The organism is Desulfosarcina alkanivorans (assembly GCF_009688945.1).
Classification (GTDB): domain Bacteria; phylum Desulfobacterota; class Desulfobacteria; order Desulfobacterales; family Desulfosarcinaceae; genus Desulfosarcina; species Desulfosarcina alkanivorans.
Genome location: NZ_AP021874.1, coordinates 4,721,952 through 4,778,571 on the forward strand (window position 1 = coordinate 4,721,952; position 56,620 = coordinate 4,778,571).

Below are 56,620 nucleotides of genomic sequence, written 5' to 3' on the forward strand. Positions count from 1 at the left end.
CCGGCGGAAGTTCGGCATCATTTTCCAGGATTACAAACTCATTTCCACCCGAACCGTCTATGAGAATGTGGCCCTGGTTCTGGATGCCCGCGGCAAAAAACGCAGCCTCGTTGAAAAGAAAGTCAAAAGCGTGCTGCGCGTGGTGGGCATGGAAGACCGTCTGAACGCCTTCCCGCCGAGCCTGTCCGGCGGCGAGCAGCAGCGCGTGGCCGTGGCCCGGGCCGTGGCCGGCGATCCCAAGATCATCCTGGCCGACGAGCCTACCGGCAGTCTGGACGATGAATCGGCGGCGGTCATTTTCAAGTTGCTGGACATGTTTCACCGTCGCGGCGCGACGGTGGTGGTGGCCACTCACGACAAATCCCTCATCGAGAGCGCCACGGGCCGCGTGCTTCAGATCCGGCAGGGCCGGTTGAACACGCCACCGGATATCTGAACCTGGAACCAGCGATTCAACGTTAAGAGACGAACCGATGACCTTCTACACCCGGCGTGCCATCAAAGACATCCTGGACAACCGGTTTCTCAACGCGGTCACGATCATCACGATTGCCCTTTCCGTTCTGATCGTCAGCTCCTTCGGGCTGTTTTTCCTCAACGCACAGGATATGTTCAATGCCTGGAAAAAGGGCGTCCGCATCATGGTTTACCTGTCGCCGGGAACCTCCGAAGCCCAGCGCCTCGATACCCGCTATCGGCTCCAGACCATCGCCGGGATCCAGCACATTCGTTTCATTTCCAAAGAGGACGCCCTGGAATTGATGAAAGCGCGGATGAAGCGGCAGACCTCGCTGCTGGACAACCTGCGGGACAATCCCCTTCCCGACGCCTTTGAGGTGACGATGGTCACCGAATCCAACTCCCCGGAAAAAATCGAGTTTCTGGCCCAGCGCATCGAAGGCCTGGACTCGGTTTCGGAGGTGGAATACGGTCAGCAGTGGATCGAGCGGTTTGCCAATTTTTTCAATTTGTTCAAGCTGGCCGGTTACGGCATGGGAGCCTTGTTTTTCATGGCCACGGTTTTTATCTCCGCCAACACCATCCGCCTGGTACTCTATTCCCGTCGGGAGGAGATTCATATCATGCGACTGGTCGGGGCCACGGATAACTTCATCCGGTTTCCCTTTTATCTGGAAGGCCTGATCCAGGGGTTTTCCGGCGGCTTGATAGGCCTGGGGGTTTTATATGCCACCTTTTCCGCCATCGGGTCACAGTTTGAACAGACGCTGCAGGCGGAAATGGTCGCCGTCCGTTTTTTTTCCCCTGGCATCTGTGCGGCAATTGTCGGATGCGGCATGGTGACGGGCCTGCTGGGGTGTTTTTTTTCCCTTAAACAGTTCATGAAAGAATGATGGATCGGTCGGACCGGAACAACCTGCTGTTCGCATCGGATGCGCTGCCCTCCTTGAAGGGGGTGTTGCTGGCAGCGTTGATCGTCTGTCTGCTTGCCCATCCCCTTTTCGGCGCCGGAGACCCCCGCCCGGGTACCATTCTCGTCCAGGAACTCAACATGCGTTCGGGACCCGGACGCCACAACCCCCCCATCGCCACCCTGCGCAAAGGCGCCCAGGTGCTGGTGCTCTCTTACGAAGGGGAGTGGGTCCGGATTCTGTACAAGGATCAGACCGGGTTTGTCATGAACCGGGAGCGCTATCTGCGTATCGACGAGCCTGCTGCGGCAGCGGCGGATGCTTTGACGCCGCCCGAATTGCCGGATCGTCCGTCCGGCGATTTCAGCCGGAAACTGGCGGCGTCCAGGAAAAAAGTGGCCGCGTTCTCCAAAAAAGAGGCGTCGGTGATCAGTGCCCTGGACGATACCGACAGGGCCCTGGACAGTGCCCGTAAAAATGTGGCGCGGCTCACCACCGAACTCAAGGCGGTGGCGTCGCGAATCAGTGATCTCGAAGCGCGATACAGTGAGGCCGAGCATCGTGCCGAGGCCAACGAGCAATACGTTGCCGACCGACTGGCCGCATTATACAAGCTGGGTTGGCTGGGTAAATTTCACGTCCTGGCTTCGGCGGACTCCATGTTCGATTTTTTTTTGAGGAAGCGCACCCTGGAGCAGATCCTGGCCCATGACGACGCTGTGATGGCCCAATTGATCAGGGACAAAACCGAGATGAAGGCGTTATTAACCCGCCTGGTTGAGCGGAAAAACGAAAAGCAGGCCAGCACGACCCGCCTGAACCAGCGAATCGAGGCCATGAAGACCGAACAGGTCCGGCGGGAGGCCTTGCTGGCGGAGATCCGGGGCAAAAAATCCCTGCAACTGGCGGCCATTGCGTCTCTCAACGCCTCGGCCCGGGAGTTGGACCGCACGGTGGAAGCCTTCAGCGCGAAAGCACCTTCTGCGTCCTCGTCGCCCGTCATGCCTGCGGAAAAGCCCTTCGCAGCGCTTAAGGGCTTGCTAATGATGCCTGTGAAAGGTAAAATAGTATCTTTTTTCGGTCATTACAAAGACAGTAAGTTCAAGGTGACCAATTTTCAAAGCGGTATCAATATCAAGGCGGACAGGGGAGAGCCCATCCGGGCCGTTTATAGTGGCAAAACGCTGTTTTCCTCATGGTTCAAGGGTTTTGGCAACATGATGATCATTGATCACGGCGATCATTATTACACCGTGTATGCCCATCTGGAAGAACAGTTCAAGTCCAAGGGAGATCCGGTGGAAGCCGGAGAAGTGATCGCCACCGTGGGTGATACCGGTTCCCTGACCGGGGCGGGTCTGCATTTTGAGGTACGCCACCACGGAAAACCGATGAATCCATTGGGTTGGATCAAGAAAGGCTAGAGGAGATACACATGACAGCCAGAAAAACCCGTCATCTGAAATTGTGGGTGGCAATGGTGCTCGTGTCGGCCGCGCTTGTGCTGGGGCACGGCTTTTACCGTGATCTGTCCGCCAATAACGAAGAGACCTACAAAGGCTTGAAACTCTTTTCTGACGTCATCGAGCTGGTTCAGAAAAACTACGTGGATGAGGTGGACACCCAGAACATGATCGAAGCGGCCATCCAGGGCATGGTCCGGAGCCTGGACCCCCACTCCTCGCTGCTTCCCCCCGATGCCCTGAAAGAGCTCCAGATCGACACCCACGGCGAGTTTACCGGCATCGGCATCCATATCACCATGCGCAACAACCTGGTGACCGTCATCTCTCCCATCGAAGGCACGCCCGCTTATCGCGCCGGCATCAAGGCGGGAGACAGGATTGTCAAGGTTGACGGAGAGCCCACCGAGGATCTTCGGGATGCCGTCAAGCGCATGCGTGGGCCCAAGGGCACGACCGTCATGGTTACCATCCTTCGGCAGGGGGCGTCCGAACCCCTGGATTTTTCCCTGGTTCGAGACGTGATTCCCATTTACAGCGTCAAAGCAGAGTTGCTCAAGCCGGGTTATGGGTATGTCTGGATCACCAACTTCAGGGAAAATACGACCGGGGACCTGATCGAGGCCCTGAAGGCGATGGAGTCGGCCGATGCACCAATGAAGGGCCTGGTGCTGGATCTGCGGGACAATCCCGGGGGGATCCTCAACCAGGCCATCGAAGTGTCCGATCTTTTCCTGCAAGAGGGCGAGATTCTCAGCATCAAGGGTCGTGAAGGACGGAACACCAAAGTGTTTCAGGCCCACAGCGATGGTGTTCAGCGGGACTACCCCATTGTCGTTCTGATCAACGGCGGCAGCGCCAGCGCATCGGAGATTGTGGCCGGGGCACTCCAGGACCACAAGCGGGCCCTGATCCTGGGGACCACCTCCTTTGGCAAGGGGTCGGTGCAGACCGTGGAAACCCTCCGGGACGGGTATGGCCTTAAGTTTACCATTGCGCGCTACTATACCCCTTCCGGCCGCTCCATCCAGGCCAAGGGTGTCGAGCCCGATGTGGAGGTCAAGCACCGGCTCCTCTCCGAAGCCGAACCCGCCGGTGAACGCATGCTCAAGGAAAAAGATTTGAAAAACCATCTGAATGCCGAACCGGGCGACGCGTTCGAGGAACCGGCTCCCGAACCGGAAGCGCAACAGACGGAGGTGCCCGAAGATCCCCCGGCGCTTAAACGCTTCAAATCCAAAAACAGCCCCCTGGACCGGGAGACCCTCCTTTCCGACAACCAGGTCTTGCGCGCGCTGGACATTTTGATCAGCTACGATATCTTCAAAGATCTGAAAAATGGCTAGGAAAGGTGCGGTAACGTCCAGGGCCCGGAAAAAAAAGAAGAAAACAGGTTTAAACCCCAAACGCCAGTTCATGAAGATCCTTGCGGGGTTGACCCTGCTGGTGTGTCTCGTGGTTACGGCCGGACTTCTGGCCAACCGGTTTCTCATGCGGCCGGCACGGATGGGGGTGCCCGCACCCAAAACCATTCCCATTGCCCGGCCTGAAAGCGGTCCGGTGCATCACAGCGTTCCGGATTACGAGGCCTTTCACCGGGAGACCGTGCCGCCGCCGTCGCCCATCACCCGGGTCAAACCGGTGACCAACGGGATTCCCGTGGCCATTATCATTGATGATATCGGCTACGACCGGAAAATGGCCGAGGGCTTCCTGGCCCTGGATGTGCCGCTCACGTTTTCGGTACTGCCCAAGGGCACGTTCAACCACAGCATCATCGACAGCGCGTTGAAAAAGGATGTGGAGATCATGCTCCACCTGCCCATGGAGCCGGGTAATTACCCCAGTGTCAACCCCGGCCCCGGTGCACTGCTGGCCTCCATGGGTCCCGATGAACTCATCGCCCAGCTCAACCGCAACCTCGACAGTGTACCCAGTGCCCGCGGGGTGAACAACCACATGGGATCCAGGCTGACGGCCTCGTCAGAGCGGATGCGCCAGATCTTCACGATTCTGAAAAAACGGAACCTTTTTTTCGTGGACAGCCGGACGACCAAAGAGACCCTGTGCCGACCGTCGGCGGAGTTGCTTCACCTGCCTTTTGCCGAGCGGGATGTGTTCATCGACCACGAGCAGACCCACGCGTTTGTGAAAAAACAGCTCAAACTTCTGGTCAAGCGGGCCCGCCGCCAGGGATATGCCATCGGTATCGCCCATCCCCACCCGGTGACCCTCGAGGTGTTGAGGGAGATGCTGCCGGAACTGAAGGGTGCTGTTTCTCTGACCCATGCGTCGGAGGTCGTGGCCTTTCAGCAGGGATGACGGATTGTCAGCGGGATCAAGCTCTGCCTTACGCAGCGCTCCTCGTTTCCGCGGTGTACCATCAGTCCGCCGCATTCCTCTGATTCCGAACACCTAACCCATCCGTAAAACGCCGATCCACGATTGCATGCACGAGGGCATAAAATGAATCTTCTTTCCGGGATCATGTACAACTTGAAGGGGCTGTGGCTGGGCATCCGGACCCCCCGGCTGCTGGTGCTGGGATTCCTGCGCTTTGCCGTGGTGGCCATCTTTACCGTGGCGCTTTCCGGACTGGTCCTGGCCCGGCATGCCGAGATCCTGGCCCTGTTGTGGCAGCAGCCCGACAGTGCCTGGGTCGTCTGGGCCTGGCATTTGGCTTCCTGGCTGCTTTCCCTGCTGCTGATGGGCATATCGGCGGTGGCCGCCTATCTGCTGGCCCAGGTGCTGTTTGCCGTTTTTATCATGGACCTCATGTCCCGTATCACCCAGCGCCTGGTCACCGGGACGGCGCCGGCTTCGCCGAAAGTATCGCTTGCGGCGCAGATGGGATTTCTGATCCGCCAGGAACTGCCCCGCAACATCATTCCGGTCCTGCTGACCCTGATCATCATGGTGCTGGGCTGGCTGACGCCTCTGGGGCCGGTGCTCACCATCGTGGGGCCCATGGTGGCGGCCATCTTCCTGGCATGGGACAACACCGACCTGGTCCCCGCCCGCAACCTGCAGCCGTTCGGACAGCGGTTCAAGGCCCTGGTCAAGGCGCCGCTTTTCCATCTGGGCTTCGGCCTTCCCTTTCTGGTTCCCGTGCTGAATCTGATGTTTCTGAGTTTTGCCCCGGTGGGCGCCACCTTGTATCATCTGGACCGGGAGAAGAAAGCATCGCTGCCATCAGCACAGCAACGCTTATAAGACTTGTCGGTATTGATTGCTTTGGCTGCATGAATACATTAAACCCCTCCCATGACCCAAATGAAGAAACAAATGTGGATGGGCACCCTGATTGGACTCGTGTACCGGTTATACAGTGCGACATGGTCGTATCAGGTCCGTTTTACCAGCGGATCGCGGGCCGTTAATTTGAAAACCAAGCACCCCGAACGCGCTGTGGTTGTCGGACACTGGCACGGGGACGAGCTGGCCCTGATCGGATATGGGCGCCAATCCAAGCTCCTGACCCTTTCGAGCCAGTCGAAGGATGGCGCGATCATGGCCGCCGCCCTGAACGTGCTCGGTGTTACGGTGGTTCGCGGATCGAGCAGCCGTGGGGGAATGCGCGGCCTCGTCTCCATGATCCGGATGCTGCGGAAAGAGACTTTCATCATCAGCTTTGCCGTTGACGGCCCCACCGGACCGCGTCATCGGGCCAAGACGGGCGTCTACCTGTTTGCGTTTAAAACCGGCCTGCCGCTCTACCAATGCATGGTCAGGTGCGACCGGAAGTGGACGTTGCACAAAATCTGGAATAAAACCTACCTGCCCAAGCCTTTTGCCCAAACCGACCGAAGACAACAGAGACGAAATCTCCGCCATTTTCAACTCGCGGTCATCCTTTGCGGAATGACCCCTTTGCCGACCACGGGCGCTGCGTGCATTAATGCAGGGCGGCGCGTTTGCCAATGGGATATGGGGCACCGCAGGGCGATCAATAGCCATCCGGAATTACTCCTCAAATGACATACCCGTAAATCGTTCAAGGAACGCCCGATTCACCAGCCAGTCACCGTCCTCCCGGACCATTTCCAGTCGGAATCGATACAGATCCGCCGTTTCGCCAACGGTTTCCAGCCACGCCGCAGGGTCGTCCCGGAGCCTTTCAAGTCCCGGAATGGTGTGTTCTTTTTTAACGATCAGGAAGGGGAACCGGGCCGATGCCTGGTGGCCATCGGCCCTGATTTCAAGAGCGGGGCGGGGATACAGGATGGTAAGCGGTCCGTAGTGCCTGAACGTCCGCCACAGGACCCCTTTTATACCCCTTCTGTCCAGGTCCATGGGCATTGCCCTTACATCTGCCGATGCCAGTTCCATGATGCCGGAAATGTCGTGTGCTTCGGCCAGGGCGGCGCCGTTGTCGATCAGCGCCCGGATCGTTACGGCATCCTCCTCGGCGGAACAGGCCATACAGAGGAGCGCGGCCAGGAAAACAGGCAGCAATGTGGCGAAACGTCCTTGGAGCAATTGAATGCCTTTTTTAACCTGGCCTGCAAGGGGCAACGGTGAATCGGCTGATCGCCGATTATTCAAAGCTGGCCGGGATCGTTATCCAGGCGCCCACCATCAGACCGGCGATGGCAAAGGAAAAAAGAAAAAAGCTGGTCACCAGGGTGGCCAGATAGACCAGGGCGGCATTGACCAGAAAGACCGTGCCGCCGATGACCCCTTCTACTGCGGCGATGCCATTGGCACTGATGGTCTTTTCCTTGAGGCGGCAGATGAACCGGCGAACGAACCGCCGGTTGACGATCACCCAAACGGCGCCGCCCGCCAGAAGGCCGGCCGTCAGCAGCAGCCACTGCTCCGGGGTTATGGCCAGCAGCCGGCTGCGTATCGCCAGAATGTCACGGCTTGAATAGATCATGGTTCACCTCCTTGTCATAAAAAGAGGCGCGCTTGGCAAGCAGGTCCTTTTACTACTTTATCCCGGCGAAATCCGGGTTGTCAAAAAAAAAGCAGGGATGGCAGGGGTGATCCGGTGATCGGGCCGCGGCCTCCTGCCGCCAGTGGTTATCCGTCCGCCGACCGCTGTCGGCAGTCATCCGTTTGGCGGGCGGCGATGGCCACCCAGCCCTCTTTTTCCAGCACCTCGATTTCTTCAAACCCCCTCTCATGCAATCCTGACAGCACGGTCTCCTTTTTGGCCGTGATGATACCGGAACAGATGAACCGGCCTTGTGGGCTCAGGACGGCGGCCACGTCCGGCAGCAATTCGAGGATCACCTCGGCCAGGATGTTGGCGGTCACCAGATCGAAGCGCTGATCCTGGCCATCCACGAGGTTTCCGGCGGAAAGGCTGAAGTGGGGGATGTGGTTGGCCGCCAGGTTCTTTCCGGCCACGGTGACGGCCACCTCGTCGTTGTCCACACCGCAGACCTTGCCGGCGCCCAGTTTGGCCGCGGCGATCATCAGGATGCCTGATCCGGTGCCCACATCCAGAAAGGCGTCGCCGGGTTTTAAGTGGGACTGGATCATGCGGATGCACAGGGCCGTGGTCGGGTGGGTGCCGGTCCCGAAGGCCATGCCCGGGTCGATTTCCAGGATAAGGTCCCCCGGTTCGGCCGCGTATTCCCGCCAGGAGGGTTTGACCACGATGGTCGCCGTGATTTTCTCCGGCCAGAAATATTCCTTCCAGGCCTCGGCCCAATCCTGCTCGTCGATGCGGGTGTATTCCACCCGGGCGGTGATGCCGGCGGTGCGTTCAAGGCGTCCCAGCGCCCTTTCGAGAACCCTGCAGCTTTCCGCGGCGTCCGGGCTGTCGGCAAAATAACCGGTGACGGCGGGAGTTTCCGGCGGGCGAAGGGCATCTTCGCCCCAGTCCTGTTCGGGATCCATGTCCGGGTCGTCCACCACCACGCCTTTGAGGTTAAGGGTGTAGAAGACATCGGCGATCAGATCCGTCGCCAGCATCCGGTCCGGACTGTCGAAGGTCACTTTTGCCGCAATCCATTTCATGGCGAGATTCTCTTGTTGGCGGTACCCAGGCTTGCCTGGAAGCGCTCTTTGGGCGGGTTGTAGTAGCCGAACCGCAGTTCGGGAAAGCGTTTGCGGATCATTTGCAGCAGGTGCGCCATGCCCACGGGCGGTCCGAGGGGCACGACCCGGTTCATCGTGCGCAGGTAGTGCCGGGGATCGAAGTTGAGGTTGCGCCACTGGATCAGGTGAACCGGATGCTTTTCCAGAAAGACCGACAGGGCCGCCGCCTCTTCGGGGCTGTCGGTGAAGCCCGGACAGTTCAGGTAGTTGATGGCCACGTGCCTGCCCTTGGCGATGGCCAGGTCGATGCTTTCCAGCACCTGGGAAAACCGATATCCCCTGGGCCGGAAATAGGCATGGTAACAGGCCTCGCGAACCGAGTTCATGCTTACGCGGATGCTGTCCAGTCCAGCATCCAGAAGCGGTCCCAGGACATGGGGAAGGCTGGCGTTGGTGTTCATGTTGATGGTGCCCTCGGTGGTCTGTTCACGGATCAGGCGGACGGCCGGGGTGATGGCCCGGGCCGCCATGAGCGGGTCACCTTCGCAGCCCTGGCCAAAGCTGACCACACTGTTTTTGACCCGCTGGATGTGCGCCAGGGCCACGCCGGCGATCTCTTCGGCCGACGGGGTGAAGGCGATGCGGTTCTGGCTGCTGGTCAGGCGCCCATCCCGCTGAAGGGAGATGCAGCCCAGGCAGCGGGCATTGCAGGCGCGCGAGGTGGGAAGGGGCGCCTCGTACCGGCCCAGAAAAAAGTTTTTGCCGGCCGGGCAGCCGTAGGTCAGGGCGCAGTGCTCCAGGTGGCGGGCCAGGCGGTTGTCCGGCAATTGTGAGCGCATGTGGGCCACGCCGGAAACGATCCGCTCCCGGGGCATGCGGCGCAGGTCCTGGCGGGGTTCGGTGTCAACCACCAGGGCCGCCGATCGGAATCCGTGCCGGTGCCAGCCCACCGCACCGTATGCGAACAGGGGCAGGATTTCGGCCCCGTCGCGTTCTTCATAGGCGCAGGTGCGGGTCAGCACCACGCCGGGAGAGTTGAAGACCGCCACGGGAAAGATGCGCTCCCGGGGCGCATACGGGTTCCGGTCGAGGGCCTGCACCTGCCCGGTCTCCAGGTCCATGACCACCGGCCTGCGGTCCGGCAGGAACATCAGTTCGCTGCCATGGGGCATTTCGATGGTGTCCCCGGCGGCCATGACGGACCGTTCCGGACCGTCGGCCCCCACAGCGGCAAAGCCTTCCAGGTCAAAAATGTCTCCATTTTCATTGGCCACCACGGCGGTGAGCCACCGGGGCGGCTGACGGGAGGGCCGTTTTCTTTTATTCTTGAGGGGGTTGTGTCTTTTCATGGTTTGATGCTCTGTGCCGGCAGCCGATAAAGCGGCGCCAGTCGCTCCGGCGGCACCCCGGCCAGGCAGCCGACGGCGATAATGGTGTTGACCAGCGTGGTCCGCACCGGCCCCAGGCGCTGCCAGCGTCTGCCGGAGGTGACCGCTGCTGCCGGTGCCAGGGCGATGCGTCCGTTGCGGGCCATTTTACGGACCAGGTAGAGATCTTCGGCAATCGCAGTTTCCGGGAACCCGCCGAAGCGGTTAAAATCGGCCCGGCGCATGAACAGCCCCTGGTCGCCGTAGGGCAGCTTGAGTCGGCCGGCGCGCAGGTTGGTGAAAAAGGCAATCGTTCGCATGGCCGGTGTATGGAGATCCGTGGCAAAGCGAAATGCGCCCAGTACGGTGCGCCGGTCCATCAGGGTGTCGAAAATATGATCTTCATAGTGGAGCGGCATCCGGGTGTCCGCGTGGAGAAAAAGCAGCACCTCTCCTCCTGCGGCGGCGGCCCCCCGGTTCTGCTGGCCGGCCCGCCCCCGTTGCCCGGTGACGATCCGGGCGCCGTGGGCCCGGGCAATCGCCACGGTGCGGTCCGTACTGCCCCCATCGGAAACGATGATTTGTGCATCGGGCGATGCGGCGGCACGGATGGTCCGGGCGATGTGGCGGTCCTCGTTCAACGTCGGTATGATCACCGACAGATAGGGAGAGGGGGGGCTTTGCCGGCCCACCTCCCGGTCAAGATCGTCGGGGGTGTCCAGATCCCTGAGCGGGGCCAGCAGACAGGGCTTCATCCGCTTACGACCGGCCAGGGCCAGGGTGTCTGCCAGCACATCCGGTCCGCTCCACACGATGCCGTCGAAGAGGTTGACCGGCGACGACATTCCGATCAGCCAGTAGCCGCCGTCAGTGCTGGGGCCCAGCACCAGATCGTGTTCCTTCAGTCGATCAAGTGCCTCGCACATGATTTCGGACGTGAGGCCGGGGATGTCCGTGCCGACGAGCACCACCCGGCTGGCCCCCTGATCAAAGGCGCTGTTGATGGCTGTCAACATGCGGTGCCCCAGGCCGCCGGTCACCTGTGGCACCGGGGCGATATTCCCGTCATCCAGCCATCTCTGGATTTTTTGCCGGTCCCCGCCGTCGTGGCAGAAAATGATTTGGGCGCCGGTAAGGCCGGCACAGCGGCGCGCGTCGTCGATGATGCCTTCGGTCAGCCGGCGCTGAAGCGAGGCGGCACCCGCAGGTCCCAGTGCGGGGATCAGGCGGGTTTTGGTTTTTCCGGGCCGGGGGTAGCGACCAAATACGATCAGACGGGGTCGATTCATGGGGTCTGTGGCTGTCCTGAGCTATCGGTATGGCGACGGTTGCCGCAGTTCACCGAGGCGTCTCCTTTACCACATCGCGCCGTTAAAGTACATTTGGAAAAAATCGCGGTGGTTCTCCAGTGTAATCATAGACTCAAAAAAGCGTTGACGCCGCTGATGCCCTTGGGATAAAGAACGTTACACAACCGACAGACCGAAGTCTGCCGTTTGATCCTGCGACCAAAAAAAGACGTTTCCATATACAGCCACGAAGGTGCTGTCCCCGAAGGACAGATGCGCTCGTGGTTTTTATTTTTTTTACCCGCTGTCAATTAGAAGGAGGACAGATGCGCGTTCGACATTGGATGGCAAGCCTTGCTTTTTTATCGGTATTCGCGATACTCGGGACAACGGCCCTGGCCCATTTCGGAATGGTGATTCCATCCGACACCATGGTGATGCAGGATGACAGCCGCAGCGTGCGTGTGGTTCTCTCCTTTTCCCATCCCATGGAGGGGGTCGGCATGGAGCTGGAAAAACCCAGGGTGTTTGCGGTGTCGGCCAACGGCATCAATCAGGATTTGCTGGGCCGTCTGAAACCGGCCAAGGTCATGGACCATAGGGCCTGGACCGTCGATTATCCCATTCAGCGGCCCGGTGTATATATGTTCCACATGGAGCCCCAGCCCTACTGGGAGCCGGCCGAAGACTGTTTTATCATCCACATCACCAAAACCGTGGTCACCGCTTTCGGCGATGACGAGGGATGGGATGCGGAACTGGGTTTGAAGACCGAGATCGTGCCGCTTGCCAAACCCTACGGTCTATATGCGGGCAACGTGTTCCAGGGTATCGTTAAAATGGACGGCCGGGCCATTCCCTACGCCGAGGTGGAAGTGGAGCATTACAACCGGGACGGAAGCGCCCATGCGCCCACGGACTATATGGTGACCCAGACCATCAAGGCCGACGGCCAGGGGGTTTTCACCTACGCAACGCCCTTTTCGGGATGGTGGGGGTTTGCCGCCCTGAACACTGCGGACGCCACCGTCAGGCATGACGGCGAAGACAAAGCGGTTGAGATGGGTGCTGTGATCTGGGTTTACTTTCACGACTGGAAATAAGGGATCATGCACATTTCAGAAGGGGTGATGAGCGGGCCGGTGCTCCTTGCCGGGGCCGCCGTGGCCCTGACCGGAACGGCGATCGGTCTGAAAAAGCTCGAATTGGACCGGGTGGCGCAGGCCGGCATGCTTTCAGCTGCCTTTTTCGTGGCCTCGCTGATTCATGTGCCGGTGGGGCCGTCCAGCGTCCACCTGATTTTAAACGGCATTGTGGGGCTGCTGCTGGGGTGGGCGGCATTTCCGGCCATCCTGACGGCCCTGTTGCTCCAGGCCATGCTGTTTCAATACGGGGGCATTACCACATTGGGGGTCAACACGGTGATCATGGCCCTGCCGGCGCTGATCTGCTATTATCTGTTCGGTTCGCTGGTTCATAAAAAACAGCGCATCGCCGTTCCGGCGGCATTTGCCTGCGGTGCCGGATCCGTTTTTTTGGGGGCCGTTCTGGCCGGATTGAGCCTGATGTTCACCGAAGGCAGTTTTCTGGAGGTGGCCAGCCTGGTGGTCACCGCCCACCTGCCGGTGATGATCATAGAGGGCCTGATTACGGTTTTCTGCGTGGCTTTTCTGAAGAAGGTCAAGCCGGAGATGCTGCCCGGATATGATTGACGGTCCCTTAAAACAGGTGATATCGGCGTTACGCATCATCCCTCGTCACCGCGGCGTACCTTTAGTACGCCTTGATCTCGGGCTTTTTACGAAACCGTTTGAAACGCGGCCGATTCGGTCTCATCGTGCTTTAAGAGCCATGACAAATGACTAAAATCAACCATTTTTCAATGGCCGCGTGGTTTGCAACCTTATGAAAATCAGGAAGAGAGAATGATCTGTCGGATTAAAACGCTTGCCCTGGTGTTGGTTTTCAGCTTCCTTGGCGTCGGGGCGGCCGATGCCCACAAGGTGACCATTTTTGCCTGGGCCGAAGGAGATACCGTATACACGGAAAGCAAGTTCAGCGGGGGAAAAAGGGTCAAAAACGGCAAGGTTGAGGTGTTTGACAGCGCGGGGTCCCGCCTGCTCGAGGGCCGAACCGGCGACAACGGCGAATTTTCTTTCCGGGCGCCGGCCATCACCGACTTGAACATCGTCTTAACAGCGGGCATGGGGCACCGGAATTCGTGGCGGCTGAGCGCCGCCGAGCTGGGCGGGGCCGCGCCCGGCCCGGCGAGGGCGGCACCGGCGGCGCAAGGGGCGCCGGTTGCGGAAAGGCGTCCGGAGGCCCTCCCGGCCGGTAATGGCCTGACCGCCCGGGAGGTGGAGGCCATCGTGGCCCGTCAGCTGGAACAAAAAATACAGCCTCTGACCCGGATGCTGGCGGCGATGCAGGACCGGGGGCCCCGCCTGACGGACATCTTCGGCGGTTTCGGCTACATCATGGGGCTGGTGGGGCTGGGCGCCTACCTCCGTTATCGCAAGGAGACGCCACGTCCATGATCAGCGCATCTTTTTGCGAGGGCCGTTCATGGATGCACGCCATCGACCCCCGGCGCCGGGTGATCGGGGCCGTCGCCTTTGCCGTCGTGGTCGCCGTTTCCTACGAGTTTACGGCGCTCTTCACCGCTCTGGCCCTGTCGCTGCTCATGGTGTTGTCGGCGCGCCTGGATGTCGGGGCGGTCCTGCTTCGCCTGGTGGCACCGCTGATCTTTCTGCTGCTGCTCTGGGCCGTGCTCCCCTGGTCCTATGAAGGGGACGCGCTGCTGGTGCTGGGGCCGGTGACCATTACCCGTCCCGGGGTCATGCTGTGTGCCCGGATCAGCGTGAAAACGGTCTCCCTGATGGTGGCCTTCATGGCGCTGCTGGCCACCATGACCGTGGACACCCTCGGCCACACCCTCAACCGGCTGCGGCTTCCGGACAAGATGGTCCACCTGCTGCTGATCACCTACCGCTACCTGTTCGTCATCGAGCAGGAATACCAGCGACTGGTGCGGGCCATGAAGATCCGCAACTTCCGTCCCAAAACCAACCTGCACAGCTACCGGACCTATGCCTATCTGGTCGGCATGCTTTTTGTCCGGGCCTCGGAACGGGCCCGGCGGGTGCACAGCGCCATGATCTGCAGGGGATTCAACGGACGCTTTTTCAGCCTGCGCGCGTTTCCGCACCATCCCCGAAACCATGTGTTTTCCCTTTGCATGATCATTGCGCTGGCACTGCTGGTCAGCCTGGAGTGGCTGGTCTGAGCGGCGCGATCCCGGGGGCAACGCGACAATCGATCCCTTCGGGGTCGAATTGAGTTGATGCCGCCTGCATGCCCGTGATACACAGCCACCGATTCCTGATCGCCGTGCACCCTATTGGTTATGAATACGCTTGAAGGCCCCCATCGATGAGTTCCGTAATTTTCAACCTGAACCAGATCTGCTACGGATACCCCGGTGGGCCGCTCATCCTGGACCATCTTGATTTTCACCTGCATGCCGGCGACCGCATCGGCCTGGTGGCCCCCAACGGCAGCGGCAAGACCACCTTGTTTCACATCATCATGGGGTTGCTCAAACCGCTTTCCGGAACCGTCGAGGCGTTTGGCGGGGTCCGAACGGTCGAGGCGGATTTCGTCGAGGTGCGTCGGCGCATGGGATTGTTGTTTCAGGACGCCGACGACCAGCTGTTCTCCCCCACCGTCCTGGAGGACGTGGCCTTCGGACCGCTGAACCTGGGAAAGTCCCGGGACGAAGCCGTGGCAGTAGCCAGAAAGACCCTTGATTTTCTGGGGCTGGGCGGATTTGAGGATCGGGTCACCTTCAAGCTGTCCGGCGGGGAGAAACGATTGGTTTCCCTGGCCACGGTGCTGGCCATGGAACCGGAGGTGCTGCTGCTGGACGAACCCTCCACCGGATTGGATTCAGCGACCAAGGACACGCTCATCGAGATCCTCAACACGCTGGACCTTTCCTTTGTTCTCATTTCCCATGAGTTCGACTTTCTGTCCCAGACCGCGCGCCACATCTACACCATGGAAGGCGGCCGCATCCGGTTTGATCAGGAATTGCACGTTCACACCCACCAGCACGCCCATCTGATGGGCAAACAGCCCCATCGGCATGTATGAACCGCCCTGCCGGCCTTCGGCTCGGCACCTACTCCCGGCAGGCCACCCCGGCGGCCAGGGCGTTGTCCAGATCGTCCACAATATCCTGTAGATCCTCGATGCCGACGCTCAGGCGGATGAAATCCGGGGTGACGCCGGCGGCCAGCTGCTCGGTTTCGCCGAGTTGTTCGTGTGTCGTGGACGCCGGGTGAATGACCAGGCTTTTGGCGTCGCCGATGTTGGCCAGGTGGCTGAACAGCTGCAGGCTCTCGATGAACTTCACGGCCGACGCCTGCCCCCCCCTGATGCCGAACCCCACCAGCGCCCCCTGCCCCTTGGGCAGGTATTTGTCCACCAGGTTGTGGGTCGGTGACGATTCCAGGCCGGGATATCGTACCCAGGAGACGCAGTCGTGCGTTTCCAGAAAGCGGGCCACGGCCAATCCGTTTTCCGAATGGCGCTGCATTCTCAGGTGCAGGGTTTCCAGCCCCTGGAGGAACATCCAGGCGTTAAACGGGCTCATGGCGGCGCCCATGTCCCGCAGGCCCAGCACCCGTGCCCGCAGGATAAAGGCCAGGTTGCCGAAGGTCTCCACGAACTTCAGCCCGTGATAGGCGGGTTCCGGATCGACAAATTCGGGAAAACGGCCGGAAGCGGCCCAGTCGAACGTGCCCCCGTCAACGATGATGCCCCCGATGGAGGTGCCGTGCCCGCCGATGAACTTGGTGGCCGAGTGGATCACGATGGCCGCCCCATGGTCGAAGGGCCGGGTGAGGTAGGGCGTGGTGACCGTGTTGTCCACCACCAGGGGGATCCCGTGGCGCTTTCCGATAGCGGCAATGGCGTCAATGTCGATGATGTCCAGTTTGGGGTTGCCGATGGTTTCCACAAAAAAGGCCTTGGTCCGGGGGGTGACGGCTTCTTCCCAGGCGTGCATGTCATGGGGGGAAACGAAGCGCACGGAGATACCCAGCCGTTTGAGGGTGTGGGAAAACAGGCTCACCGTTCCGCCATAAAGTTCGGCCGAGGCCACGATTTCATCACCGGCACGGGCCAGGGTCAGAAGGGTGAGTGACTCCGCCGCCTGACCGGACGCCACCGCCAGGGCGCCCACCCCGCCTTCCAGTTCGGCCATCCGTTTTTCCAGCACTTCGGTGGTGGGATTCATGATGCGGGTATAGATGTTGCCGAACTGGCGAAGGCCGAAAAGATCGGCGGCGTGCTGCGTGCTGTCAAAGGTAAACGAGGAGGTCTGGTACAACGGCACCGCCCGGGAGTGGGTGGTGGCGTCCGGCGTGTGGCCGGCATGGATGGCCTGGGTTGCAAAACCTCTGATGAAATCCGTCATTATCGTCTCTCCTGTTCACGCCCGGCCGGGCTGTTTGCGCTGGTATACAAAAAAACCGCTTCCTTGGGGAAAGGCAGCGGTAAGCGGTTTGCCCCGTCGATGGGGCCGCATGTTTCCCGTTCGGGCTGGATTTGGCACCTTGAGTCACGTTGTTGCAGGTTGCCGGGCGGTCCGAGGGCCAGGTCCCTACCGCCTCTCTTCATGATGGTTCGGAACAGAAGCTAATGGGACAAGACGGATTGTCAAGGGGAAGGGGTCAGTCGGTTTCCATGAACCCCTGAATTTTACGCTGGAAGCCTTTGTAAGCGATCATCAGGCTTTTGATCTGCTGTTTATCGGGAAAGAAATCATTGAAGACATCCTGAACCACATGGTAGGCCAGACGGTCCACGCCGATGCCCGTATCCACCATCATGGCCACTGTGTCGGCCAGGTAGAGGGTGGCCGTGGCCGGATCGTTCCACGATGCGGGGTTGGTCAGGTGGTGGTTTTCGATCATGTAGATCATGTGCGGGCTGAATTGCCACTGTTTGGCGATGATGCCGCCCAGGGTGGTGTGGTCCATGCCGAGAACTTCGTTTTCGGCCTCCACGAAACTCAAGCCCTTCCGGGACACCAACTCCTGGATGGCGTCGAGCCGGTCGGCGACGAATTCGTGCAGAACCACCTTGCCGATATCCTTGAGCAGGGCGGCCGTATAAATGGCCGGCAGGCTCATCAGTTCCTGCTCCCCGGCGATCGTTCGGGCGACCATGGCCCCGGCCACACTCTGGCGCCACAGGTCCCCTTTGGCCAGACCATACCCCTTCTGGGAACGGTTCAGGTTCCCGGACAGGTTCTGGGCCAGCACCATTTCCACGACCTGCTGCAGACCCAGCATGGCCACCGACTGCTGAACGGAATCGACCTTGACCGGCAGGCCCATGCTGGCGGAATTGACCGTCTTCAGCAGGTTGGCAGTGATGGCAGGGTCCCGCTCGACCACTTCCACCAGGTCGCTCAGGGAGGTGTCCGGGTCATCGGCCAGGTCGAGGACCTTGTGAATGACCATGGGGATGGGGTCCAATTGATTCACTTTTTTCAATATGCCGGCGAGACTGTCCATAATTCTCAAGGTCCTTTGCGCTGTCGGTCTGTGCCCATCCCAACCGGCCAATTCGCCTGAAGGTGAACAACCGCCGGTTCGTGGCCGATGGGAAGACGATCGGGTTCTTTGATCATCATCGGTTTTTTTTGGCCGGGCATTAGCACTTTTTTCCGGTGGGCTATCCTGGAAACGGATCGAGAAGGTGTGCCCGGCCTTCCACCAAGGCGGCTGCCAGCAGCAGAGGGAGAACGACGAGGAAGAAGGCCCGGTTGGCCTGTTTCCAGCGATGCAGGTAGGTTCCCGGAAGCCGGTCGAATCGATACCCTGCCCCGCGCCAGAAACCCACGCCCCAGGCCGTCATCATGGCAGGCCATTCGAAGATGCCGTGGGGTACCAGCATGGCGACGGCATCATGAAGGGAGGGGCCGCCGGCGATCCCTATCAGCCACCCCAGTATCAGGCCGTTGGCCATGGCGTTGACCATCGGAAAAAGGCCCCACAGGCTCACCAGGCACATGGCGACATAGGTGGCCGCCAGGTTGTGGAGAAAGAGCGAAAAAATGAAATCCGCGCCCTGCTTGCCCTCGAATTTATCGGCCAGGCTGCCGGCCGCCTGCTTCAAAAAGTCCAGATGGTCGGCAAAAAGCCACCCTCCCGCACAGCCTGCGGCATAAACGAGCAGGGCAATCAGAATCCCCAGGCGGGCCTGGTGGAGGGTCGACCAGGCGGCGACGTATTGACGTTTCAATCGTTTGGTTTCCCATCGTGTCATTGGGCATGCCATCCCATCGAGGTGCCCCGGTCAGGTCATGTCAGCGTTGGGCGATGCTCCCGTTCCCGGCAGGTTCCCGCGCCTGCCGCCGACGATAATGACGGCCCGCCTCGATCCCGATCCGATGGTCGCCACGGGTTTGGCGTTGCTGGTTGAATGATTATTTTTATCCGCGAACGATCTGTTGATGCTTACAAAGGAGACCCCATGATCCGTCTTGGCCTCTGTTGTATTTTTCGTGAGGAACCCATCAAATTCCGGCGTACCACGGCCAAATATCTGCTGTCGCTTTCCGACGGCGCGCGGGCTGACCATCTGGCCGCCATCTGCATGGAAAATGCGGATGCGTTGTACCGGTCCCTGGAATTCTGTGCCGACAAGGGCATCGGCGCCTTCCGGATCAACAGCCAGATTCTTCCCGTCAAGACCCACCCCGCCGCCGGGTACGACCTGGAGGATCTGCCGGATGGAGAGCGGATCATCCGGCGCTTCAAGCAGTGCGGGACGTTCAGCCGGAAAAACCATATCCGGACGTCTTTTCACCCGGACCAGTTTCTGGTGCTTTCCTCGCCGAATGCCGGTGTGGTCCAGCGGTCGGTGGCGGATCTGGAATACCATGCCCAGGTGGCCCGTTGGGTGGCCGCCGACGTTATCACGATTCACGGTGGCGGGGCATACGGCGACAAGCCGGCGGCCTTGGCGCGGCTGGCGTCGGTGATCGACCGGCTTTCCCGGGAGGTTAAAACCCGTCTGGCCCTGGAAAACGATGACCGGGTGTACACGCCGACGGACCTGCTGCCCGTGTGCGCCAAAACCGGGATTCCCCTGGTCTACGACCTGCACCACCACCGCTGCCTGCCCGACGGAAAAGGGGTGGATGAGATGACCCGCGCGGCCATGGCCACTTGGAACCGGGAACCGCTCTTTCATCTTTCCAGCCCGCTCAACGGTTGGGGTAACGGCCCGAGCCGGCCCCATCACGATTTTATCGAGCCGGGCGATTTCCCCGACGGATGGCGGAATCTTGACCTGACGGTGGATGTGGAAGCCAAGGCCAAGGAACTGGCGGTGCTGCGATTGAAAGCGGAACTGGCAACCACGGGGTCGTAATCAGAAACCGGCCTTGTCCTTTTCCTTCATCAGGCGTTCCAGTCCGCCGAGCACATGCTTTTTTACGCTCTTGATATGCCGGGAGAGGACGCTTTTTGCGCCTTCCAGGTGGTTGTCGCGAATGTGATCGAACAATTCCTTGTGAGCGGTGTCCGCCTTTTCCATCGAGGTGGAAAAAAGGATGTTTCCTCCGTATTTGAGATAGAGCAGGTCGAAGAGCAGACGCAGGGTCTGGTGCTGCACCCGGTTGCCGGACAGGGCGGCCAGGGTCAGGTGAAAGTCCATGTCCCTGAGCAGGCGGTCATACAGGTAGATTTCCCGTGACGCCTCAAGGTGTGCCTCCAGTGCCGCGGCCAGCCGGTCGATGGCCCCGGTGTCCAGCCGTGCCAGGGTCCGCGGCAGCAGTGCCAGTTCGATCTGTTCCCGAAAATCGTAGATTTCCTCCACTTCCTGAATGCTGACCGGCTCGGTATAGTAACCCCGGTGGCGTTCATGACGAACCAGCCCCTGGAATTCAAGCCACTTCAACGCCTGGATCACCGGCGTCTGGCTCATGCCCAGTCGTTCGGCCAGGTCCCGGTAGGCGATTTTCTGCCCGGGAACGATTTCGTTGTGGAAGAGCATCCGCCGAATGCCCTGGTAGGCCTTGTGCGTGTGTCCGGCATCGGGAGCCTGCTTTGTTTTTGAACGGGGCATATCGTGCTCCCTGGGAAAAACGGTCCCATCGCCGGGTGTGGGCATGCGATGGCCGGTGGGTTCAGCAACATAAGATTTGATCAATTATTTGATTAAATAAAAGCGGAGGGGTTGTCAATTATTTTAGCGAAAAGCGCCAGGCACAATACCACTCCTCCGGGTGTTCGTCCGGGGGGCAGCCGATGCATTCGGTTTGAATGCGGTCATCGATGGCGCTGGCAAAATAGGTGTATTCCACCAGACCGGCGGATTTGCAGGGGTAGTCGGGCAAATTTTTACCTTTCCGGGCCACCTGGACACGGCATTCGTTCATGCGGAAAATGAACGCGTCAGGCCCGTCGTCGGTAAAGGACTGAACGTTAATCCGGGCATAGACGCGAAAACCCAGGGCCTTTTTCAGCCCTTCCAGGCCGGGATGGTCGCCGAGTCCTAAAAACTGTTTGATGGACCACGCCTCGAAAGGGGAAAAGTGCGCCCAGCAGGAGTCGTTGCAGCGCTTGGCGTCGTTCATGCCGCTGGTGAATTCCACGGACTGAAACCATACCCCGTCATTGGCCAGCCAGTTGATGGCTGCACCGTCCAGCAGCGCCAGCAGGTCTTTCTTCTCCATGTCCAGCAGCGGTTTGGGAACGCCGTCGTGCATGTCGAACCCCAGGATTTTTGACAGCCGGTTGAGCTGAATGCCGATGCTTTTTTTAGAGGCCACGGAGAGGGCGTCCAGCGCCTTGTCCATGCCCATCTGGTGGCGGATTTCGGTGAACCAGAGCGCGTAGTGGATAATGGTCCGGTGCATGACGTCCATAACGAGGCGGGCGGTCTGCGTGTGGTCTAAATCCTCGGTGGTCCTGATGGTGTCTGCCATAAGAGGCTCCTTTCATCGATAACGGTTTCCATGCTTGATCGGGGTGCCGGCCATCCATGGGCACTGTATGGAAAGGCCCGTTTGAAGTCAAGCATTACGAACAAAAGCCCATAACAGACCCCCTGCCGTTGTTCACCGGCGGGTCGACCATTTCATGATGCGCCCCTTTGATTTCACCCCGCACGAATGCGATTTTTTGCCCCACACCGCCCATTCGCATTGCCTTCTTTACATTATTTGCGATTTCAGCTATTTTGGAAAGCTTAACAATAATTCAGGATACGCCCTGGCTGAAACACCACATCTGTTGACGATCCGGAAGCGGAAATGCTTTGATGGCCCAATCAACCACAACCACCGACATGCTGGCCGGTCTCGGCCGAATGGCCATTGCTCCCGTTCAGGAACTGGGACGGGTGGCGATCTTCTTTTTCCGGGGATTCCTGCATCTTTTTTCTTTTCCCCTCCAGGCGGACAAAATTATCGACCAGGTCTACTTTATCGGCATGAAGTCGGTGTTCGTCATCTGCCTGACCGGTGCCTTTACGGGGATGGTGCTGGGACTGCAGGGCTACTACACCCTGGTGAAGTTCGGTTCGGAAGGTCTGCTCGGGGCGGCGGTGGCCCTGAGTCTCATCCGGGAAATGGGCCCGGTGCTGACGGCCATCATGATCGTGGCGCGGGCCGGGTCGGCCATGGCTGCGGAGATCGGTATCATGCGTATTTCCGAACAGATCGACGCCCTGGAGACCATGGACATCAATCCCGTCCGATTCCTGTTCAGTCCCCGGCTGGGGGCTGCGCTGATCAGCTTTCCCTTCCTCACGGCCATTTTTGATGTGGTGGGCATCATGGGCGGCTACCTGACCGGCTCGCTCCTGCTGGGTATCAATTCCGGACTTTATTTCAGCCGCGTGGAGTCCAGCGTGCTGATGGAAGACATCAACGGCGGCTTTGTCAAGGCTTTCTGTTTTGCTGCCATCGTGGTGACCATCTGCTGTTTTCAGGGATATACGACCCACATGCGCAAGGAGGGGTTCGGTGCCAAGGGGGTCAGCCTGTCGACCACATCGGCGGTGGTCATCTCCTGCGTGATGATCCTGGTGGCCGACTATGTGTTGACCTCGTTTTTGCTGTGAGCAGACCATGACCGTACCGTTGATTCAATTTGACCGGGTATTCAAAAGCTTTGGCGACAATGCCGTGCTCAAGGGGGTGGACCTGTCCATCTACCGGGGAGAGGTAACGGCCATCATCGGAAAGAGCGGCATCGGCAAAAGTGTTCTGCTCAAGCACATCATCGGCCTTTTGGAACCTGACCGGGGGCAGATCCTGTTCGACGGCCAGGCGCTCAAGGCCATGGGCGTGGCCCAGCGCAAGGCCGCCAGGATGAAGTTCAGCTACATGTTCCAGGGAACGGCCCTGTTCGATTCCATGACGGTATACGAAAATGTGGCGTTGCCCCTCAAGGAGAAGGGTCGCATGCCCTTTCATGAAATAACCAACCGTGTCCGGGACAAACTGACCCAGCTGGACCTGGCGGGCATCGAAGACAAATACCCGTCCCAGCTTTCCGGCGGCATGAAAAAGCGCGTTGCCATGGCGCGGGCCCTGGTGACGGATCCGGAAATCGTCCTTTTTGACGAGCCCACCACGGGGCTGGATCCCGTCCGCAAGAACGCGGCCCACGCCATGATTTCCGAATACCAGAAGGCCTTCGGCTTTACCGGGGTCATGGTCAGCCATGAGATTCCCGATGTCTTCTACATTTCCCAGCGCATCGCCATGCTGGACCAGGGACGGATCGTCTTTCAGGGCAGCCCGGATGCGATCCGCAACAGCACCGAACCGGTGATCCGGCAGTTTATCCGGGGCCAGGATCCGGAGACCATGACCGCTGCATCGAGCCAGCATTAACAGGAACAGCCGCATCGGATGGCGTTGCGGCTGCGGAGGCAATATGAAAAAGACGTCTGTTGAAACCGCGGTGGGCGTGTTCGTTCTCATCGGTATGATCAGCGTGGCATACCTCACGGTCAAGCTGGGAAAAATGGAGTGGTTCGGTGACGATTATTACACGCTCGATGCACGCTTCGATTCGGTTTCGGGCCTGAAGTCCGGAGCTCAGGTGGACATGGCCGGTGTAGAAATCGGTCAGGTGGCCGATATCCGTCTTGACAATGAACTCCAGGTGGCCATAGTCCGCCTGAAGGTCAGAAAGGGCGTGATGCTGACCGATGACGTCATTGCATCGGTCAAAACCTCCGGGCTTATCGGAGACAAGTACATCAAATTGACGCCGGGCGGTTCGGACCGGATACTCAAATCCGGGGATCTGATCATTGAAACCGAATCGGCCCTGGACATCGAAGAGCTGGTCAGCAAATATGTTTTCGGTGATGCCGGAGACTAAGGAACCACGGAGGCGGTTATGATTGGTAAAGGTATAGCCGGTGCATGGATGGTTGTCGTGCTGATGGTGTTCCCGGTACTGGCGGTATCCATGGAGCCCATGGCGGTCGTCAAGGCGCCCATCGACGCCGTCATTGCGATTCTCAACGATCCCCGTTACCGGGTGGCGGACACCCGCCTGGTGCAGCGGGACGAAATCTGGAAAAGCGTCAAACCGATGTTCGATTTCGAAGAGATCTCCAGGCGGGCCGTGGCGCGCAACTGGCGAAAATTTGCCGATGCGGAAAAGGTTGCCTTCACCGATGTTTTCTCCCGGTTTCTGGGCAACACCTACATCGATAAAATCCAGGGCGAGTACCACAACGAGCAGATCGTCTACCTCGGGCAGAACTTTCATTCGGACGTCTACGCCGAAGTCAGAACCACGATCGTCAGGGAGACGGTCGAGATTCCGGTGAATTACCGGATGCGCAGGGGCGCTGACGGCCAGTGGAAGGTGTATGATGTGATTGTCGAGGGCGTCAGCCTGGTCAAAAATTATCGCACGCAGTTTGCCAGTATCCTCAGGAAGGAAAAACCCGCCCAGCTCATCGAGCGGCTGAACAAAAAGCTGGCGGAACAAAACAGGCAGCTGGCCGAAGACGGCTAATCATGGTTCGGCGCCGCGGTCCTCGGTTTTTCCCGAAACAAACGATCATACACAGCGAATAACTCATGCAGATAATGCCCAGATGGTCAATGATTCTTGTGGTGGCGTGCCTGCTGATCGCCGGACCGGTGTGGGCCGATGCGTCAGCGTCCCAGGCGGCCGCACCTCCTTTCGAAGAGACGGACGACGAATTTTACGACCCGTTCGATGAGGGTAGCGAGGATCTGTACGGCGATGAAGGCGAGGCGATGGACTCGGTTGCCGACCCCATCGCCGGGTTCAACCGGGCCATGTTCAGCTTCAACGACAAGCTTTATTTCTGGGTGCTCAAGCCGGTGGCTTCGGGATACCGCGTCATCCTGCCCACACCCGTTCGGGTGAGCATCAAGAATTTTTTTTTCAATCTCCTGATGCCGGTGCGGCTGGTCAATTGCCTGCTCCAGGGAAAAGGGCGGGCCGCCGAGGGTGAGTTCGGCCGGTTTGTGACCAACAGCACCGCAGGGATGCTGGGTTTCCTCAATCCGGCCAAAGATTATCCGCACCTGAACCCACCCGAGGAAGACCTGGGCCAGACCCTGGGACACTATGGCGTCGACAACGGGTTTTACATCGTCTGGCCGGTATTCGGTCCGTCGACCCTGCGTGACACGGTGGGCAGCTTCGGCGACTGGGCCCTGAACCCGTTTTCGTTCATGAAGCTGGTCAATGTGGATTCAAAGGCACTGACCTCCGACACGACCAATGTAGCGGTTTACACAACGAGGACCGTCAACGACACGTCTTTTCGTATCGGCGATTACGAAGCCCTGAAAAATGCTGCCCTGGATCCCTACGAAGCCTTTCGCAACGCCTACATCCAGAACCGGGACAGCAAGATCGCCGAGTAGGTGCCGGCAGCCGACTGCTTTCGGGAAGCATCCCATGAAAACCAGACTGACGATTCTTTGCGAGAATTCCGTGGGCCGGCCCGCCGGCGTAATCGGCGAACACGGGTTCGCCTGCTTGATTGAAACCGACGCCGGCAATGTGCTGTTCGATACCGGCCAGGGCATGGGGCTCTGCGGCAACGCCCGTGCCATGGGTAAAAACCTGGCCTCGATTCAGGCCATCGCCATCAGCCACGGTCATTACGATCATACCGGCGGGCTCCCGCAGGTGCTCAGACAGGCCGGCCCGGTACCTGTTTACGGCCACCCGGACATTTTCACCGCGCGCACCTGGTCCGACGGTAAAACCACCCGCTATATCGGCATGCGCCACCGCCGGGAATACCTGGAATCACTGGGCGCTCGGTTTCATCTGATTCGGGACCCGGTTGAAATCAGCCCCGGGATCCACCTGACCGGTGAAATTCCCAGGACCAACGATTTTGAACGGCCGGACCCCGACATGACACTGCATCCGGCCGGCGGCACCGCGGTGTGCCCCGACCCGGTCGCCGATGACCTGTCCCTGGTGGTCGATTCGCCCAAGGGGCTCATCCTGGTGCTCGGCTGCGCCCATGCCGGCATGGTCAACATCATCACCCATGTGCTGCAGACCTTCGGCCGGGACCGCATTTATGCGGTGATCGGCGGCACCCATCTGGGGTTTTCCCAGCCCGCCCAGTTCGATGAAACCCTCAAGGCCATCGACCGATACGGTATCGAGCGGGTGGGGGTCTCCCACTGCACCGGACAGGAAAAGGCGGCCATCATGCATGAGCGCCTGGGCGCACGGTTTTTTTTCGGCTGCGTGGGCGCCGAACTGTACGGCTGATGCTTGTGTTTTTCCTGGTACCCATTCAATTTCATCACCGACGGATCGCAGCCGGAAACGGATTGGGCATCCTGGCCGTAGAGAACATATTGGCGGGGGAGGACAAGCAGTCCGGTTTTATCGACAAGGTAGATGGAATCGGCAAACGTTTCAATTCCGGATAGTTGGCAGACACCCATGTACAATCGTTTTTTTGGATTCAAAGAGAGACCGTTCAAGCTGGTGCCCAATCCGGCCTACCTGTACCTGTCCCGGATTCATGAGGAGGTGCTGGCGCACCTGAATTACGCCGTGGGGTATGGCGAAGGGTTCGTTGAAATCACCGGCGAGGTGGGCACGGGAAAAACCACCCTTTGCCGCATGTTCCTCGAGAACCTGGACGACACCACCGAGGCGGCCTACATCTTCAACCCCAAGCTCGACGCCCTGCAGCTGCTCAAAGCCATTAACGACGAGTTCGGCATCGACTCGGATACCGATTCGGTAAAAACCCTCATCGACCGGCTCAATCATTTTCTGCTGGAGAAGAAAGCCCAGGGCCGGCGTGTTCTGCTGCTGGTGGACGAAGCCCAGAATCTGAGCGCCGACGTGCTGGAGCAGTTGCGGCTGTTGTCCAACCTGGAAACCAACACCAGCAAGCTGCTTCAGATCATCCTGGTGGGGCAGCCTGAGCTGGGGGAGCTGCTGGACACCGAAGCGCTTCGACAGCTGAACCAGCGCATTACCTTGAGCTGCCACCTGATTCCCCTGGGTTATTCGGAAACACGGGAGTACATTCGTCACCGCATCCACATCGCTTCACGGAAACCGGGCCTGGACTTTACGGCCGGCGCTTACCGGTCCATCTTCCGCTACACCGGCGGCGTGCCCCGGCTGATCAACATCGCCTGCGACCGGGCCCTGCTCACCGCCTTTACGCTGGGCAAGCATCGCATCACCAACCGCATCGTCAAGCGGGCCCTCCGTGAGCTGGACGGTAAAAGAAGCCGATCCCGTCCTCCCGTCCCTTACCGGGAAAAGCTGGTCATTGGCCTGCTGGTGGTGCTGGTGATCCTGGTGGGCGGGCTCGTTGCCGGTCAGACCCTGTTCAGCCGGATCGGCGGACTGTCCCTTGCGCCGGTCGTTCATCACAAAATTGAAACACCGCCGGCCGACCCGTCTCCTGCGGTTCCCCCCGAGCCTGCCGAACAAGGGGCTGAGGACGTGATCGGGCCAGCGACGGCACCCGGATCTGACCCGCCCGAAGCCAAAGCACCGGCGGCGGCAGCCCCGGATGTCATGGCGGCGGCCATTGACCCGGAATCGCCGTCGCCGGCCCGTGAACTCGAACAGGCCATAACGTCCATGGGCGCCCTTGATTCCAGAACCGCTGCGCTGACAGCCGTCCTGAGGCAATGGAAGGTCCCTCACCCCATGGGCGACGGTCCGGTGGGGGGGCTGGACGGTGACATGTTTTTCCGCACGGCCGCACGGAACCATGCCATGGAAGTCCTGCGGGTGCAGGGCAGCCTCGATCTGATCCGGGGGTTGAACCTGCCGGCCATCATGGAATTCCCGCATCCGGACGGCAGCGCCGTCCGGTTTCTGGCTGTGGTGGGCCTGGCAGACGGTGAAATCAGACTGACCGACGGAGCCACGACCTTCTCCATCCCTCCTGCATCGCTGGCGGGATTGTGGAATGGCGTGGCCCATGTGCTGTGGAAAAACTACTTCAATTACACGGGCGTCATTCCGATATCCTCACCCGGGGACGTGATCCTGTCCCTCAAAATGCACCTGAAGGCCCTGGGCTTTGCCATCGAAGAGATGAACGCCGCCTATGACACCGTAACGCGGGCGGCCGTCGAAGCGATCCAGGCGCGCAACGGCCTGGAAGTGGACGGAATGGTTGGCCCGTTGACCAAGATTGCGTTGTACAACGAAGATCAGACACTGAATGTTCCCCGCCTGGCGGATGCACCCGGTGGATGATGCCGAACTCGCGCCTGTAAGGGCTCGAGGCAAGGAGCCAAGCCGTTGAGTTCCATTTTGGATGCGTTGAAAAAGGCCGAGCAGGAATCCTCCCCGGATCGGGAGAAGGATAGCCCATGGCTTCCGCTGCCTGACCAGCCGCCGCGCCGGCAGCGTCGCCGCTGGTGGTGGGTGCCGCTCGGTCTGGTGGGTTTGCTCGCTGTTGCCGCCGCGGTGGTGTGGCAGGTCCGATCTCCGGGTTCTCCACGTCCTGAGGCGTCGCCGCCGGTCCAAACGAACGACAGCAGACCGCCTGTCGCTGCCAAGGCACCGCCGCCCAAGCCCGCTGTGGCCGTGGCCTCCCAACAGCATGCGCCATCGGCGACAGCCGTGGAGGCGGGCGCCCCGGGCCGGGCCGCGGACGATGCGCCGCCGACCGAGACGGCGTCGCCCCTCCCGCCGGCTCGCCCCCCCAAGCAGTCCCCGGTTGTCGGCAGCCCGGCACCGACGCCAATGGTGCCATCGGCCCCGCAACCGACGGTGAACGCCCGACGGGAGACCCTTGCCCCCCAGCCCGCACCGTCGATTGCCCCGGCCCTTCCCGAGCCCCGTCCCGCGAAGACCGTAGAGCCCGTCCCGGAGCCGCCGGATAGCGGGAAAACCTTCAGAAACGATCCGCGCATCGACCTGCAGGCGCTGGTATGGGCGCCGGAAGCCGCGGCACGGTTCGTCGTCATCAACAATCGTCTGATCAAGGAAGGCGGTTCCCTGGACAACATCGTCGTGGTGAAGATCAACCCGGACGATGTGCTGCTGGCTGAAGGCGCCAACCGCTGGTATGTGGAATTCAAGGTCCGTTAGCCATGGGGGCATACCGGCGCCGGCGCTGTTTTCTTCGCAAGGCCGGTTACCTCGAATCGGCGTCAGCCGCGTCTTACCGGTTCCGCACTTGACGATGGATCCGCAAAGCGGTTCGATACCCTTCTTGTTTCATCCCCAGGGAGGTTAAATAGCAATTATTATCAGATGATTGCGGTTAATCGCCTGCGCGGTGAGGACGCCCTTCGAAACGGTTGCGAACCCGCCAGCCAAGGCTTTCCCGCCCGTTTTCCCTGTCGATTGACAGCCGTCAAAAAATTCGTGAGAACGGCCTCAAACCAAAGAAATGCTTGAAAAACCGGTTGATTACCCGTTCTGCATTTGCTAAGTAGGCGTTCATGCAAGCTAAAGTTGTCGACAGAGTCGGCCGAAACCTCGCTGAGACGGGTTGACGGTTCGAAAGGAAAAAAAGAATATGCGCTGGAAATGTAATGTGCTTGCACGACGGTTTTGCCTCGCGTTGTTGGGAATGGTCTTGTTTTGTTCGCCCCCGCCGTGCGGGGCTTCCGGTTTTCAGGCGACCCTGCCCGTGAACGCGACCCTTGTGCACCCGGTCGCACCACCGCCATCGGCAGTCAGTGTCGTCGAAGGGCAGATTCGCAACGGAACGCTGTACGAGGCCCTGACGGCCTGTGATATTCCGCCGGCGGAAATTCTCTCCCTCTCCAGATCGTTTAAACCGGTATTCGACTTTCGTTGCTCCCGACCCCAGGATTTCTACCAGGTAAGCGTCGACGACCAGCGCCTGATCCAAAAATTTGTTTACAAGACCAGCCCGCTGGACGAATACGAGGCCGTCAAGGACGACAAGGGCGGCTATCGGGTTCACAAGCGGCACATCTCCCTGGATCGGCAGGTGGTGGCCAAGGTCTTCACCATCGAGACCTCCCTTTATCAGGCGGTGGCCGACAGCGGCGAAACCCAGCAGATCTCAGGGCTGGTGGCCGACATTTTTGCCTGGGATATCGATTTCTACCTGTATCCGCGCAAGGGCGACCGCATCGCCGTCGTTTATGAGCGCTGCTACAAAGACGGCGCCTTTGTCAAATACGGAAACGTGCTTGCCGCCCGGTACGTGGGCCGCCAGAAGACCTTTTCCGCCTTTTTATTCAACGACGGCCAGTTTGACGGCTATTACGATGAAACCGGCCAGCCGCTGAAAAAAATGTTTTTACGCACACCGGTCAAGTTCGGCAAAATGACATCGCGCTATTCAATCCGGCGTTTCCACCCGGTTTCCAAACGTTACAAGGCGCACACCGGCATCGACTACGGGGCGCCCACCGGCACCCCCATTTTTGCCACGGCCAACGGCAGGGTCACTTTTTCCGGGTGGAAGGGCGGCTACGGCAAGCTGACCATCGTCAAGCATCCCAACGGCTATCAGACCTATTACGGCCATTGCAGCCGGTTGCTGAAAAAGCGGGGACAGCTGGTGGAGCAGGGCGAGGTCATCGCCCGGGTGGGCCAGACCGGCGTGGCCACCGGCCCCCATGTGCACTACGAAGTCCGGGTGAACGGCAAGCCCATGAACCCCAACAAGGTCAAGAAAAGCCGGGGCAAACCCCTGAAGCCCGCATTGCTGGCCAAATTCAAGGAAACGGTGGACGAGCGGCTGTTGCTGGTGGACCGCCTGCTGGAGGAAAAAGACAGCCTGGTGATGCTGAGCCAGGACCATTGATTCACTTGACCTCCTGATCAAAAAGGCCTAAATAAGTGTCGAAAGACCTGAACCAATTATGGGGGTGTAGCTCAGCTGGGAGAGCGCAGCGTTCGCAACGCTGAGGTCAGGGGTTCGATCCCCCTCATCTCCACCAAATCTTAATCCAGCTTAGTCCGACTAAGCACAAAAGGCCCTGAATCTTCAGGGCTTTTTTCGTTTCTTGCGTCCAACAGCGTCCGATAAAATCCATTGACAGCCAGCGTTTTTGGGGGTGTACTTTCTTTTATAGGTCCCCCTAAAACCGAAAGAACGCTCATGGCTATCCCTGCAGAAAAGATGAAGTTGATGCTACCTCACCTTGTCCCTCTGGCCAGCCAGGCCGCTGAAATCCTGCAAGAAATACAGCCTTTGACCGGTGACGGCCGCTACGTCTTTCCAAGTGCACGAACCAAAAAACGGCCGATGAGCAACAATACGGTGCTTGCTGCCCTCCGTCGCATGGGCTTTGAAAAATCCGAGATGACCGGTCATGGATTCCGGGCAATGGCCCGCACAATGCTCGATGAAGTGTTGAACGTACGCCCTGATTTCATTGTTTTTCAACCTTGTTCTAAAAGTGATTCAATGTTCATTTTTTGGGAATACTCTTGACATTCCCATTTTGGGAACATAATGTTCATTACATGCATATAATCGCGACCAGAACGATCAACGCCTACCGCGAATGCTATCCTGATGCAGATAGCGCTCTCAGGACATGGGTCGCTCTAATTAAAAAAGCGGAATTCCAGCATCTGCCGGACTTAAAAAGGGTGTTCCCTTCAGCGGATTTCGTCAAACCTGATCGTATCGTTTTTAATATAAAAGGCAATCAATACAGGTTCATAGCCAGTATTGATTTTGGTCGCCAGGTCGTTTTTATAAAGTGGTTTGGCAGGCATAAAGATTACGATAACATTAACCCATCGGAGGTGAAGCATGAATATCCACCCTGTTAAAACGGAAAAGGATTATGATGCCGCCCTTACTCGCATCGAGGAACTTTGGGGTGCCGAGTCTGGAACCCCCGAAGGTAACGAACTTGATGTCCTGCTGACGCTAGTTGGGGTGTACGAGGATGACTATCATCGTGTTCCTTTACCCACTCCCATTGAAGCCATTAAGTTCGTTATGGACCAAAGGGGCTTTAAACAAGCTGATCTTATCCCTTACCTGGGAAGCCGCTCAAAAGTATCCGAGGTCTTGAATGGGAAACGGACACTGACGCTATCAATGATTCGAGCCCTTCACGGACATCTTGGAATACCAGCTGAGGTCCTTATTCAAGATGGCTCGGTTTTCCCTATTGATGGAGAAGCTGTCGATTGGGGCAGCTTCCCCATTAAAGAAATTGTCAATCGAGGTATTGTTTCGGGGTATGACCACAAAACACAAGCAGAGGAAATAATGCGTGACCTTGCATCTCAAGCAGGGGCAGACGATTATTTCTCTCAAGATAAGGCCGCCTGTTTTCGCCAAGGCTCAAGGAGAAACGAAAAAGACAATCCCTATTCAATAAAGGCTTGGATCTTGAGTGTTTTGGCCGAGGCCAATAAAGTTGAGCTTAAGACAAAGTTCAACCTTGAAGAGTTAGATCATAAGTTCATTTCGAAAGTTGCGCATCTGAGTGTTTTATCCAATGGAGTTGTTGCCGCAAAAGAATTCCTATTGAACAAAGGAATTAAGATGGTTGTTGTTCCTCATTTCAAAAAGACATATTTGGATGGTGCTGTACTTTTAAACAAGAATAGCACACCGATAATTGCCTTAAGCATAAGGCATGACAGGTTGGACAATTTCTGGTTTACTTTAACCCATGAGCTTTCACATTTATTGTTGGGCCATGTTCACCGTTTCGATGGGCAGTGTATAATTGATGATCTGGATCTAAGGGTTGCTTTAGATGACTTTGAGAAAGAAGCTGATAGAGTTGCCCAGGAATCCTTGATTCCCAACCAAATGTGGCTTTCCCATCCTGCAAGAAAAACAAGAAAAATTAAGGATGTTGTTGCCTTAGCAAGGAAAGCTGACGTTCATAGCTCTATTGTGGCTGGCAGGATACGTTTTGAAGAGGACAATTATCGTATTTTATCAAGGCAACTTGGTCAGGGTGAAGTTCGAAAAAATTTTAAATGTTTCAATTAAGGCCCAAGATGGAAAAATGTCAATTTTACAAAAGTACTGGTGGTACGCAAACATCCAGGCAATTGATTAGGGGAAATCGCAACCCATCACAGCCCTGGAGTAACTTCCAGCATTGGTGTGAACACGAAAAGTCACCAAAAAGAAAAGGAGTCATAGGGCGCTTTGAATGCTTTGGCGATCCTGATAAATGCGTTATCGACGACATGGATTTAAATCAATGAAGGAAATACAACTCAACGGATACATAATAATAGCTCATCCCCAACAACTGGTGAATAATGGACAATGGGCTGTCAATATTTCGATTGAAAAGCGCCGCGCTGGCAGCGTTACGAACAGACAATTTTCCGCAGCGTTTTATCAGACCTGTCTCCTCTTCCCAGTTCCTTTGAAGCTCCCGATCAACTTGAAATGATTCATGGATATTGGCGTTACCCATTACCATCACCAGCGGAATATAACGGCTACCAAACGATCAACAGGGGTGGATACTGTGGTGAAATTGGAAAAATAAGTGTGACCGCGACAAACGGTGGATTTGTGCATGAATCTGAAACAAACGCGGTCACTGCGCCCATCGTTGGCTTGGTGGATAATCCTACTGTCAGTTCGGGCATCACGCCAACCATCAAGTGGGATTATACCACCATTGATGAGGGGGATCCCAAGCAGTTCAGGGTCTGTGTTTTTGAATCAGGCACCAGAAATATTATCTACACCAGTGATGCCCTGGCCTTAGACGCCAACGAACACACGTTGCCAGACGATATCGTAATCATCGGGGAAAAATATACGATTGCAGTTATGGCAGAGGACACTATCTATAAGGAGGACTTCGGGTCAAACAACCAAATAGCACAGAGCCGTTCAGGAATGTACGTGGAATATACGCCGTACAGCCAAATTCCAGGCATGACGGATCAAGTCTATATGCCGATGGTGTCGGTCGATTTGAACCCGAATGACAATTACGGTGCCGTATTTGAATTTGACATTTGTGTGAACTCCAATGACATGTATTTCCTCGATCCGTGGATATCAATCGGTTACGATTTCAAGGTTGGAGAAGGAGACCCATTATTCAGTTCGGTTCTTCTTCCTGATATCGGAGACGGATTCTTTGATTTATATTACTTGATCGATGACGAGTGGGTTTATCAAACTAAAATCGAAGGGGGTACTGAATATTTCTTTGGCGCGGAAGGCGTTGAAATGTTTCGAATATCAGGCGTCGAGGAAAGCTTGGGGCTTGACCCTCAAGATGCTACCGCGTTCGTTACAGGAATCAGATTCAATGGAGAGGGACACTTTACAGGAGGAATGACCCCTATACTGCAATGGGATGCAAAACCGAAATCGATGCCCTGGATACCGTTACTGTTGTTTAATGACTGATTCATCTCCACCAATTTCTTTAAACCCGCAGGACGACCAGCCGGTTTTCAATTTGTTCGCCCCCACAATCTTCAAGTGGTCCTTGTTTCACCCACCACGTACACAAAGTGGAAGGCGAAGGCGGTCAATAATCTGTATTCGACATCTCACCGAGACTTGATTCGCAACAGATATGGACACTGGTCGAGAGAATAAGGAGAGGCGACATTTTGCGCTTAGTATCTGGCCCTGAGGGGATGAGAGGAAAGGGGGGCTCTGCAATCAGGACGGTACGGGTATGGATGAATTTTTTTGACAATTTCATTTCATTGCGATAGTACTCTTTCCCTTAAAGGCGCCGTAATGGGCTTAATAGGGAATCTCGTTAAAGTCGAGAGCGGTCCCGCCGCTGTAATCGGGGACGAAATCCGCAATGCCACTGTTTCGATTGTGAACGAAACGGGAAGGTGCGGAGAGTAGGACGATCCGAAAGCCAGAAGACCTGCCTTTAAGAGAGCCGGAATCCCCCCGATGGAAGGGGCCGGTGACATATTCGACAGGGCCAAGAAAACTGGGTGCAACCCTTCATGCTGATGTCTGCATGAAGGGTTTTTTTATGCCAGGAGGCATCTAACACAATTATCTTAAAGGAGGCGTGCATTATGAAAAAGTGGCGTTGGTTGGTTCTGGTGATGAGTGTTTTTCTGACAACCGGTCTTGCTTTGGCGTCCAGCGGCCATGAACACGGCGACCAGGAACCTAAAAAGGTCGGCATCTTGCTGGTCGCTTTCGGGTCCAGCGAAGCTTCGGCCCAGGTTTCCTTTGACAACATCGACAAAAAGGTCAAGGCCGCCTACCCTGACATCCCAGTTCGTTGGGCTTTCACATCCTACATCATCCGCGAGAAACTTGCCAAACAGGGCAAACAGCTGGACTCTCCCGAGATTGCACTGGCCAAAATGCTGGATGAGAAGTTTACCCATGTTGCCGTCCAATCCCTGCACACCATCGGCGGCGCGGAATATCACGACCTGCGAAAAACGGTGGGAGCTTTCAGGAGCCTGGGCGGCTTCCAGAAAGTGATTCTGGGCTACCCTCTGATGGCCACGCAGAAAGACATGGCGCGCACCGTGGACGCCATTTTGGCAACCATTCCGAAGCAACGGAAAAAGAACGAGGCCGTGGTGCTCATGGGCCACGGTACCCACCACCCCTCCAACGCGTTTTACGCCGCATTGATGTTTCAGCTGCAGCTCACGGATTCCAACATTTTCGTCGGAACCGTCGAAGGATACCCGGATGTCGAATTGATTAAAAAGATGATCCTCAAGAAGAAAATCAAAACGGCCTACCTGCTGCCCTTCATGTCGGTTGCCGGCGATCATGCCAAGAACGACATGGCCGGAGACGAACCGGACTCCTGGAAATCGATTTTCACCCAGGCCGGCATCCAATGTGTTCCCATTCTCAAGGGGACTGCCGAATTCGATGCATTCGTGGACATATGGGTGGACCATGCGGGCGGACCCCTCGGTCATTTCTAAACCGCAAACCGGGGCACGCATAAAACGCGATGCCGTCAGCTCATGCTCGACGGTCATTCTTTTTTCAGCCGCGTTTTTATGAAGGTGTTGGCTTTCTTTTCAAAAGGAGACGATCGATGAAAAAAGGAGTATCAATTCTTGCGGCCATGCTCATGTGGATGGCCTTTTGTTCCTCTGTTGTATATGCAGAGGCCTTGTCCAATCAGGAGTTGTCCGAACGGATCGGGCAGCTGGAAAAGAAATTGGACCAAAAAGGCGGGATTTTCCCCGACAGGTGGAACGAGCGCATCGCCCTGAGCGGGCTCATCGAGGCAGAGGCCGGTTATATCAGATTTGATGAGAACGGGGGTGACAGCAGCGACGAAAGCGACATTGCTGTGGCCACTGTGGAACTGGGCATCGATGCCGACATCGCCAAGCATGTTTTGGGGCACGTCCTCTTTCTGTACGAAGACGGCGAAGATATCGTGGTCGATGAAGCCACCATCACCCTCAGCGGTGAAGACGTGGTCCCCGCCTACCTGATCGTCGGTGAAATGTACGTTCCCTTCGGCAATTTCGAGTCCCACATGATCTCCGATCCCCTGACCCTGGAGATTGCCGAAACCCGAGAGGCCTCGCTCCAGGTGGGCGTGGAGACCGGCGGTTTCCATGGGTCGGCGTTCATCTTCAATGGAGACGTCGACGAAGCCGGCGAAGATGACAACCTCATCGATAATTTCGGAGCCAATGCCGGCTACACCATGGAGAGCGACGCCTTCTCCATTGATGTGGGCGTCAGCTACATCAACAATCTGCTCGACGGCGACAGCTGGGAGGATGTGATCGATGACGGCGGGTTCACACTCAACGAATATACCGCAGGTATGGGGACCTATGCTGTCGTCGGTATCGGGTCGCTAACTTTTATCGGTGAATATATCACCGCACTGGATGATATCGAATGGATCGACGAGGCCGATGACCGGTTCAATGAAGACGAAATCTCGGCCTGGAACCTGGAGGTCTGCTACGCCTTTTCCATTGGGGAGAAAGAAGCTGAGGTTGCCGCAGCCCTTCAAGGAACGGATGAAGCCCAGAACCGCCTTCCGGAAACCCGTTACCTGGGTGCCTTCGGGCTGGGGATTTTCGAGAGTACCAACCTATCTTTTGAATATACCCACAGCGAGTTCGAAAACGACGACGAAGAGGATGCCTTTACCGCCCAGCTGGCCATAGAATTCTGACCCAACGTCGAAATCTCTTGATCTGAAAAAGGCGCACCTGGCCTGACACGAATGTCTCCCGGTTGCGCCTTTTAAATAACGATGCAAACTTGCCTTTCTGGACGCTCCGATCTTCATGAACAGAGCCAACTTAAATCAATTTGGGGGGCAACCGACAATTCCTGTCTCTTCCCATACGCCCCTGTCATTTCGAGGGTTTGTAAAGGTGTTGCCTGGAGCCCTTGCCGGGCGGCCCTCACCCGCACCGGAATGGTCTCGCGGAGAGAGCGTCATCCCTGCAGGCAGAATGATATTGACAGTGGAAATCCGATGCAATTACACTTGAAACAGTGGCGGGAACGATAGAGGCGCAAATGCCATGCCGGCCAGGTTGATTGGTTCCCTTCTTTTCACATCTGAAATTCCACCGGTCCTGATGCCCTCCCCTCCCGTTCCATTCCATTCCATTTCAATGCGGATCCGTTGTTCGACCGTTTCCTGCCGATGGATTCCAATTAAAGGAGGACATCATGACGGAACAAGATTGGATGGCCTTGGGCGTTACCATTTTCGTTATGTCCATCATCGGGTTGATCCTCTGGCTGGGGTTGACCGGGGCCTTATCCTGAAAAATACAGATTCCCTGATCCGTAAAGGCAAAGACCGCTAGGGTGGCCTCCTTTTCGATGTCATGAGGCCAAATTACCAGGGACTCGTGGCAGAGTCGTATGTTCAGTCATTTTAAAGCAACTCTTTTCCTGCTGGCATTTTTGTGTTGGGTCACCAACGTGACCCATGCCCAACCGGTAACGGCGCCGACCCTGAGAATGACGCTGCCGGCCAGTTGGGATGAAAACTGGTTTGCGTCCCCGGCGGTGTTCGATCTGGATCAGGATGGGCTCAACGAAATTATCGCCTCCAGACACAGTGTAACCTATGTATGGGATGCAAATGGCGCATTGAAATGGCGGGCCCCGGTCGGTGAGAATGCGTCATCCGCCAATGACCATGGCACCAGCCGCCAGTATGCCTCCCCGGTCGTGGGCGACCTGGACGGCGACGGGGACGGTGAGATCGCCATCGCTTACAGCAATAAAATTGCGGTGTATGACCATTTCGGTTTTCTCCTGCCGGGCTGGCCGCAGGCCTTTCCGAACGCCAGCAGTGAAATCCGATCCCTGGCGGCCGTGGACCTGGACCTGGACGGCGCATCCGAGATTCTGGCGGTCAAGACGTCCAGCGGTCCGGTCACCGTGGCGTGGCATCTTGACGGAAGCGTGGTTGCGGGGTGGCCCCAGGTTCAGGATTGTAATGAATGCAATGACTATGGCGGGTACAATCAGAATGTCGGCGCAGTCGATCTGGACGGCGATAAACGCCCTGAAGTGGTCAGTACCTATGACATCTGTCACATCGGGATCATGTATGCCGACGGTCGCCCGTTCCCGGCCAACCCGATATTCTGGAAACCGGCGGACCCCGATCCTGATCCGGTCCCGGCAAGCGCCGTGCCGATGTTTCATGACGTCCGCCTGGCGATACAGGGCTGGGGGCCGGACGGCAGCGATCGGGATGAGTTCACCGATTCCCCGCCGGTGTTCGGTGATGTGGACGGCGACGGCCTGCCTGAGGTGATTCTCTATTCGGACCACGAACTGGCCGGGGAATACGTCAATCGCGGCAACTGCCTGTGGGTGTTGAATCCGGACATGACGCGCGTATCGGGATTCGAACGTCCCATTTGCTCCGCCATGCCCCTTTATACGGGATATGAAAACAACATCGTTCAGGTGGCGCCCGCACCGGCCATCGCCGATATTGCCGGTGACGATCGTCCGGAAATCATCGTGCCGTCCTATGACGGAAAAATGCGCTGCTACTCCCCGGACGGCATTTTGTTATGGATGTACACGTTCGACACGGCCGGCGGTCCTTTCATCGGCGCCTCGGGCCCTGTTGCGGGCGATCTCAATCAGGACGACGTGGCGGAAATCATTTTCTGTACCTATTCTACTTCACAGGCGGTTTCCCATCTGATCGTGCTTGATGCTGCCGGGGCAGAGCTATACAAAACCGCATTATCAAAGCGGGGCAGCATGAGTCCGCCGACGCTGGCCGACGTGGACCAAAACGGAGCGGTCGAAATTATTGTTTCCTTAAAGGATACGCTGGGATCCGGGTCCGGCGGCGTTCAAATCTGGGATGTGGCGTCGGCCGGCAACAACGCAATGCCCTGGCCCACCGGTCGCGGCAATCTTTTTCGAAACGGCCGGCCGGATCTCGGGCAAACGAAACCATCGCTCAATCCCGGTGTCCTCTTTTTGTTGCTGGGCCGTTGATCCGGTTGTAATACCATTGAAATCGTGGCGACCTCTTGAAGTGGTCCCGTCAATGTGGAGATGCTATGTTCTGCCCCCATTGCAGAGCGGAATATCGTGACGGCTTTCATGTCTGTTCGGACTGTGGCGTCGATCTGGTCGACGCACTGCCACCGGAACCCGAGCCTGAATTTGTCAATTTCAAAGAGGTGCTTGCCACCTACAACCCGGCGGACGTCGCCTTTTTGAAATCGCTCTTGGAAAGTGAAGGCATCCAGTATTTTTTCAAGGGCGAGCATTTTCTGTACATGCGGCCGTTAGCCGACCCGGTGAGACTGATGGTCAGGGAAGATCAGGAGGCCGAGGCGCTTGAACTGCTGAAGGACGTGGATTTATCTGTCACTGGAATCAGCCTGGGAGGTAAATCTTAAAAATGGCGCCCGCCATGATCCTATGAAAGGAGATCAGCATGAGTACGGAAACGATGCGTCAATCTTTTTTTCGGCTTCTGTTATTGGCATTCCTGGTATCGGTATTTTCTGCCGGCTGCGTAAAAACACTGGTGGCGCCGTATGATGAGAACCTGGTCGCCAGCACGGAGGCGTTTTATGTAAAGGCCGCCGGCATCGTCGAAGAAGGCCGGTCCGTGAGTCCGCGAACGGATCAGGAAAGAGCCGCCATAACCAACCCGGCAGCACATAAAGGGCATTTTTCAAAGTTCGAAGCCCGATACAGCGACCTGATCGTTGACGCCGAGGCACTGATTTTACGCGCCATGGCGAGCAGCGACCAGATCGATATCGCTGGTCAAAAACTTCAACAGAAACTGGACGAACTGATCGAAAGCAATATTCCTTCGGTGTGCGCAGGCTTATCGGACGCCTTCGGGCAAACCAGCCTGACGGCCGGAAACTATATCGATTTGAAGTGTATCGTTACCAGGTGGAAGGCACAGCACGCCGACCCATCGCTGACACGGGATACCCTGATTTTGAAAAAAGCGAACTGGGACGGTCGGAAAAATCTGATTTTTAATGCCATCCTGGCAATCCAAAAAGCGGAAGCCTTTAAAAACAGCAATCAGGAACCGTGAGAGGTGAAAAATGGCCACGATTAACGGTGTCGATTTTGGAAACGTCATTGACGAGGCGGTCGCCGCGGCCAAAGCTGTGGTTACGGATAATTGGGATGAGGTTCAGGAAATCGTGAAAAATATCGGACAAAGCCTCACCAACGACCTTGTCTTTATCGCCAAGAAAAAAGCATCCGGAGAATATAATGAAGATGACGCCAAAGTTTTCCTGGATGATCAGAAAATGCTTGCCCGCATAAGATTGCGTTCGGTCGCGATCGTGACACTGCAGATCGCCGAGCGTATCTGGAATGCGATCGCCAGCGTTTTCGCAACTGCCATCAACCGGGCTTTTGGCTGGGCGCTGTTGCCATAGGCGCATCGGCCGCCTGAAAAAGCGTGACCGGTTCTTGCTCTGATTTTATCCGGCGCCGGTTTTTACTGTTTTTCTCCTTTCGCTGAGCCCTGGCCAGCCATCCGTTAAAGCGCCTGTTCAGCCCCTCCTTCACCCGACGCGGGATAACCTGTTTTAACCATAGACATCCAATCGCTGGAGAGGGCTGAAATGACGCCTATACGCTGCTTCTTTAAACCGTTCAGACCCACTGCTATTTTCAGGATGGAAGCAAGGAGACAACGCCGTCCGCAGCGCCGGTTGTCCCCCGTGGTTGCACTTTCCCTGATCATGGCCTGGCATATAACCGCTGCCGCAGCGCCGGAGTTCATCGCGACGGTTTCCGTTGGCGATTTTCCCACCGCCATTGCCATGTCCCCCGACGGCGCCTTTGCATACATCACCAATCAACATGACGACACCGTTTCGGTGATTCGGCTTTCCCGTCATGCGCTGGCCGCCACCATAGGCGTGGGAAATGCGCCCAATGCCGTATCCGTGACCCCTGACGGCAATCGTGTATACGCCGGCAGCAACCCCATATCGGTGATCCGAACCGCCGATCATAGGGAGGTGGATACCATTGCAGCAGGAATGAATATCTATGGCATGGCCGTCACGCCCAACGGCCAATATGTCTATGTTTCCAACCCGGCCTCTTATACGGTCGGGGTCCTTGATACATCCGTCAATGCAATGATTGATCTGATTATGGTCGGTGGCGGTCCCACCCGCATGGCGGCATCCCCGGACGGGGATTTCATTTATGTCACCAAGTGGGCTGACAATCAGTTGAAGGTGATTGAAACGGCCACCCATGCCGTGGTGAGCACCATTTCCGTGGGAAGCAGTCCCCATGGCATCGCTGTCACACCAGACGGCTGCTATGCATGTATCGCCAACCGGATATCGGATACCGTTTCCATCGTCGCAACGGCGGACACCAGTGTTGAAGGGACGGTGCCGGTGGGCAATGAACCGGTCGGGGTGGCCATTGACCCTGAAGGGTCATGCGCATACATCAGCAACCTATCCGATGATAGCGTATCGGTCATTGAACTCTCCACCCGCACCGTGGTGGCAACCATCGCAACAGGGAATGCTCCTTCCGCCGTTGCCGTTACGCCGAATGGCGAATACCTGTACGTTGCCAACAGCGCCGACAATACGGTTACGGTGATCCGGATTTCTGAACGGTCGGGTTTGTTTTTTCCGATCAAGACCACAACCGGAAAGACGGCAATCATCTATATCGAATAAAATTGAGGCAGCAGTTGGTTTCGGCCTATGCCTTCAAGGACGGTACAAGGGATGCCGCCGGAAAAAAGGCGGGCAAGACCCTGAGCAGGGGTCTTGCCCTAGAAGGAGGAACGAAAAAGAAAGCCCTTCAGTGGTTTGATCCGACTCCCTGAGGCAAAAGGGCGCCGGCATACGGTCAACCCTGCTGAATCGGTTCCGGTTTCGCTCCACAGAGGGTAAAAAGCAAAATTTGTACCGACATAATATTTATAAATAATTCAGTATTTTATAAAGCCGGGTGGGCGGCTTATGACATTTTTTGTCACCATCGTTTTCACAAATTGTCACCTTGGCTGTGTCCAAGGGGTGTGTGCCTGGGGCGATGATTGCATGAACCAGCCTGCGGATGCCACCCCCTTCACGGTCACGACGGTCTCCGGTCCTGTCGACCATTTGACAATGACCGCATGAATGACCAATTAGGTATGTAGATACTTATTTCAGGATGAATCGGACGAACTGGATTGTGGCGAGCGAACGCGACATGCCCACGCCTGATTGGCTGACCGGGAGGCTTCCCGATCCGGGATAACGATGATTAACGACGACACAACCCAATGGTTGCCAGGCGACCTGATTCGCTTTCCATACGATTTGAAACTGAACCGTTGAATCCCGGCTGTACCGGTGAGACGGCCGTTGATAAGGATTCCACAACCACCTGCCCCCTTTCAGGCGAACACAGCTGACCCCGATCTAAGCGTCTTCTCCGAGCCATTGTTCGAGCTACCGGGTTTCCTGATTTCATCATGGCATGTTTCGTGACATGAACGGATGACGCCAGCGGCATTGACCGGCTGCCGCTTCACCAACGACCGGGTGCGTGTCTGTTGGTGTCGACCACCTTTTTCCGGAGGCGTAAAATGACGCGATGCCCGCGATGGATCCTTTTAACCCTGTTTTTTTTGCTGCCCGGCACATTTTCCGTTGCCAGTTCGGCGATTCCAGTCCTGGAAAGAAATGCCTTGATTGCTCTATACACCGCTACCGGTGGAAGCCGTTGGTCGGACAACAGCGGGTGGAAAACACCGCCGCTGGCCGCCGACGGGTTTGCCATGCCCGGTACCGAATGCAGCTGGTATGGGGTGGGCTGCTACGAAAACCGGGTAACCGCGCTTGAGTTCATCGACAACCAGCTGACCGGCAGCATGCCTGCCGAATTGGGAGATTTTGCCAACCTTCAGGTCCTTGAACTGTGGGTCAACCAGCTGACCGGCAGCATCCCCGCCGAATTGGGACATCTTTCCCTCCTGGAGTATTTGAATCTTGGCGACAACGGACTGACCGGCAGCATCCCACCGGCGCTTAAAAATCTTTCCCGCCTCCAAACCCTCTCGCTATACTCCAACCGGTTGAGCGGCGGCATCCCTTCGGAGCTGGGCGCTCTTGCCAACTTGCAAGGCATGTTTCTCATGGACAACCAGCTGAGCGGCGGCATTCCCCCGGAATTGGGAAATTTGTCCGGTCTGAAGCGGCTTGAGCTTTATTTCAACCAGTTGACCGGCAGCATTCCACCCCAATTGAAAAATCTTGCCGGCCTGGAGTATCTGGACCTGTCGCTGAATCAGCTGAGCGGCAGCATTCCCGCCGAACTGGGCGATCTCTCCAACCTGGAAAGCCTGCTGCTGACCGGCAATGCATTGGCGGCCAGCATCCCGCCGGAGCTGGGCAACCTGACCCGCCTCGAGCGCCTTGAACTGAATGCCAACCAGTTGGGCGGCAGCATTCCCGCTGAACTGGGCGATCTCTCCAACCTGGAAAGCCTGCTGCTGACCGGCAATGCACTGACGGGCAGCATCCCGCCGGAGCTGGGCAACCTGACCCGCCTCGAGCGCCTTGAACTGAATGCCAACCAGTTGGGCGGCAGCATCCCGCCGGAATTGGGAGGCCTTGCCAGCCTGCACTATCTGGAACTTTCATCCAACCAGTTGGACGGCAGCATCCCCCCGGAATTGGGAGGCCTTGCCAGCCTGCAGAACCTGCTTTTGTCCGCCAACCAGCTGAGCGGCAGCATTCCCGCCGAACTGGGCGATCTCTCCAACCTGCAAAGCCTGCATCTGCAGTATAACCAGTTGAGCGGCAACATTCCCGCCGAATTGGGACGCCTTGCCAATCTTGGTGTCCTGTGGCTTTTGTCCAACCGGCTGGCCGGCAGCATTCCGCCGGAACTGATTAACCTGAACAGTTTGTTTTTCCTGAGAATTTGTGAAAATCACCTCTATACCGACAATGAGACCCTGCGCCAGTTTTTAAATGACCTGGAGCCGGACTGGGAAAGCTGCCAGACACCCCTGCCCGCCGTATCTCTGCCTTTCCTGAACATCCTGCTGCTTGACGATTGATCGAGTGTCCGTTTGCTTTGGTATGAAACCTGCTTTTATTCGAGGGTGGAAACGGCCCATCTGCGATCGTCTTTATTTTGGCGATCGTCCATGAAGGAACGGAAAACGCCCATGCGGGCAATAAAAGCTGGGAACACGGGTTGTCGAGAAAGCCCGGCAGCCCGTTATACCCGACTCGGGCAGGCGGATGGGCCGGCGCTTGTCAGGACGATCCTGCCGGTTTTACCGGAGAGGTGCATTCTCTGATGCAGATAAAAAAAGTAATCATTTGCATGGCTATCCTCGTCGGCCTCGCCGGTGCGGACACGCGGGCGTTCGAACTCATGCTGCCGCGGGTTTACGATGAAGGCATGGCGGTATCCAACTGGCTGATGAGTGAAAAACTCGACGGGGTGCGCGGCTATTGGGACGGGCGGCAACTGTTCTCAAAAAACGGGACGCTGTTTCATGCCCCTCCGGCCTTCACCCGAAATTTCCCCGATTTTGCGGTCGAGGGGGAAATATGGGGCGGTCGGAATACTTTCGAAAAAACCGCAGGCATCGTCAGGCAACAGGAGGCACACGACGGCTGGCTGGCGCTGAAATTCGCCGTCTTCGATGTCCCGACGGCTGGCGGGGGCTTTGAGAATCGACTGCGCAAGGCGGCCGACTGGTTCGACCGGCACCCCTCCGATCACGCCTTTGTCATCGAACACCGCCCGGTTGAAAGCCATGCGCATGTATCCCAAGAATTGAAACGGATCGAAGCGCTGGGTGGCGAAGGGCTCATCCTCAGACGGCGGGGTTCCCTCTACACCGCGGGCAGAAGCCGGGACATCCTGAAAGTAAAAAGTTATGCGGACATGGAAGCCGTGGTTGTCGCGCATCTATCCGGAAAAGGGCGTAACGAAGGCCGGATGGGATCCCTGGTGGTAGAACTTCCGGGCAGCCGGACGAGGTTCAAAATAGGCACCGGCTTTTCCGACGCGACCAGGGAAAATCCACCACCCGTCGGAACCCTGATCACCTTCAAGCACTATGGATTTTACCAGTCGGGCATTCCCAAATTCCCCTCCTTCCTGCGGGTCAGGGACGATTTTTGAGCGTGTCGTACTGCGATGCAGGATAACGGGCATCCACGGTGCGCCGTAAGGTAGATCGGATTCCCCTGTTCCAATCAGCCGTGCCCGGCCTGTCATGGTAGCGTCCAGTAATCATTTAGAATCATTTGTGTTTTGCCGGCTCTGTTCTCTGCATCAATCTTCGGACACGGTCGTTCATCTCTTCCCGATCGCGGTATTTTTCTCGCTATGTTTTGCACATTTGCCAAAATTGTTGGAGTTTGTTATTAGGCCTTTTGCTCAAAACCGGGCGATATACACCAGCCTCCAATTCTGCGGACAATCGCAGATGGGCCTGTTATGTGGCAAACGCAATCAACTATTCACCAACGGAAGGAAGAGGAATGAAAAAATCAATTTTGGGATTGTTGTCATGTCTGCTTCTTGTCAGTGGTTCGGCATGGGCGGGGTATCGCTATACCGTCAAAGTCGATCACGAAGGCGGTAATGTCACCCCTTCGCAGGCCTATGAAATGGTGCAGAAAGATCCCGGTCACACCTTTATCGTCGATACCCGCACGAGGGCTGAATACCAGTTGATCGGTCATCCCGAGGGCGCATATAACATACCCAGGAAATTCTGGACCGGAAAGCTCGGCAAGAAAAAATACGGAATGGCCGATAATGCCAATTATGAAAAGGACCTGCTCGATCGGTTCGATCCCGCCACCGACAAACTGATATTCATGTGTCGCAGTGGAAAAAGAAGCTGTCTGTCCTGCCAGGCAGCGATCAACGCCGGATGGGATCCCAAAAGCGTATGCAATATGCTTGGCGGCTTCGAAGGGGATAAAATTTCGAACAGCAACAGTATTTTCGATGGCCAGCGCAAACTCGGTGGATGGAAAAACGAAGGGCTGCCCTGGAGCTACCATATTGACAAGACATTAGTCTACAAAGCTGATCAAACGCAGTAGCATCGACTTGAAACCAGCCACATAACAGGTTATTAATACAGCAGGCGGGCCTTGCCGGCGGGTAGACCTGACCGCCAGTTCACAAAAGGCCCGTCTTGTTTTTTTTGAAGGTTCTTCCGAATGGGCTGCCCATAGACGCAAAGGAATTTGACCATGGCATGGTTCAACCTGTTTTCGGGTCCGACGGCTGAACGGCTTGAAGAAAAAGGGGATGCCCTGGGCGCCGGTGGGTTCTGGGGAGAGGCCAAGCTTGAATATGAACATGCCCGTCGCAAGCTGGAAGCGGTTGCCCCGCCGGATCGAGCGGGCCTGGCCAGGATTGCGGGAAAGATCGCTGGCGCCAGGGACGCGCTGGCCCGTGAGCATCACCGGAATGCCGCGCAGTTGGCGGCAAGCGGTCATTTTGAAGAGGCCCTGGACCTGGTGGCGCTGGCCCTTGAGCTGGCGGGCGATGCATCCTTGAAAGCGGCCCTCGGCGAGCAACTCCGGACCATCGAGGCCTCTCGGGCCGCAGAGAACCGGCCGGTGCTCCCGAATCCGGAAGACCTGTGGGGGCCGGAGGAAGACGATGGGCCCGTCCAGGCGCCGGATGAACAATTCAGGGCGCTGTGCGGCACCTTGCCCGACCCGGTGCGACGGGCCTATCTGGGGTATGGTTCCGATTTTAAAACCGGTTATCTTGCACTGAACAACGGCGACTTCGAGACTGCCGAGCGGTATCTCGTCCGAGCCCTGGACGCGCAGGACGCGCCGGACAGCTATATCCCCCTTGAACTGGCCACCGCCCGCCTTCACCTCAATCGGCCGGACCAGGCCCGGCAGCTGCTGGAGGCGCTGCTGGACCACCACCCGGACGCCCTGCCGGCCTATCAGCTCTTGTGTGAAATACACTGGGAACAGGGGCGCTTCGACCGGGCCGATGCCCTGCTGGCGGCGATTCCATCAGAGCTGGCGGCGTCCCGGGCCGTGTTTATCCTCAAGGGTGAAACCCTCGTTCAAGCCGGTTATCTCGACGCCGCCAAGACCTTCTATCGCGATTTTCTGGCAACCTATGGCTGGGACGAATCCATGGCCGGCGCGCTGGCCAGAACCCACGAGGCCCTGGGTGAAACGGACCATGCGCTTCGGATGTATCAGGAGATCATGGGCCACTGCAGCGGATGCCAAAGCCGCATCGATCCCCTGGTTAAGGAAAAAGTGGCCGATCTCTCCTTCGCCGCCGGCAACCGCGACACGGCCATCCTGGAGCTCTACCTGTCCCTGGCCCAGGACTTTCCTGAAAAGGCCTCCGCGTATTACGCCAGGGTCAGCCGTATTTACCACACACTGGGCAACGAGACCGAAGCCCGGCGATTTTTGGCGCTGGCCGAACGGATGGCCCCGGGAAACGATTGATCTTTTTACAGGTTTCAAAATTTGACACATTTGGCCGGGTCTGGCGTGGATAAATTGACACAGGTTGCATGCATGGTTCTTTACAGGGCAAAAAGTGTTTGATATTAAAGGAAATAAAAAAATTAAGCGCTTGGCATCTAATGTGCTTTAATTATCTGGCAGTGGTAATACGCTTCTCACTCCTCCCTCTTGACAAGGCCCGTTTACGGGCCTTGTCTTTTTTACCGATTCCATTTTCCATGCAGCCCCCCTGTCCACGTTTTTTTTCCGTCCGCCGGTGACGTGTTCCCCCTTCCGGTTGTGGACCGGCCGTACCATGGTTATACTAAAAAATTAAAGCCATTCAATGGAGGGAAACGACGATGAAACGCTATCACACGCTTATTTCGCTGCTTGCCTTTGCCGTGGCCGGATATATTCTGCTGTCACCCCAAACCGGTCATTCCCATTGCCAGATTCCATGCGGGATATATGATGACCACATGCGTGTCCGATCCATGCGCGAGGATGCCGCGACGGTAGACAAGTCCGCCCGGTTGATTGCCGAGTTGGCGGGCAAGCCCGATGCGCAATCGCAAAACCAATTGGTGCGCTGGGTGATGAATAAGGAAAAGCACGCCCAGCAGATCATCGCCACGATCTGTGATTATTTCCTGACCCAACGCGTCAAGCCCGGTCAAAAAGACTATGCAGCGCGACTGGCAGCCCATCATGCAGTGATCGTCGCCGCCATGCAGGCCAAGCAACATGCGGATGTGTCCTACGCGAAAATCCTGACCAAACGTGTAGACGCCCTGTCGTCTTACTATCCTGAACACGATCATTAGGAGATGCGCCATGACTCCGGGAGCACTTCATAAACTGGCGGCTTTTTCCACTCGCCCCGAAGGGGGAAATCCCGCCGGCGTATGGATCGGCGAGACGCTTCCGGACTCCGGCACGATGCAGGAGATCGCCGCGGGAGTCGGTTTTTCCGAAACCGCTTTCGTGGCGCCTGCCACCGGAAGCCGCCGTCGCGTCCGTTACTACAGTCCCGAGGCGGAAGTCTCATTTTGCGGGCATGCCACGATTGCCACGGGCGTGTTGCTGGGCGAAAGCGAGGGGGACGGCACCTACACGCTGGAAACCGCTGTCGGTGAGGTGCCGGTGTCCGTGGGCGTCCGTAATGGCGTGCGTGAGGCATCGCTGACATCCGTCGAACCCGTGGATTCACCGGCGCCGGATTCATTGGTTGACGAGGCCCTTTCGGCACTCGGCTGGGGACGTGACGAACTCGACGCCGCGATACCTCCGGCGAGGGCCTACGCCGGTGCATGGCATCTGGTGATGGCCGTCGCCGCCGCGGATCGGCTGGCCGAGCTCGAGTATTCATTCGACACCCTGAAGGGGCTTATGCTTCGGGAAAAACTCACCACGCTGCAACTGGTCTGGCGGCAAAGCAACGACGTGTTCCATTCCCGCAATCCTTTTCCGGTCGGCGGGGTGGTTGAGGATCCCGCCACCGGTGCCGCCGCCGCGGCCCTGGGTGGCTATCTTCGGTCGGCCGGCCTCATTTCGGTGCCGACCACGATCCGGGTGTACCAGGGCGACCACATGGGACGCCCCAGCCGACTTGTGGTGCAGATCCCTGCCATCGGCGGGATCGTGGTTTCCGGCACGGCTGTCAGGCTGTGATCGGGTGACGGAAAGGACAGATGTCGCCTGTCAAGGGCTCGGGTTTTTTCGTTATATAAAGCCGGTGCGGCTTGATCCGGATCCGCCCTGGTATTCCTGCCGTTGGATGACGCCGTGGCGACGTGAAAATATAGGGTTTACATTTGTGGCGACACCCAATAGGCTTATCTGTATTTCAACAGCGCTTTCCGCAGTCCGAAAAAAGTCAAGACAGCCGAGTCTTGTACCCATACGCCCAACAGCATCCGGCCGAAACTTAATCCTTGGGGGGAATCTTCCTATGGACAACGATCATGCAGGCTGACCGACTCTTTTCTCACCTTGAACCGGTCCACCGCCGCGTCGCCGGCTGAACGCACTGGCGATACGGATCTTCCTGGCCACGCGGTATCTGTTTTTCCCTGTTGAATCGCTTCGAAGAGAAGGACGCTGATATGGGTTTCTCACGGCACTTTTTTCCTGAATACCAATTCGCATTTACGCAGTGTTACGGGATTGTTGATGACAACAGCCTGCGGATTCACATTCTCAGCTTTAACCTTGAAGCCAAGGGCATGACGTATATCAGGGAGCTGGCCGATGCCCGCAAGCTTGACAACGTGAGCAACGTGACGGTTCAAGGCCTTGTTCAGTTGTCTGAACTCGGTAAAGAGCGATCCGCCGGCAGGAGGGGGCTGCTTGCCATCGTGGTGGCCAGGCCCCTGATATATGAGATGGCGCGAATTTATGCCGGCCTGCTGACCGACATCAAAAAGGACACGCGTATTTTTTATGATGTAAAAGAGGCGCTTTCCTGGCTGGACTACGACGGGCAGGAAATTGACAGACTTATCCGGTATATGGGCAAACATCGCGTCTGAAGGGCGCTGTTGTTACGAACGATTCTTTGTTTCTGCCGTTGGGTTTGCCTTTATGGCAGCGAGGCGCACGGGCGCGGTGTCTAAACGTCCGACGGGTTTGAAGCCGGAACCTTGTTCATCGGGCAGCCGGAGTGGCGGCAGCGCCTGCAGTAATGGACGGGAAACACCGCCAGGATGGGCAGGCCGAACAGCCAGAAGAGCGCCAGCAGGGGCGGGTCCCTGACCAGCCAGATGTTCGGCATGAGTACCAGCCCTGCCATGGCGGTCCCGACGGAGATTTTTTCCATCGTTCGCATTCGAGGTCCTTTATAGGGGTAGAATCGGCTCAGGAGGGACGGCGGCAGGAACAGGCAGGTGGCATGCATGGACGGATAGGGGCAGTGGGCGCAGAGGCCGGGCAGGATGACCTGTGCAAATGCCAGCAGGGAATAAATCACATATATCACAGCCCAGACAGGCGATTGTCTGTAGATCCCGAAGGTGCCGATCGTCATGAACCCGTACCAGCCCACTTGCATGATCATGCGTTCTTTCAGGGAAAAACGGTCGATCAGCGAGACTCCGGTGTTTTTTCTGTTTGGCATGTTCTCCCCCCGCAAGCATCGCCAGCAGCGGCTGGCTTTTCCATTATGGCGAACAACGGCTTGCCCATCGAAATGGATGGAAGTCCTGTTTGATGATCGCTGTGATCACAGCGTTGACCGTGCGGACCCCGCGTATCCATGCATGATATCCACAATGGTGACCAACGTCAATCGCCGGTGACCCGCCGACAGGTTGTCCCCGGATCCGATCCACCACTGGCTGAAGGAGTAAAAAATGAGAGTCTTTGCCATCAATTCCAGCCCGCGTACCGGCGGAGAGAGTAAAACCGAACTGATGCTCGATCATCTCGTCGAGGGCATGCGTGGTGCCGGTGCCGAGGTCGACGTGGTGAACCTGCGCGAGAAGAAAATCAACCCGTGCATCGGTTGCTTCACCTGCTGGACGAGAACCCCCGGCCAGTGTATCCACAAGGATGATATGACCGCTGATCTTTTCCCCCGATGGCTGGCATCCGATCTGGCGGTATATGCCACCCCACTTTACTACCACACCGTGAACGGGGTTATGAGCATTTTCAGGGAGCGGACCCTGCCGGCGATTCAGCCTTTTTTCGAGCAGGATGATGCGGGGCATCTCTTTCACCCGCTGAGAAACAGGGTGCCGCCTGCGGTGTGGCTGTCCGTGTGCGGGCTCCCCAACGACTCTGAATTTGATGCCCTCTCGGACTATTTGAATCGAACCCGCCACAGGGACGTTTCGATTGTGGCCGAGATCTACCGGCCCGCTGCCGAAACGATGATGAATCCGTTTTTTGAGGATAAAGCCGGTGACATCCTGGATGCCACCAGGCAGGCGGGGCGGGAATTGGTGGCGTCCATGGCAATCGCCTCCGCGACCATGGCACGGATTCGGCAGCCGCTCGTCGATCCTCAACGGTTTGCCCAAATGGGTGACCTGTTCTGGAAAACCTGCATTGCCGAAGGCGTGACACCAAAAATGTTTCGGGAAAAGAAGATGGTCCCGCGGCCCGATTCCCTTGAAAGCTTCATGGCCATCTTTCCCTTTGGCCTGAATGCCGACGCCGCCGGAGACCGAGCGGTGGTTCTGCAGTTCACCTTTTCCGGTCAGGTGGACGATTCTTGCTATTTCACCATTGAAAAGGGCGCTGTCGGCGCCTGCAAAGGAACTCCCGGGACCCCCGACCTCACGATTGAGACCCCCTTTAACCTGTGGATGGACATCATGACCGGCAAGGCGGACGGGCAGCAGATGTTCCTGGAGAAAAAGTATAGCGTCATCGGCGATCTCACCTTGATGCTTCGCTTGTTAAAAGGCCCCGCGAAAAAATAAGTTTGCCGCCTTCCCGCCTGGTTTTCCGTCATCGGCGACGCCGGCCAGCCGCGGCAAAAAGAAAGCCAGCGCGGGGCTGCTGCGCTGGCTTTGTCGAGGTTCAATCGGTTATTTGTAAATACCGGCGCCCACAAAGTAAGGGGTGCCTTTGACCCGCTGGATAAAACTGCTTTTGGCCGCCGGTTTATCCTCGCCCGGTTTGGGCCACATGTAGTCTACCCAGCCTTCCCCCTTGTTGCCGGCCACCTGGACGAACTCGACAAACAGGGGTTTGCCGTCAGTATCGGCAACCTGGAGCAGATTGTCGCGTTGGGTCAGTTCCGGCTTGATGGGATGGGCGATCATTTTGCCGTCCAGATCCATCAGGAACACATAGGTGTCTTTCCAGACAAAGGGCCCCTCCTTGTCTCCGATGGTTTGGCTGGCCATTTCCACCCCCTTTTCCTGAATCAGCTTGGCCGCGGCTTCGCATTTGGCGAGCACCTCTTCCTTCGTGGCGCCTTCGGCCCAGCCCAGCGCGGCAAAGCAGGCAATCAGCATAATGACGATGGCGGTTGTTTGAATTGATTTTTTCATGATGTACCTCCCTCTTGATTGGTTGTTGACCGCAGATTTCCACTTTGGAGCAAACATGATCCGGACAATTGCGTGCTGACATCACCTCCTTCTTCCCCCGAATGGGGGCATGACGGACGGCAACTGGACGGCGCCATGTGCCGTCACGACCCTCCGGCGGGGTTGGGGACTGCCTGTTTTTGTCGAAGCGTGTCGGAAAAGAGAAGGGAGGCCCTAAACAGTCTGTGTCTGAATCAAACCAGACGCGGCAACATCAGTTCAGATAGGTTTCTATGCCGTGAAGACACGCGATCAGCGGAACAATAATGTTTTCGTGAAGATCCCTTTTTCGGGAGGGCTTTCGGCCCTCTGTCGGGGAACTAAAAGCCAGTACTATGCTAAAAACATGCCCAACTGTCAACTATTTGTAATTAATAAACTTTTTTATTTTGCCGGATGGCATTCGTTGCCTTGGTTACGAAATTTGCACACAGGGTGGGCCGTTGCCGGGCTGGAAAGGGGGTGCTGGTGTCTCAGGTGCGGGCGATGGGCGCTTAAATCTGATTGTATTTTCGTTGGACGCGTTTTTTCCTGACCTCGGCGGACTCGTAGTAGCGGCTTTTCTTATCGATCCACCAGCCGTTGGCCGTGTTTTCTCCGTCGGTGTACCCCAGGTTGTAGCCACGATGGGCACCGGCCAGGAAGACCGAGATCAGCAGAAGGATGGCAACCGCCGCCGTGATAAGCTTTCCTTTGGTTATAACCGATCTCATGATGGAACCCGTCCTCCGGTGCTGAATTTCATTCCTGCTTTCGGCATTTATGCCGGAAACTTGAACTTTTTTGCGAAACCCCCGGGGGAACAGGGGGGTCGCCTGCAACCACCGGTTCCAATTTCAAATGGTCTCCGGCAACCGGCCCGCATTCGATCACCGCCAGTGATCCGGTTTCCCAAAAATGCCATCATTTAATGAACTTGCGTTCGTGTCGGGAAGTAAGATATACAATGGCTGACGAAAAAGCACCGCATCATGGGCGGTCCCTTGAATCGCCCTGCGCGTGATGATGCACTCCATGTCGTGTCCCTCCTGTAAAGGTATGCAGGGAATGAATAAACCACCCAAAACCAAGGCACCCCCCCCGGTCGGACGTCTGGGCACGTTCGCCGGCGTGTTTACCCCCAGTATTCTGACCATCCTGGGGATCATCCTTTTCCTGCGGCTCGGTTATGTGGTGGGCAGTGCCGGATTGGCGCGGGGGCTGCTCATCATCGCCCTGGCCAACACCATCAGTGTGCTTACCAGCATTTCCCTGTCTGCCGTGGCCACCAATCTTAAAGTCAGGGGCGGCGGTGATTACTACCTGATCTCGCGGACCCTGGGGCTGGAATTCGGCGGCTCCATCGGCCTGGTGCTGTTCCTGGCCCAAAGCGTTTCCATCGCCTTTTACAGCATCGGTTTTGCCGAGGCGGTGGCCGCATTTTTCCCCGGGCTGCCGCCGTTGGCCGTTCAGTTGATCGCTGCGGGAGCCGTGGCGTTTCTTTTCATTTTCGCCTGGCAGGGTGCGGACTGGGCCACCCGTTTCCAGTTCGGTGTCATGGCCCTGCTGGTGGCCGCATTGGTTTCATTTTTCATCGGCGGCATCCGCAACTGGGATTCGGCGCTGCTGGCCGCCAACTGGGCGGCGCCGGAAAATGGCGTCCCTTTCTGGCTTCTTTTTGCCATTTTTTTCCCCGCTGTCACCGGGTTCACCCAGGGCGTAAGCATGTCCGGGGACCTGGCCGATCCGGGGAAGAGCATTCCCGCGGGGACGTTTATGGCCGTAGGGATTTCGATTGTCGTTTATTTTGCCGTGGCGGTTCTGTTTTCGGCAGCCATGCCCAACGCCGGCCTGTCGTCGGACTACGGTGCCATGAAACGTGTATCTGCCGTCGGTTTTTTCATCGATGCGGGGGTGATTGCCGCAACCCTGTCGTCCGCCATGGCCTCTTTTATGGGCGCTCCCCGAATTCTCCAGTCCCTGGCCGCCGACCGCATTTTCTCAGTGCTGACACCCTTTGCCACGGTCAGCCAGCCGTCGGCCAATCCCCGGCGGGGCGTGCTGCTCTCCGCCGGCATCGCCTTTGCCACCATTGCATTGGGGCAGTTGAACCTGGTGGCCAGTGTGGTTTCCATGTTTTTTCTCATTTCATACGGGCTGCTCAACTATGCCACCTATTTCGAGGCCAGAACCCAAAGTCCTTCTTTTCGGCCCCGATTCAAGTGGTTCTCTCCGCCCCTCAGCCTGCTGGGTTTCATCATCTGTCTCGGCGCCATGCTGGCCATCGACCCCAAGAGCGGGGCGGCGGCCATCGCCCTGCTGTTCGCCGTATACCAGTATCTAAAACGCACCGCCGGGCCGGCCCGGTGGGCCGACAGCGCCCGATCCCACCACCTTCAGCAGGTTCGCCAGCACTTGCTGGCCGCCGGAGAAGATCCCGAGCATGCCCGTGACTGGCGGCCACAGCTGCTGGTGTTTACCCACGATTCGGAACGCCGGACGGCGCTGTTGACCTTTTCTTCCTGGATCGAAGGCGGAAGCGGGTTTACCGAGGCGGTGCAGATCGTGGAAGGGGACGGCGCCGCTGTTCGGAAAGCGCGGGCAGCCGCCCATCAGGCGCTGGCGGAAGCGATCGTCCGCGGCGGTCACCCCATGTTTCCCCTGACCGTCTGTGCCACGGATGCCACCCAGGCCATGGGCCTTCTCATTCAAAGTTCGGGGATCGGCCCCCTGCGTCCCAATACGGTGGTGGTCAACTGGATGGGTGACGCTGCCAAGCCTTTTCCCGGTGTCAGTCCCTATCATTACGTGAAAAACCTCAGGCTCATTTTCCGGCAGGGGAAAAACCTGGTGATATTGCGCATGGACGCCGAATCCTGGAACCGGGTCCAGGCCGCTCCAAGGGCGGAGCGCCGGATCGATGTGTGGTGGCAGGGAGATGCCACCAGCCGCCTGATGCTTCTTTTGGCCCATCTGATGACCCGCAAGGAGCCGTGGGACAAAAGCACCATTAGGGTGCTGACGCAGGGCGATGGTCAGCGCATCGAGGCAGAACGGGCAATATTGGAAAAAAACCTGGCGGACATTCGCATCGATGCGGATGCCTGCATCGTTGCAGATTTTGACGCCGACACCATCGTGGCCCAGTCGGCCGCCGCGACCTTTGTTTTTCTGCCCATGAAAATTCAGGAAAACCGCATCGTCGATCCCACCGGCAACTCCTTTGAGCGCTCCCTGCCGCGGCTGCCGGTTTCTGCTGTGGTCATGGCCGCTGAAGACCTCGATCTGGACGCGGCCCCCGAAGAGGGGCTGGCCGCCCAGATTGCCGGGGCGTCGGACGACCTGGAGGCGGCCCGCAAAAAAGCGGAGGCTGCCCAAAAGGTGGCCGCAGAGAAAAAAGAAGTGCTGGAAAAGCTTTCCCGCCAACTGGCTGTGCTGGAAGAACAGGGCGTTGACGGTGTCGTGCCCCTGGACTCACGCAGCGCCTTGACCCAGGAACGCGACAGTGCGGCGTCCGCTGCCGAAAAGGCCTTTCGGCGTGCGGTCAAGGCCAGGGTCAAGGCCGATGATGCAGAAAAAACGGTGGATGGCTTGACCCCCGGATTAAAATCTGAAAAAGACCCGTCAAGCGGATAGTCCCCTGCACGGCCTG

At 57.4% G+C, this 56,620-nt stretch carries 57 protein-coding genes, 1 tRNA gene and 2 riboswitches (1 of these 60 running past the window's edge); of the genes, 43 read left to right on the forward strand and 15 right to left on the reverse strand.

Features of this window, described 5'->3' with window-relative positions; translation table 11 throughout:
- The 7 genes from ftsE to DSCA_RS20685 form a co-directional block, all read left to right on the forward strand.
- A protein-coding gene (gene ftsE / locus DSCA_RS20655) for a cell division ATP-binding protein FtsE (RefSeq protein WP_155318229.1) crosses the window boundary here: on the forward strand, positions 1-436 show its 3' portion. The gene continues 254 nt to the left of window position 1, outside the view; only the last 436 of its 690 coding nucleotides appear in the window; its start codon lies beyond the left edge, outside the window; it ends in the stop codon at positions 434-436.
- 37 nt (positions 437-473) lie between these two features.
- Positions 474-1,352, forward strand: a complete 879-nt coding sequence (ftsX, locus tag DSCA_RS20660; protein ID WP_155318230.1) for a permease-like cell division protein FtsX — start codon at positions 474-476, stop codon at positions 1,350-1,352.
- Positions 1,349-2,794: a peptidoglycan DD-metalloendopeptidase family protein gene (locus tag DSCA_RS20665; protein ID WP_155318231.1), complete on the forward strand. Its 1,446-nt coding sequence runs from the start codon at positions 1,349-1,351 to the stop codon at positions 2,792-2,794. The genes ftsX and DSCA_RS20665 overlap by 4 nt, the downstream gene beginning before the upstream one ends.
- Before the next feature lie 11 nt (positions 2,795-2,805).
- Positions 2,806-4,179 carry a S41 family peptidase gene (locus DSCA_RS20670; RefSeq protein ID WP_155318232.1) on the forward strand — a complete coding sequence of 458 codons (1,374 nt, stop codon included), beginning with the start codon at positions 2,806-2,808 and terminating at the stop codon, positions 4,177-4,179.
- Positions 4,172-5,155, forward strand: a complete 984-nt coding sequence (locus DSCA_RS20675) for a divergent polysaccharide deacetylase family protein (RefSeq protein WP_155318233.1) — start codon at positions 4,172-4,174, stop codon at positions 5,153-5,155. The genes DSCA_RS20670 and DSCA_RS20675 overlap by 8 nt, the downstream gene beginning before the upstream one ends.
- Positions 5,156-5,299: 144 nt before the next feature.
- Positions 5,300-6,046, forward strand: a complete 747-nt coding sequence (locus DSCA_RS20680; protein WP_155318234.1) for an EI24 domain-containing protein — start codon at positions 5,300-5,302, stop codon at positions 6,044-6,046.
- A 78-nt stretch (positions 6,047-6,124) separates the two neighbouring features.
- The gene (locus tag DSCA_RS20685; RefSeq protein WP_167527882.1) at positions 6,125-6,811 is read left to right on the forward strand and encodes a lysophospholipid acyltransferase family protein; all 687 of its coding nucleotides are present in this window, start codon (positions 6,125-6,127) and stop codon (positions 6,809-6,811) included.
- On the opposite strand, the gene DSCA_RS20690 is transcribed toward DSCA_RS20685, so the two are convergent.
- The 5 genes from DSCA_RS20690 to DSCA_RS20710 form a co-directional block, all read right to left on the reverse strand.
- Positions 6,797-7,288 carry a hypothetical protein gene (locus DSCA_RS20690; RefSeq protein ID WP_155318236.1) on the reverse strand — a complete coding sequence of 164 codons (492 nt, stop codon included), beginning with the start codon at positions 7,286-7,288 and terminating at the stop codon, positions 6,797-6,799. The two genes, DSCA_RS20685 and DSCA_RS20690, sit on opposite strands and share 15 nt — an antisense overlap.
- Positions 7,289-7,370: 82 nt before the next feature.
- Positions 7,371-7,712, reverse strand: coding sequence for a hypothetical protein (locus DSCA_RS20695; RefSeq protein WP_155318237.1), 342 nt, complete (start codon positions 7,710-7,712; stop codon positions 7,371-7,373).
- 146 nt (positions 7,713-7,858) lie between these two features.
- Positions 7,859-8,803, reverse strand: coding sequence for a 50S ribosomal protein L11 methyltransferase (prmA, locus tag DSCA_RS20700; RefSeq protein ID WP_155318238.1), 945 nt, complete (start codon positions 8,801-8,803; stop codon positions 7,859-7,861).
- Complete coding sequence (locus DSCA_RS20705; RefSeq protein WP_231716233.1) at positions 8,800-10,173, reverse strand: radical SAM protein; 1,374 nt, start codon at positions 10,171-10,173, stop codon at positions 8,800-8,802. The genes prmA and DSCA_RS20705 overlap by 4 nt, the downstream gene beginning before the upstream one ends.
- Complete coding sequence (locus tag DSCA_RS20710; RefSeq protein WP_155318239.1) at positions 10,170-11,480, reverse strand: TIGR04283 family arsenosugar biosynthesis glycosyltransferase; 1,311 nt, start codon at positions 11,478-11,480, stop codon at positions 10,170-10,172. The genes DSCA_RS20705 and DSCA_RS20710 overlap by 4 nt, the downstream gene beginning before the upstream one ends.
- A 326-nt stretch (positions 11,481-11,806) precedes the next feature.
- On the opposite strand from DSCA_RS20710, the gene DSCA_RS20715 reads away from it, so the two are divergent.
- The 5 genes from DSCA_RS20715 to DSCA_RS20735 all read left to right on the forward strand — a co-directional run bounded on the left by DSCA_RS20715 (position 11,807) and on the right by DSCA_RS20735 (position 15,635).
- Positions 11,807-12,583, forward strand: a complete 777-nt coding sequence (locus DSCA_RS20715; protein ID WP_331457115.1) for a DUF4198 domain-containing protein — start codon at positions 11,807-11,809, stop codon at positions 12,581-12,583.
- 6 nt (positions 12,584-12,589) lie between these two features.
- Complete coding sequence (cbiM, locus tag DSCA_RS20720; RefSeq protein WP_155318240.1) at positions 12,590-13,192, forward strand: cobalt transporter CbiM; 603 nt, start codon at positions 12,590-12,592, stop codon at positions 13,190-13,192.
- 213 nt (positions 13,193-13,405) lie between these two features.
- Complete coding sequence (locus DSCA_RS20725) at positions 13,406-14,017, forward strand: hypothetical protein (protein ID WP_155318241.1); 612 nt, start codon at positions 13,406-13,408, stop codon at positions 14,015-14,017.
- Positions 14,014-14,766, forward strand: a complete 753-nt coding sequence (gene cbiQ, locus DSCA_RS20730) for a cobalt ECF transporter T component CbiQ (protein ID WP_155318242.1) — start codon at positions 14,014-14,016, stop codon at positions 14,764-14,766. Before DSCA_RS20725 ends, cbiQ begins: the two co-directional genes overlap by 4 nt.
- Before the next feature lie 146 nt (positions 14,767-14,912).
- Positions 14,913-15,635, forward strand: coding sequence for an energy-coupling factor ABC transporter ATP-binding protein (locus DSCA_RS20735; RefSeq protein WP_155318243.1), 723 nt, complete (start codon positions 14,913-14,915; stop codon positions 15,633-15,635).
- Positions 15,636-15,663: 28 nt separating this feature from the next.
- Here the strand turns inward: DSCA_RS20735 and DSCA_RS20740 are convergent, their stop codons facing one another.
- The 3 genes from DSCA_RS20740 to DSCA_RS20750 form a co-directional block, all read right to left on the reverse strand.
- The gene (locus DSCA_RS20740) at positions 15,664-16,962 is read right to left on the reverse strand and encodes an O-acetylhomoserine aminocarboxypropyltransferase/cysteine synthase family protein (protein WP_155318244.1); all 1,299 of its coding nucleotides are present in this window, start codon (positions 16,960-16,962) and stop codon (positions 15,664-15,666) included.
- A gap of 104 nt (positions 16,963-17,066) precedes the next feature.
- Positions 17,067-17,170, reverse strand: a riboswitch (SAM riboswitch).
- 48 nt (positions 17,171-17,218) lie between these two features.
- A complete protein-coding gene (locus tag DSCA_RS20745) occupies positions 17,219-18,067 on the reverse strand; it encodes an HDOD domain-containing protein (RefSeq protein ID WP_155318245.1) in 849 nt (282 codons plus the stop codon).
- A 160-nt stretch (positions 18,068-18,227) separates the two neighbouring features.
- The gene (locus DSCA_RS20750) at positions 18,228-18,821 is read right to left on the reverse strand and encodes a stage II sporulation protein M (protein ID WP_167527883.1); all 594 of its coding nucleotides are present in this window, start codon (positions 18,819-18,821) and stop codon (positions 18,228-18,230) included.
- Between the two features lie 207 nt (positions 18,822-19,028).
- On the opposite strand from DSCA_RS20750, the gene uvsE reads away from it, so the two are divergent.
- A complete protein-coding gene (gene uvsE / locus DSCA_RS20755; protein WP_155318247.1) occupies positions 19,029-19,931 on the forward strand; it encodes a UV DNA damage repair endonuclease UvsE in 903 nt (300 codons plus the stop codon).
- On the opposite strand, the gene DSCA_RS20760 is transcribed toward uvsE, so the two are convergent.
- Positions 19,932-20,627 (reverse strand): GntR family transcriptional regulator, encoded by a 696-nt coding sequence (locus DSCA_RS20760; protein WP_155318248.1) that lies wholly within the window; start codon positions 20,625-20,627, stop codon positions 19,932-19,934.
- A 118-nt stretch (positions 20,628-20,745) separates the two neighbouring features.
- Positions 20,746-21,489: a DUF6125 family protein gene (locus tag DSCA_RS20765; protein ID WP_155318249.1), complete on the reverse strand. Its 744-nt coding sequence runs from the start codon at positions 21,487-21,489 to the stop codon at positions 20,746-20,748.
- Positions 21,490-21,824: 335 nt separating this feature from the next.
- Between DSCA_RS20765 and DSCA_RS20770 the strand changes: the two genes are divergently transcribed.
- The 13 genes from DSCA_RS20770 (at position 21,825) to DSCA_RS20830 (ending at position 32,984) form a co-directional block, all read left to right on the forward strand.
- Positions 21,825-22,628 carry an MlaE family ABC transporter permease gene (locus DSCA_RS20770; protein WP_155318250.1) on the forward strand — a complete coding sequence of 268 codons (804 nt, stop codon included), beginning with the start codon at positions 21,825-21,827 and terminating at the stop codon, positions 22,626-22,628.
- 7 nt (positions 22,629-22,635) lie between these two features.
- Positions 22,636-23,406, forward strand: a complete 771-nt coding sequence (locus DSCA_RS20775; RefSeq protein WP_155318251.1) for an ABC transporter ATP-binding protein — start codon at positions 22,636-22,638, stop codon at positions 23,404-23,406.
- A 43-nt stretch (positions 23,407-23,449) separates the two neighbouring features.
- On the forward strand, positions 23,450-23,902 hold the full coding sequence (gene mlaD, locus DSCA_RS20780) for an outer membrane lipid asymmetry maintenance protein MlaD (protein ID WP_155318252.1): 453 nt from the start codon (positions 23,450-23,452) through the stop codon (positions 23,900-23,902).
- Between the two features lie 18 nt (positions 23,903-23,920).
- On the forward strand, positions 23,921-24,550 hold the full coding sequence (locus tag DSCA_RS20785) for an MlaC/ttg2D family ABC transporter substrate-binding protein (protein WP_155318253.1): 630 nt from the start codon (positions 23,921-23,923) through the stop codon (positions 24,548-24,550).
- A gap of 74 nt (positions 24,551-24,624) precedes the next feature.
- Positions 24,625-25,437, forward strand: coding sequence for an MlaA family lipoprotein (locus tag DSCA_RS20790; RefSeq protein ID WP_197904641.1), 813 nt, complete (start codon positions 24,625-24,627; stop codon positions 25,435-25,437).
- Between the two features lie 34 nt (positions 25,438-25,471).
- Entirely contained in the window at positions 25,472-26,308 is an 837-nt protein-coding gene (locus DSCA_RS20795) for an MBL fold metallo-hydrolase (protein WP_155318255.1), read from the forward strand.
- A gap of 177 nt (positions 26,309-26,485) precedes the next feature.
- On the forward strand, positions 26,486-28,279 hold the full coding sequence (locus DSCA_RS20800; protein ID WP_167527884.1) for an AAA family ATPase: 1,794 nt from the start codon (positions 26,486-26,488) through the stop codon (positions 28,277-28,279).
- A gap of 333 nt (positions 28,280-28,612) precedes the next feature.
- Positions 28,613-29,119, forward strand: coding sequence for a general secretion pathway protein GspB (locus tag DSCA_RS20805; RefSeq protein WP_155318257.1), 507 nt, complete (start codon positions 28,613-28,615; stop codon positions 29,117-29,119).
- A 547-nt stretch (positions 29,120-29,666) separates the two neighbouring features.
- The gene (locus DSCA_RS20810) at positions 29,667-30,818 is read left to right on the forward strand and encodes a M23 family metallopeptidase (RefSeq protein ID WP_167527885.1); all 1,152 of its coding nucleotides are present in this window, start codon (positions 29,667-29,669) and stop codon (positions 30,816-30,818) included.
- A 60-nt stretch (positions 30,819-30,878) separates the two neighbouring features.
- Positions 30,879-30,954: transfer RNA gene (locus tag DSCA_RS20815), tRNA-Ala, on the forward strand.
- A gap of 161 nt (positions 30,955-31,115) precedes the next feature.
- Complete coding sequence (locus tag DSCA_RS20820) at positions 31,116-31,451, forward strand: tyrosine-type recombinase/integrase (protein ID WP_155318259.1); 336 nt, start codon at positions 31,116-31,118, stop codon at positions 31,449-31,451.
- Positions 31,452-31,483: 32 nt separating this feature from the next.
- On the forward strand, positions 31,484-31,798 hold the full coding sequence (locus DSCA_RS33325) for a type II toxin-antitoxin system HigB family toxin (RefSeq protein WP_407924257.1): 315 nt from the start codon (positions 31,484-31,486) through the stop codon (positions 31,796-31,798).
- On the forward strand, positions 31,779-32,984 hold the full coding sequence (locus DSCA_RS20830; protein WP_155318261.1) for an ImmA/IrrE family metallo-endopeptidase: 1,206 nt from the start codon (positions 31,779-31,781) through the stop codon (positions 32,982-32,984). Before DSCA_RS33325 ends, DSCA_RS20830 begins: the two co-directional genes overlap by 20 nt.
- A 214-nt stretch (positions 32,985-33,198) precedes the next feature.
- Here the strand turns inward: DSCA_RS20830 and DSCA_RS20835 are convergent, their stop codons facing one another.
- Complete coding sequence (locus DSCA_RS20835) at positions 33,199-33,423, reverse strand: hypothetical protein (protein ID WP_155318262.1); 225 nt, start codon at positions 33,421-33,423, stop codon at positions 33,199-33,201.
- Between the two features lie 77 nt (positions 33,424-33,500).
- Here DSCA_RS20835 and DSCA_RS20840 point away from each other — a divergent pair, with 77 nt between their 5' ends.
- From DSCA_RS20840 to DSCA_RS20910, 15 genes are all read left to right on the forward strand, one after another.
- The gene (locus tag DSCA_RS20840; RefSeq protein ID WP_155318263.1) at positions 33,501-34,379 is read left to right on the forward strand and encodes a hypothetical protein; all 879 of its coding nucleotides are present in this window, start codon (positions 33,501-33,503) and stop codon (positions 34,377-34,379) included.
- Positions 34,380-34,694: 315 nt separating this feature from the next.
- A riboswitch (cobalamin riboswitch) is annotated at positions 34,695-34,882 on the forward strand.
- Between the two features lie 138 nt (positions 34,883-35,020).
- Complete coding sequence (locus DSCA_RS20845; RefSeq protein WP_155318264.1) at positions 35,021-35,902, forward strand: sirohydrochlorin cobaltochelatase; 882 nt, start codon at positions 35,021-35,023, stop codon at positions 35,900-35,902.
- Between the two features lie 116 nt (positions 35,903-36,018).
- Positions 36,019-37,128, forward strand: a complete 1,110-nt coding sequence (locus DSCA_RS20850) for an LbtU family siderophore porin (protein WP_167527886.1) — start codon at positions 36,019-36,021, stop codon at positions 37,126-37,128.
- A 707-nt stretch (positions 37,129-37,835) separates the two neighbouring features.
- Positions 37,836-39,446: an FG-GAP-like repeat-containing protein gene (locus DSCA_RS20855; protein ID WP_155318266.1), complete on the forward strand. Its 1,611-nt coding sequence runs from the start codon at positions 37,836-37,838 to the stop codon at positions 39,444-39,446.
- Positions 39,447-39,511: 65 nt separating this feature from the next.
- Positions 39,512-39,856 carry a putative signal transducing protein gene (locus DSCA_RS20860; protein WP_155318267.1) on the forward strand — a complete coding sequence of 115 codons (345 nt, stop codon included), beginning with the start codon at positions 39,512-39,514 and terminating at the stop codon, positions 39,854-39,856.
- 38 nt (positions 39,857-39,894) lie between these two features.
- Positions 39,895-40,518 (forward strand): hypothetical protein, encoded by a 624-nt coding sequence (locus tag DSCA_RS20865; protein ID WP_155318268.1) that lies wholly within the window; start codon positions 39,895-39,897, stop codon positions 40,516-40,518.
- Between the two features lie 10 nt (positions 40,519-40,528).
- Positions 40,529-40,873: a hypothetical protein gene (locus DSCA_RS20870; RefSeq protein WP_155318269.1), complete on the forward strand. Its 345-nt coding sequence runs from the start codon at positions 40,529-40,531 to the stop codon at positions 40,871-40,873.
- Positions 40,874-41,161: 288 nt separating this feature from the next.
- Positions 41,162-42,151, forward strand: coding sequence for a beta-propeller fold lactonase family protein (locus tag DSCA_RS20875; RefSeq protein WP_167527887.1), 990 nt, complete (start codon positions 41,162-41,164; stop codon positions 42,149-42,151).
- Positions 42,152-43,053: 902 nt separating this feature from the next.
- Positions 43,054-44,532, forward strand: coding sequence for a leucine-rich repeat domain-containing protein (locus DSCA_RS20880; RefSeq protein ID WP_155318271.1), 1,479 nt, complete (start codon positions 43,054-43,056; stop codon positions 44,530-44,532).
- Positions 44,533-44,777: 245 nt separating this feature from the next.
- Positions 44,778-45,614 carry a DNA ligase gene (locus tag DSCA_RS20885; RefSeq protein WP_155318272.1) on the forward strand — a complete coding sequence of 279 codons (837 nt, stop codon included), beginning with the start codon at positions 44,778-44,780 and terminating at the stop codon, positions 45,612-45,614.
- 362 nt (positions 45,615-45,976) lie between these two features.
- Complete coding sequence (locus DSCA_RS20890) at positions 45,977-46,549, forward strand: rhodanese-like domain-containing protein (protein WP_155318273.1); 573 nt, start codon at positions 45,977-45,979, stop codon at positions 46,547-46,549.
- Between the two features lie 153 nt (positions 46,550-46,702).
- Positions 46,703-47,944 carry a tetratricopeptide repeat protein gene (locus DSCA_RS20895; protein ID WP_155318274.1) on the forward strand — a complete coding sequence of 414 codons (1,242 nt, stop codon included), beginning with the start codon at positions 46,703-46,705 and terminating at the stop codon, positions 47,942-47,944.
- 362 nt (positions 47,945-48,306) lie between these two features.
- Complete coding sequence (locus DSCA_RS20900; protein WP_155318275.1) at positions 48,307-48,771, forward strand: superoxide dismutase [Ni]; 465 nt, start codon at positions 48,307-48,309, stop codon at positions 48,769-48,771.
- Positions 48,772-48,781: 10 nt separating this feature from the next.
- Complete coding sequence (locus DSCA_RS20905; RefSeq protein ID WP_155318276.1) at positions 48,782-49,618, forward strand: PhzF family phenazine biosynthesis protein; 837 nt, start codon at positions 48,782-48,784, stop codon at positions 49,616-49,618.
- Positions 49,619-50,052: 434 nt separating this feature from the next.
- On the forward strand, positions 50,053-50,478 hold the full coding sequence (locus DSCA_RS20910) for a hypothetical protein (RefSeq protein WP_155318277.1): 426 nt from the start codon (positions 50,053-50,055) through the stop codon (positions 50,476-50,478).
- An 80-nt stretch (positions 50,479-50,558) separates the two neighbouring features.
- Here the strand turns inward: DSCA_RS20910 and DSCA_RS20915 are convergent, their stop codons facing one another.
- Positions 50,559-51,062, reverse strand: coding sequence for a hypothetical protein (locus tag DSCA_RS20915; protein WP_155318278.1), 504 nt, complete (start codon positions 51,060-51,062; stop codon positions 50,559-50,561).
- Positions 51,063-51,297: 235 nt separating this feature from the next.
- Between DSCA_RS20915 and DSCA_RS20920 the strand changes: the two genes are divergently transcribed.
- Positions 51,298-52,374, forward strand: a complete 1,077-nt coding sequence (locus DSCA_RS20920) for an NAD(P)H-dependent oxidoreductase (protein WP_155318279.1) — start codon at positions 51,298-51,300, stop codon at positions 52,372-52,374.
- Positions 52,375-52,482: 108 nt separating this feature from the next.
- Here DSCA_RS20920 and DSCA_RS20925 read toward each other — a convergent pair whose 3' ends face one another.
- From DSCA_RS20925 to DSCA_RS20935, 3 genes are all read right to left on the reverse strand, one after another.
- Positions 52,483-52,950, reverse strand: a complete 468-nt coding sequence (locus DSCA_RS20925) for a cache domain-containing protein (protein ID WP_155318280.1) — start codon at positions 52,948-52,950, stop codon at positions 52,483-52,485.
- 533 nt (positions 52,951-53,483) lie between these two features.
- The gene (locus tag DSCA_RS20930; RefSeq protein WP_155318281.1) at positions 53,484-53,702 is read right to left on the reverse strand and encodes a hypothetical protein; all 219 of its coding nucleotides are present in this window, start codon (positions 53,700-53,702) and stop codon (positions 53,484-53,486) included.
- Between the two features lie 156 nt (positions 53,703-53,858).
- Positions 53,859-54,005, reverse strand: a complete 147-nt coding sequence (locus DSCA_RS20935) for a hypothetical protein (RefSeq protein ID WP_155318282.1) — start codon at positions 54,003-54,005, stop codon at positions 53,859-53,861.
- Between the two features lie 31 nt (positions 54,006-54,036).
- Between DSCA_RS20935 and DSCA_RS20940 the strand changes: the two genes are divergently transcribed.
- Positions 54,037-56,604 (forward strand): APC family permease, encoded by a 2,568-nt coding sequence (locus DSCA_RS20940; protein ID WP_231716234.1) that lies wholly within the window; start codon positions 54,037-54,039, stop codon positions 56,602-56,604.
- The last annotated feature ends 16 nt before the right edge of the window (positions 56,605-56,620 follow it).

Bases quoted from the DNA above. Each gene is read 5' to 3' on its own strand.
- ftsX (WP_155318230.1), top strand. From the start codon at position 474: ATGACCTTCTACACCCGGCGTGCCATCAAAGACATCCTGGACAACCGG.
- DSCA_RS20665 (WP_155318231.1), top strand. From the start codon at position 1,349: ATGATGGATCGGTCGGACCGGAACAACCTGCTGTTCGCATCGGATGCG.
- DSCA_RS20670 (WP_155318232.1), top strand. From the start codon at position 2,806: ATGACAGCCAGAAAAACCCGTCATCTGAAATTGTGGGTGGCAATGGTG.
- DSCA_RS20675 (WP_155318233.1), top strand. From the start codon at position 4,172: ATGGCTAGGAAAGGTGCGGTAACGTCCAGGGCCCGGAAAAAAAAGAAG.
- DSCA_RS20680 (WP_155318234.1), top strand. From the start codon at position 5,300: ATGAATCTTCTTTCCGGGATCATGTACAACTTGAAGGGGCTGTGGCTG.
- DSCA_RS20685 (WP_167527882.1), top strand. From the start codon at position 6,125: ATGGGCACCCTGATTGGACTCGTGTACCGGTTATACAGTGCGACATGG.
- DSCA_RS20695 (WP_155318237.1), bottom strand. From the start codon at position 7,712: ATGATCTATTCAAGCCGTGACATTCTGGCGATACGCAGCCGGCTGCTG.
- prmA (WP_155318238.1), bottom strand. From the start codon at position 8,803: ATGAAATGGATTGCGGCAAAAGTGACCTTCGACAGTCCGGACCGGATG.
- DSCA_RS20705 (WP_231716233.1), bottom strand. From the start codon at position 10,173: ATGAAAAGACACAACCCCCTCAAGAATAAAAGAAAACGGCCCTCCCGT.
- DSCA_RS20710 (WP_155318239.1), bottom strand. From the start codon at position 11,480: ATGAATCGACCCCGTCTGATCGTATTTGGTCGCTACCCCCGGCCCGGA.
- DSCA_RS20715 (WP_331457115.1), top strand. From the start codon at position 11,807: ATGCGCGTTCGACATTGGATGGCAAGCCTTGCTTTTTTATCGGTATTC.
- cbiM (WP_155318240.1), top strand. From the start codon at position 12,590: ATGCACATTTCAGAAGGGGTGATGAGCGGGCCGGTGCTCCTTGCCGGG.
- DSCA_RS20725 (WP_155318241.1), top strand. From the start codon at position 13,406: ATGATCTGTCGGATTAAAACGCTTGCCCTGGTGTTGGTTTTCAGCTTC.
- cbiQ (WP_155318242.1), top strand. From the start codon at position 14,014: ATGATCAGCGCATCTTTTTGCGAGGGCCGTTCATGGATGCACGCCATC.
- DSCA_RS20735 (WP_155318243.1), top strand. From the start codon at position 14,913: ATGAGTTCCGTAATTTTCAACCTGAACCAGATCTGCTACGGATACCCC.
- DSCA_RS20740 (WP_155318244.1), bottom strand. From the start codon at position 16,962: ATGACGGATTTCATCAGAGGTTTTGCAACCCAGGCCATCCATGCCGGC.
- DSCA_RS20745 (WP_155318245.1), bottom strand. From the start codon at position 18,067: ATGGACAGTCTCGCCGGCATATTGAAAAAAGTGAATCAATTGGACCCC.
- DSCA_RS20750 (WP_167527883.1), bottom strand. From the start codon at position 18,821: ATGACACGATGGGAAACCAAACGATTGAAACGTCAATACGTCGCCGCC.
- uvsE (WP_155318247.1), top strand. From the start codon at position 19,029: ATGATCCGTCTTGGCCTCTGTTGTATTTTTCGTGAGGAACCCATCAAA.
- DSCA_RS20760 (WP_155318248.1), bottom strand. From the start codon at position 20,627: ATGCCCCGTTCAAAAACAAAGCAGGCTCCCGATGCCGGACACACGCAC.
- DSCA_RS20765 (WP_155318249.1), bottom strand. From the start codon at position 21,489: ATGGCAGACACCATCAGGACCACCGAGGATTTAGACCACACGCAGACC.
- DSCA_RS20770 (WP_155318250.1), top strand. From the start codon at position 21,825: ATGGCCCAATCAACCACAACCACCGACATGCTGGCCGGTCTCGGCCGA.
- DSCA_RS20775 (WP_155318251.1), top strand. From the start codon at position 22,636: ATGACCGTACCGTTGATTCAATTTGACCGGGTATTCAAAAGCTTTGGC.
- mlaD (WP_155318252.1), top strand. From the start codon at position 23,450: ATGAAAAAGACGTCTGTTGAAACCGCGGTGGGCGTGTTCGTTCTCATC.
- DSCA_RS20785 (WP_155318253.1), top strand. From the start codon at position 23,921: ATGATTGGTAAAGGTATAGCCGGTGCATGGATGGTTGTCGTGCTGATG.
- DSCA_RS20790 (WP_197904641.1), top strand. From the start codon at position 24,625: ATGCCCAGATGGTCAATGATTCTTGTGGTGGCGTGCCTGCTGATCGCC.
- DSCA_RS20795 (WP_155318255.1), top strand. From the start codon at position 25,472: ATGAAAACCAGACTGACGATTCTTTGCGAGAATTCCGTGGGCCGGCCC.
- DSCA_RS20800 (WP_167527884.1), top strand. From the start codon at position 26,486: ATGTACAATCGTTTTTTTGGATTCAAAGAGAGACCGTTCAAGCTGGTG.
- DSCA_RS20820 (WP_155318259.1), top strand. From the start codon at position 31,116: ATGGCTATCCCTGCAGAAAAGATGAAGTTGATGCTACCTCACCTTGTC.
- DSCA_RS33325 (WP_407924257.1), top strand. From the start codon at position 31,484: ATGCATATAATCGCGACCAGAACGATCAACGCCTACCGCGAATGCTAT.
- DSCA_RS20830 (WP_155318261.1), top strand. From the start codon at position 31,779: ATGAATATCCACCCTGTTAAAACGGAAAAGGATTATGATGCCGCCCTT.
- DSCA_RS20835 (WP_155318262.1), bottom strand. From the start codon at position 33,423: ATGGGTAACGCCAATATCCATGAATCATTTCAAGTTGATCGGGAGCTT.
- DSCA_RS20845 (WP_155318264.1), top strand. From the start codon at position 35,021: ATGAAAAAGTGGCGTTGGTTGGTTCTGGTGATGAGTGTTTTTCTGACA.
- DSCA_RS20850 (WP_167527886.1), top strand. From the start codon at position 36,019: ATGAAAAAAGGAGTATCAATTCTTGCGGCCATGCTCATGTGGATGGCC.
- DSCA_RS20855 (WP_155318266.1), top strand. From the start codon at position 37,836: ATGTTCAGTCATTTTAAAGCAACTCTTTTCCTGCTGGCATTTTTGTGT.
- DSCA_RS20860 (WP_155318267.1), top strand. From the start codon at position 39,512: ATGTTCTGCCCCCATTGCAGAGCGGAATATCGTGACGGCTTTCATGTC.
- DSCA_RS20865 (WP_155318268.1), top strand. From the start codon at position 39,895: ATGAGTACGGAAACGATGCGTCAATCTTTTTTTCGGCTTCTGTTATTG.
- DSCA_RS20870 (WP_155318269.1), top strand. From the start codon at position 40,529: ATGGCCACGATTAACGGTGTCGATTTTGGAAACGTCATTGACGAGGCG.
- DSCA_RS20880 (WP_155318271.1), top strand. From the start codon at position 43,054: ATGACGCGATGCCCGCGATGGATCCTTTTAACCCTGTTTTTTTTGCTG.
- DSCA_RS20885 (WP_155318272.1), top strand. From the start codon at position 44,778: ATGCAGATAAAAAAAGTAATCATTTGCATGGCTATCCTCGTCGGCCTC.
- DSCA_RS20890 (WP_155318273.1), top strand. From the start codon at position 45,977: ATGAAAAAATCAATTTTGGGATTGTTGTCATGTCTGCTTCTTGTCAGT.
- DSCA_RS20895 (WP_155318274.1), top strand. From the start codon at position 46,703: ATGGCATGGTTCAACCTGTTTTCGGGTCCGACGGCTGAACGGCTTGAA.
- DSCA_RS20900 (WP_155318275.1), top strand. From the start codon at position 48,307: ATGAAACGCTATCACACGCTTATTTCGCTGCTTGCCTTTGCCGTGGCC.
- DSCA_RS20905 (WP_155318276.1), top strand. From the start codon at position 48,782: ATGACTCCGGGAGCACTTCATAAACTGGCGGCTTTTTCCACTCGCCCC.
- DSCA_RS20910 (WP_155318277.1), top strand. From the start codon at position 50,053: ATGGGTTTCTCACGGCACTTTTTTCCTGAATACCAATTCGCATTTACG.
- DSCA_RS20915 (WP_155318278.1), bottom strand. From the start codon at position 51,062: ATGCCAAACAGAAAAAACACCGGAGTCTCGCTGATCGACCGTTTTTCC.
- DSCA_RS20920 (WP_155318279.1), top strand. From the start codon at position 51,298: ATGAGAGTCTTTGCCATCAATTCCAGCCCGCGTACCGGCGGAGAGAGT.
- DSCA_RS20925 (WP_155318280.1), bottom strand. From the start codon at position 52,950: ATGAAAAAATCAATTCAAACAACCGCCATCGTCATTATGCTGATTGCC.
- DSCA_RS20930 (WP_155318281.1), bottom strand. From the start codon at position 53,702: ATGAGATCGGTTATAACCAAAGGAAAGCTTATCACGGCGGCGGTTGCC.
- DSCA_RS20935 (WP_155318282.1), bottom strand. From the start codon at position 54,005: ATGGAGTGCATCATCACGCGCAGGGCGATTCAAGGGACCGCCCATGAT.
- DSCA_RS20940 (WP_231716234.1), top strand. From the start codon at position 54,037: ATGAATAAACCACCCAAAACCAAGGCACCCCCCCCGGTCGGACGTCTG.